The 57,671-nt window shown below is 39.0% G+C and carries 44 protein-coding genes and 1 pseudogene (2 of these 45 cut by a window edge); 21 read left to right on the plus strand and 24 right to left on the minus strand.

Annotated features, from left to right (window positions below):
* On the minus strand, nucleotides 1-447 hold the start of the coding sequence (locus DVR12_RS22695; RefSeq protein ID WP_158563346.1) for a TIGR03118 family protein. 648 nt of this gene lie to the left of the window's left edge; 447 of the gene's 1,095 nt are visible here — the first part of the coding sequence; it begins with the start codon at nucleotides 445-447; its stop codon lies off the left edge, out of view.
* Between the two features lie 337 nt (nucleotides 448-784).
* Nucleotides 785-1,516 carry an ATP-grasp domain-containing protein gene (locus DVR12_RS22700; protein ID WP_116978102.1) on the minus strand — a complete coding sequence of 244 codons (732 nt, stop codon included), beginning with the start codon at nucleotides 1,514-1,516 and terminating at the stop codon, nucleotides 785-787.
* 835 nt (nucleotides 1,517-2,351) lie between these two features.
* Between DVR12_RS22700 and DVR12_RS22705 the strand changes: the two genes are divergently transcribed.
* Nucleotides 2,352-3,566: an MBOAT family O-acyltransferase gene (locus tag DVR12_RS22705; RefSeq protein WP_233522445.1), complete on the plus strand. Its 1,215-nt coding sequence runs from the start codon at nucleotides 2,352-2,354 to the stop codon at nucleotides 3,564-3,566.
* 95 nt (nucleotides 3,567-3,661) lie between these two features.
* Nucleotides 3,662-4,603 carry a DUF1574 family protein gene (locus DVR12_RS22710; protein ID WP_116978104.1) on the plus strand — a complete coding sequence of 314 codons (942 nt, stop codon included), beginning with the start codon at nucleotides 3,662-3,664 and terminating at the stop codon, nucleotides 4,601-4,603.
* A 197-nt stretch (nucleotides 4,604-4,800) separates the two neighbouring features.
* Here the strand turns inward: DVR12_RS22710 and DVR12_RS22715 are convergent, their stop codons facing one another.
* From DVR12_RS22715 to DVR12_RS22770, 11 genes and pseudogenes are all read right to left on the minus strand, one after another.
* Nucleotides 4,801-5,394, minus strand: coding sequence for a hypothetical protein (locus DVR12_RS22715; RefSeq protein ID WP_116978105.1), 594 nt, complete (start codon nucleotides 5,392-5,394; stop codon nucleotides 4,801-4,803).
* Nucleotides 5,384-5,911 carry an RNA polymerase sigma factor gene (locus DVR12_RS22720; protein WP_116978106.1) on the minus strand — a complete coding sequence of 176 codons (528 nt, stop codon included), beginning with the start codon at nucleotides 5,909-5,911 and terminating at the stop codon, nucleotides 5,384-5,386. Before DVR12_RS22720 ends, DVR12_RS22715 begins: the two co-directional genes overlap by 11 nt.
* Before the next feature lie 311 nt (nucleotides 5,912-6,222).
* Nucleotides 6,223-6,615, minus strand: a complete 393-nt coding sequence (locus DVR12_RS22725) for a heme-binding domain-containing protein (protein ID WP_233522446.1) — start codon at nucleotides 6,613-6,615, stop codon at nucleotides 6,223-6,225.
* A 111-nt stretch (nucleotides 6,616-6,726) separates the two neighbouring features.
* Nucleotides 6,727-7,344 carry a DUF3347 domain-containing protein gene (locus tag DVR12_RS22730; protein WP_116978108.1) on the minus strand — a complete coding sequence of 206 codons (618 nt, stop codon included), beginning with the start codon at nucleotides 7,342-7,344 and terminating at the stop codon, nucleotides 6,727-6,729.
* Between the two features lie 33 nt (nucleotides 7,345-7,377).
* On the minus strand, nucleotides 7,378-7,920 hold the full coding sequence (locus DVR12_RS22735; protein WP_116978109.1) for a DUF3347 domain-containing protein: 543 nt from the start codon (nucleotides 7,918-7,920) through the stop codon (nucleotides 7,378-7,380).
* Nucleotides 7,921-7,955: 35 nt separating this feature from the next.
* Nucleotides 7,956-9,161, minus strand: coding sequence for an efflux RND transporter periplasmic adaptor subunit (locus DVR12_RS22740; RefSeq protein ID WP_116978262.1), 1,206 nt, complete (start codon nucleotides 9,159-9,161; stop codon nucleotides 7,956-7,958).
* Between the two features lie 16 nt (nucleotides 9,162-9,177).
* Nucleotides 9,178-10,485, minus strand: coding sequence for an efflux RND transporter periplasmic adaptor subunit (locus DVR12_RS22745; RefSeq protein ID WP_116978110.1), 1,308 nt, complete (start codon nucleotides 10,483-10,485; stop codon nucleotides 9,178-9,180).
* Entirely contained in the window at nucleotides 10,463-11,716 is a 1,254-nt protein-coding gene (locus DVR12_RS22750) for a TolC family protein (RefSeq protein ID WP_116978111.1), read from the minus strand. Before DVR12_RS22750 ends, DVR12_RS22745 begins: the two co-directional genes overlap by 23 nt.
* Nucleotides 11,700-14,969, minus strand: a pseudogene (locus tag DVR12_RS28175) (efflux RND transporter permease subunit). Before DVR12_RS28175 ends, DVR12_RS22750 begins: the two are co-directional and overlap by 17 nt.
* A gap of 35 nt (nucleotides 14,970-15,004) precedes the next feature.
* On the minus strand, nucleotides 15,005-15,376 hold the full coding sequence (locus DVR12_RS22765) for a heavy-metal-associated domain-containing protein (protein ID WP_116978113.1): 372 nt from the start codon (nucleotides 15,374-15,376) through the stop codon (nucleotides 15,005-15,007).
* A gap of 159 nt (nucleotides 15,377-15,535) precedes the next feature.
* A complete protein-coding gene (locus DVR12_RS22770) occupies nucleotides 15,536-15,934 on the minus strand; it encodes an HYC_CC_PP family protein (RefSeq protein WP_147323525.1) in 399 nt (132 codons plus the stop codon).
* Nucleotides 15,935-16,142: 208 nt separating this feature from the next.
* On the opposite strand from DVR12_RS22770, the gene DVR12_RS22775 reads away from it, so the two are divergent.
* Entirely contained in the window at nucleotides 16,143-16,967 is an 825-nt protein-coding gene (locus tag DVR12_RS22775) for an alpha/beta fold hydrolase (protein ID WP_116978115.1), read from the plus strand.
* On the opposite strand, the gene DVR12_RS22780 is transcribed toward DVR12_RS22775, so the two are convergent.
* Nucleotides 16,960-17,769 carry a response regulator transcription factor gene (locus DVR12_RS22780; protein ID WP_116978116.1) on the minus strand — a complete coding sequence of 270 codons (810 nt, stop codon included), beginning with the start codon at nucleotides 17,767-17,769 and terminating at the stop codon, nucleotides 16,960-16,962. The two genes, DVR12_RS22775 and DVR12_RS22780, sit on opposite strands and share 8 nt — an antisense overlap.
* 182 nt (nucleotides 17,770-17,951) lie before the next feature.
* Between DVR12_RS22780 and DVR12_RS22785 the strand changes: the two genes are divergently transcribed.
* On the plus strand, nucleotides 17,952-18,749 hold the full coding sequence (locus DVR12_RS22785; protein ID WP_147323526.1) for a DUF3575 domain-containing protein: 798 nt from the start codon (nucleotides 17,952-17,954) through the stop codon (nucleotides 18,747-18,749).
* A gap of 106 nt (nucleotides 18,750-18,855) precedes the next feature.
* Nucleotides 18,856-19,140 carry a hypothetical protein gene (locus tag DVR12_RS22790; protein ID WP_116978118.1) on the plus strand — a complete coding sequence of 95 codons (285 nt, stop codon included), beginning with the start codon at nucleotides 18,856-18,858 and terminating at the stop codon, nucleotides 19,138-19,140.
* 6 nt (nucleotides 19,141-19,146) lie between these two features.
* Here DVR12_RS22790 and DVR12_RS22795 read toward each other — a convergent pair whose 3' ends face one another.
* From DVR12_RS22795 to DVR12_RS22830, 7 genes are all read right to left on the minus strand, one after another.
* Nucleotides 19,147-20,037 carry a hypothetical protein gene (locus tag DVR12_RS22795; protein ID WP_116978119.1) on the minus strand — a complete coding sequence of 297 codons (891 nt, stop codon included), beginning with the start codon at nucleotides 20,035-20,037 and terminating at the stop codon, nucleotides 19,147-19,149.
* Between the two features lie 70 nt (nucleotides 20,038-20,107).
* Nucleotides 20,108-21,271 (minus strand): ABC transporter permease, encoded by a 1,164-nt coding sequence (locus DVR12_RS22800; protein ID WP_116978120.1) that lies wholly within the window; start codon nucleotides 21,269-21,271, stop codon nucleotides 20,108-20,110.
* Between the two features lie 6 nt (nucleotides 21,272-21,277).
* Nucleotides 21,278-22,234 carry an HlyD family secretion protein gene (locus DVR12_RS22805; protein ID WP_116978121.1) on the minus strand — a complete coding sequence of 319 codons (957 nt, stop codon included), beginning with the start codon at nucleotides 22,232-22,234 and terminating at the stop codon, nucleotides 21,278-21,280.
* A gap of 34 nt (nucleotides 22,235-22,268) precedes the next feature.
* Entirely contained in the window at nucleotides 22,269-23,675 is a 1,407-nt protein-coding gene (locus tag DVR12_RS22810; protein ID WP_116978122.1) for a TolC family protein, read from the minus strand.
* Between the two features lie 300 nt (nucleotides 23,676-23,975).
* Nucleotides 23,976-24,668 (minus strand): zeta toxin family protein, encoded by a 693-nt coding sequence (locus DVR12_RS22815; protein ID WP_116978123.1) that lies wholly within the window; start codon nucleotides 24,666-24,668, stop codon nucleotides 23,976-23,978.
* A gap of 577 nt (nucleotides 24,669-25,245) precedes the next feature.
* On the minus strand, nucleotides 25,246-26,313 hold the full coding sequence (locus tag DVR12_RS22825) for a ferritin-like domain-containing protein (RefSeq protein ID WP_116978125.1): 1,068 nt from the start codon (nucleotides 26,311-26,313) through the stop codon (nucleotides 25,246-25,248).
* A 10-nt stretch (nucleotides 26,314-26,323) separates the two neighbouring features.
* The gene (locus DVR12_RS22830) at nucleotides 26,324-28,300 is read right to left on the minus strand and encodes a hypothetical protein (RefSeq protein WP_116978126.1); all 1,977 of its coding nucleotides are present in this window, start codon (nucleotides 28,298-28,300) and stop codon (nucleotides 26,324-26,326) included.
* Nucleotides 28,301-28,826: 526 nt separating this feature from the next.
* On the opposite strand from DVR12_RS22830, the gene DVR12_RS22835 reads away from it, so the two are divergent.
* Together DVR12_RS22835 and DVR12_RS22840 are read left to right on the plus strand one after the other, a co-directional pair.
* Entirely contained in the window at nucleotides 28,827-29,456 is a 630-nt protein-coding gene (locus DVR12_RS22835; RefSeq protein ID WP_116978127.1) for a hypothetical protein, read from the plus strand.
* 16 nt (nucleotides 29,457-29,472) lie between these two features.
* Nucleotides 29,473-30,405 carry a hypothetical protein gene (locus tag DVR12_RS22840; RefSeq protein ID WP_116978128.1) on the plus strand — a complete coding sequence of 311 codons (933 nt, stop codon included), beginning with the start codon at nucleotides 29,473-29,475 and terminating at the stop codon, nucleotides 30,403-30,405.
* Nucleotides 30,406-30,447: 42 nt separating this feature from the next.
* On the opposite strand, the gene DVR12_RS22845 is transcribed toward DVR12_RS22840, so the two are convergent.
* Nucleotides 30,448-30,756: a hypothetical protein gene (locus DVR12_RS22845; RefSeq protein WP_116978129.1), complete on the minus strand. Its 309-nt coding sequence runs from the start codon at nucleotides 30,754-30,756 to the stop codon at nucleotides 30,448-30,450.
* Between the two features lie 305 nt (nucleotides 30,757-31,061).
* Here DVR12_RS22845 and DVR12_RS22850 point away from each other — a divergent pair, with 305 nt between their 5' ends.
* A complete protein-coding gene (locus tag DVR12_RS22850) occupies nucleotides 31,062-32,897 on the plus strand; it encodes a hypothetical protein (RefSeq protein ID WP_116978130.1) in 1,836 nt (611 codons plus the stop codon).
* Between the two features lie 93 nt (nucleotides 32,898-32,990).
* A complete protein-coding gene (locus tag DVR12_RS22855) occupies nucleotides 32,991-33,611 on the plus strand; it encodes a hypothetical protein (RefSeq protein ID WP_116978131.1) in 621 nt (206 codons plus the stop codon).
* Nucleotides 33,612-33,640: 29 nt separating this feature from the next.
* Here the strand turns inward: DVR12_RS22855 and DVR12_RS22860 are convergent, their stop codons facing one another.
* Nucleotides 33,641-34,312 carry a YceI family protein gene (locus tag DVR12_RS22860; protein ID WP_116978132.1) on the minus strand — a complete coding sequence of 224 codons (672 nt, stop codon included), beginning with the start codon at nucleotides 34,310-34,312 and terminating at the stop codon, nucleotides 33,641-33,643.
* Nucleotides 34,313-34,599: 287 nt separating this feature from the next.
* Nucleotides 34,600-37,419, minus strand: coding sequence for an FAD-binding and (Fe-S)-binding domain-containing protein (locus DVR12_RS22865; RefSeq protein WP_116978133.1), 2,820 nt, complete (start codon nucleotides 37,417-37,419; stop codon nucleotides 34,600-34,602).
* Between the two features lie 331 nt (nucleotides 37,420-37,750).
* Here DVR12_RS22865 and DVR12_RS22870 point away from each other — a divergent pair, with 331 nt between their 5' ends.
* From DVR12_RS22870 to DVR12_RS22925, 12 genes are all read left to right on the plus strand, one after another.
* Nucleotides 37,751-39,007: a hypothetical protein gene (locus tag DVR12_RS22870; protein WP_116978134.1), complete on the plus strand. Its 1,257-nt coding sequence runs from the start codon at nucleotides 37,751-37,753 to the stop codon at nucleotides 39,005-39,007.
* Nucleotides 39,008-39,010: 3 nt separating this feature from the next.
* Nucleotides 39,011-40,201 carry a serine protease family protein gene (locus DVR12_RS22875; protein WP_116978135.1) on the plus strand — a complete coding sequence of 397 codons (1,191 nt, stop codon included), beginning with the start codon at nucleotides 39,011-39,013 and terminating at the stop codon, nucleotides 40,199-40,201.
* Between the two features lie 13 nt (nucleotides 40,202-40,214).
* Nucleotides 40,215-42,416, plus strand: a complete 2,202-nt coding sequence (locus DVR12_RS22880) for a hypothetical protein (RefSeq protein WP_116978136.1) — start codon at nucleotides 40,215-40,217, stop codon at nucleotides 42,414-42,416.
* A gap of 166 nt (nucleotides 42,417-42,582) precedes the next feature.
* Nucleotides 42,583-44,073 carry a glycoside hydrolase family 32 protein gene (locus DVR12_RS22885; RefSeq protein WP_116978137.1) on the plus strand — a complete coding sequence of 497 codons (1,491 nt, stop codon included), beginning with the start codon at nucleotides 42,583-42,585 and terminating at the stop codon, nucleotides 44,071-44,073.
* 88 nt (nucleotides 44,074-44,161) lie between these two features.
* On the plus strand, nucleotides 44,162-44,542 hold the full coding sequence (locus tag DVR12_RS22890) for a VOC family protein (RefSeq protein WP_116978138.1): 381 nt from the start codon (nucleotides 44,162-44,164) through the stop codon (nucleotides 44,540-44,542).
* Nucleotides 44,543-44,592: 50 nt separating this feature from the next.
* A complete protein-coding gene (locus DVR12_RS22895) occupies nucleotides 44,593-45,561 on the plus strand; it encodes a dimethylarginine dimethylaminohydrolase family protein (protein ID WP_116978139.1) in 969 nt (322 codons plus the stop codon).
* A gap of 226 nt (nucleotides 45,562-45,787) precedes the next feature.
* Nucleotides 45,788-46,750: a DUF5996 family protein gene (locus tag DVR12_RS22900; protein WP_116978140.1), complete on the plus strand. Its 963-nt coding sequence runs from the start codon at nucleotides 45,788-45,790 to the stop codon at nucleotides 46,748-46,750.
* 214 nt (nucleotides 46,751-46,964) lie between these two features.
* Nucleotides 46,965-47,483, plus strand: coding sequence for a DUF4402 domain-containing protein (locus tag DVR12_RS22905; protein WP_116978141.1), 519 nt, complete (start codon nucleotides 46,965-46,967; stop codon nucleotides 47,481-47,483).
* A gap of 122 nt (nucleotides 47,484-47,605) precedes the next feature.
* Nucleotides 47,606-48,424 carry a fimbrial biogenesis chaperone gene (locus DVR12_RS22910; protein ID WP_147323527.1) on the plus strand — a complete coding sequence of 273 codons (819 nt, stop codon included), beginning with the start codon at nucleotides 47,606-47,608 and terminating at the stop codon, nucleotides 48,422-48,424.
* A gap of 12 nt (nucleotides 48,425-48,436) precedes the next feature.
* Nucleotides 48,437-56,410, plus strand: coding sequence for a beta strand repeat-containing protein (locus tag DVR12_RS22915; RefSeq protein WP_116978143.1), 7,974 nt, complete (start codon nucleotides 48,437-48,439; stop codon nucleotides 56,408-56,410).
* A 6-nt stretch (nucleotides 56,411-56,416) separates the two neighbouring features.
* The gene (locus DVR12_RS22920; protein WP_116978144.1) at nucleotides 56,417-56,935 is read left to right on the plus strand and encodes a DUF4402 domain-containing protein; all 519 of its coding nucleotides are present in this window, start codon (nucleotides 56,417-56,419) and stop codon (nucleotides 56,933-56,935) included.
* A gap of 3 nt (nucleotides 56,936-56,938) precedes the next feature.
* Nucleotides 56,939-57,671 carry the 5' end (the start) of a hypothetical protein gene (locus tag DVR12_RS22925; protein WP_116978145.1) on the plus strand. Its footprint extends 1,859 nt past the window's final position, so only the first 733 of its 2,592 coding nucleotides appear in the window; the start codon lies at nucleotides 56,939-56,941; its stop codon lies off the right edge, out of view.

Consider the following 57,671-nt stretch of genomic DNA (forward strand, 5'->3'; position numbering starts at 1 on the left):
ACCATCTTCAGTAGCAAAAATAAACTTGGTGCCACGGAAACTGGAAGTACTGTTATATACTACGCCTGTGGGAGCGCCTGGTACATTTGGGGTCGGAGATGGTATACTAACCGGCGGTAATAAAGTGTTACCACTATTGTTGTAAATAACGCTTTTACCAGCATTGTTGGATGAGATCCAGAAGGCGCCGGTAGGGCCAATTGCAATGCCCCAGGCGTTCACAAGGTTGGGATCAATGATAGTTCCCGTAAAACTATTTGTATCTGAAACCAAATTGGTTTGCTGATACCTATTGGCTAAGCACTCACATTCGTCACATCTTCTGTCATGATCTGAATTGTGGCAGCTGCTGGAGATTAATAGAAAGAAGGATAACACAATCGGTAATCCGGGCGCTACCATGCTTTTAATGGGTTGGGTAAGCATTTTCTTAAACAATGTTTTCATTTTTTGAGTTTTTGGAAGTCCATGAAAATTCATCAATGCATTGTTTCATCTTCCAGTTTCCACTAGAAATTGTTTATACCTATACGTATCAGGAGTGCCTTGTACAGAGCTTGGGGTTATTACCAGTCTTTCACTTCATCATAATGCAGAATATCGTAACCGTTAGGGGTAATTGTTTCAAAAGGGTAACAAACACAGGGATTTTCGAAAATCCGTGATGTTAATAATTAAGGATTTACCGGACAAAAAGTTGACTTAAGAAGAAAAAAAATATTGAGATATCAACAATAACATTTCAATTGTTATATAAAATAAATTCATCTAGTAGGTTGACGATCTAAAAGTCTCCATAATCCTTACTACTAGTCAATTCGGCCCACCTGGTAGATAGAAGTTTAGCATAATCCAATACTGGCAATCCATAAGAGCCTAACGAATATCCATCGTTGGCTTCAATTAATAAAGTTCTGCCATTATCTGTAACGCCAAAATCCATCGCATAGGCTTTGGGTGAATTAGTATAACTATGAACAGCATTTTCGATGACTTCTGGATTGTACTGTAACTTCCAGTTACCCCGGTATCGGCGAACATCCAATATCTTACCGTGCCTGACAAAGCATCTCCATTCTGCTATGAAGTTTACACTTTCTGAACACCAGATATCTGTATCCGATTGAAAATCGTAGCAACCGATAAGGTCTCTTTCACAAGTAATCAATTTACCAGTAAAGGATTTGGATCGATGCAGAGGTTTGATGAATATATTAAATGAATTATTATTTGCAAATTGATGCATTGTAGATTTCCATATTTTCCTGCCAAGAAATGACCGGATTGATTCAGGATAATCCAAGGGAGTTGGAATATCAAAATGAAAATGATGCAGGATTTTATGAACATCGTTAATACCGCCAACAACAACATCTTCCGGATTGTTGCCGGTAATTAATGCTACATCTTTATAAAAAACAATTTCCCATCCAAGCTTTAGAAATCCTTCATAAGCGGCAAAAGAGTTGGGATTAGAACATTGGTTATTGTTGGAGATTTGGATATAGGCTTTCATGATGCAAAATTAGTAATTAACAGTAAGAAGAATTACATATACATTGCTGAAGCCAACTATACAGATCTAAATGGAGGTAAGATCAGGAAAATGATAATTCATTAGTTGATTTACTCAACTATTTTTTCCAGGGTTGTGATTTTTCGATTGAGGCTATAAGACTTATTTATACAGAGTCTCTGAAATATTTTAGAAATATTTTGTTTAAGTTCCTTTGAGAGTAAAAGAAAGGAATAGCACTAACATGATAAATAATTACGATTATTTGATAATTACATAATAAGCAATTAACTACACGTATTAAATTATTATTAATTATTTGCATTTTCGTATATCCAAGAAGGTATTCTTGCATAAAAAGAAATAACACTTGGAAATATTAAAATGATTCCTTCAAGGAAAATTTAATAGGATTACATCCTCTTTTTACCCTTTTGCTTTTTGAAAATAATACCACTCATAGCATCGACCTTTGTAATTGCAATATATTATATATATATTGCACGCCATTTGATCACCCTTGACAAATCGATAACCATGTGATATTAGACTGTTCTATGCTAACTTTTATTGCTTGATTCAAAATATCTTTTTTTACAATAGTTTTATTTAAATGCTGTTTAACTCGATTAGCTTCGCGATATTTCTGCCAATTGTTTTCGTTTTATACTGGTTTGTTTTCGGAAAGAATTTAAAGATGCAAAATAGGTTACTGTTAGTATCCAGCTATTTTTTTTATGCCTGCTGGGATTACAGGTTTCTTTTTCTGCTTATATTTTCAACACTGTTAGATTACTTTACAGGTATAAAAATGTATGAGGCAAAGTCCACCAAAATGAAGAAATGGTGGTTTTGGTTAAGTGTGTGTGTTAACTTAGGATTCCTTGGAGTATTTAAATATTTTAACTTTTTTGCAGCTTCGTTCTCAGATGCATTATTACTTTTAGGATTCAAAGCAAATCCTGCTGTCCTTAATATAGTTTTACCAGTAGGTATTTCGTTTTATACCTTTCACGGATTATCCTATGTAGTTGATATTTATAAAGACAGAATTAAACCAGAGAGAAATTTTGTTGATTATTCTGTTTTTGTAAGCTTTTTCCCTCTGTTAGTAGCAGGACCCATTGAACGAGCTACACATCTTTTGCCGCAAATTCGGCAGCAACGGGAATTCAATTATCCTAAAATGGTAGATGGATTGAGGCAAATTCTCTGGGGACTCTTTAAAAAGGTAGTAATAGCTGATAATTGTGCATATTATGCCAATATGATTTTTAATCATTCATCAGATTATTCAGGAAGTACGCTTGCATTAGGAGCATTGTTCTTTACTTTCCAGATTTACGGAGATTTCTCAGGCTATTCCGATATTGCTCTTGGAACTGCGAGGCTATTTGGAATGGAGCTGTTGCGCAATTTTGCCTTTCCATATTTCTCAAGAGATATTGCCGAATTTTGGAGAAGATGGCATATTTCTCTTTCAACCTGGTTCAGAGATTATTTGTATATCCCACTGGGAGGTAGCAAAGGTGGAATGTGGAAAAAAGTAAGGAATACCTTCATTATTTTTATTGTAAGTGGTTTTTGGCATGGTGCTAACTGGACATTCATAGTTTGGGGTGCATTGAATGCATTATTTATTCTGCCTTTAATCATCTTTAATAAGAACAGAAATAACTTGGAAATAGTTGCCAAAGGAAAACAGCTGCCTACTTTAAAGGAATTCCTAAGTATTTTGCTGACCTTTAGCCTGACAACTTTAGCATGGATTGTATTTCGTTCTGAAAATATGGGGCATGCTTATAATTATATCTCTGGGATATTCTCCAGATCGTTATTTACTATTCCAGAAATTTTACCAATTAAGACTATCGTACTTGTTTGTTTATTCATTGTCATTGAATGGTTAGGACGTGAACATCAATATGCAATTGAGAACATTGACGTTAAAGTTCCAAAATTTGGACGTTGGGCTTTTTATTATGCAATAGTGGCCTGTATTGTTTATTATGCAGGCGCTGAACAGCAGTTTATCTATTTCCAATTTTAGAGTTGAAATGTTTTAGTAAGTCATAGTATTTTTTTGCCAACAATTTATCAGGTCAACTTTCTGTAGAATATCGGTTATTTTATTTCAATTTTACGATGAGACTGTTTATTAAATCCGTGTTATTTTTTGCCTTGCCCATTATTTTAATAGGTCTGACTTTAGAAATTTTACTTCGCCAAATTCCTAACGATTACACCTTTAAAAGAGATGGCTTATACAAGCATGCTGATAGCATGCAAGTACTTTTTCTGGGAAGTTCGCATGCCTTTTATGGAATAAATCCAACCTATACCCACTTGAAAAGTTTTAATGCCGGATATATTTCACAAAGTCTAAAGTACGATGCGGAAATACTTAATAGGTATATAGATAATTTGAAGGAGCTGAAATATGTAGCTGTTCCAATTTCATACTTTACTTTATTCACAAATCTTGAATCTGGTTCAGAGGCCTGGAGGTCTAAAAACTATACTATCTACTATAAATTCCACACTTCAAATAAGATTACAGATTACTCAGAAATACTCGGAAGTAAATTTGATATTAACCTGAAAAGATTTTTATCTTATTATATTTCAGCTCATTCAGCAATAACTTGTTCTGAGTTAGGTTGGGGAACTTCCTATCAATCGAAAAATAGCCGGGATTTGGAAGAGACTGGATTGGAAGCAGCGAAAAGACACACAGTTAAGAACCTGAGTGATAAAGACAATGTTGCTATATATAATGAAAACATAGCAATGTTGGATAAGATAATCACTTTAGCAAAGAAAAAAGATGTTAAGGTAGTTTTCTACACACCTCCTGCATATATTTCATACATTCAAAAGTTGAATGATGAACAATTAACTAAAACAATATCTACAATAGAAAAACTAACAGAAAAGCATAATAATACTATTTACCTAAACTTTTTAAAAGATTCTTCATTTATTAAGTCAGATTTTTATGATGCAGATCATTTAAATGAAATAGGTGCTGAAAAATTTACTAAAATGTTAGATAGTATCATCGTTAATGATCCAAAGACTTATTAATAGCAAATTGAGATAAATAGTTTGTAGTTATTAATTTAACAAACTACTGCTCCAATAAACATTCCAAACCCATCGACAGATAGTGTAGGAATGTTCATTGGAGCATTCCTTTTTCTTTAAAAAATAATAACTATTCATACATTCGATACAGAACCAATTAGAGGTAAAATCAGAAAAATGAGCATTCCTTAGTTGAATTATTTGTCGCTCTTCTCATCACTTAATGACTGAAAATTTTCTATTACATCTGAAATTACTGTTTCCTGTTTCTTTATTCTCTTTTTTTCAATAAAAAACCAGCTGATGAAAATCCAGCACAGCAAAACCGTGTAGATAAGAATTTGAACAGTATTACTAAAGCGGCGGGTAAATTCGATTGTATATAAGCAAAACCCCAGGCTTAGCATCAGAAAGTACACTTTGAAAATATTGAACTGAACAAATCGTTGTTTCTCCCTGATTCGCTGCATATGTTGTATATATTCAAAGACAGGAAGATTGATTGCGGGATTTAATATTTTAATTAGTCCGGTCGAATAAATAATATATAAAATCATCCCAATGAATAGCATCGCTACCCCTATCCAGGTAGTGATCATTGTTGGCGCTGTAGTCATCAATTTATTGATGATGATTGCGGCACCTGCCACTATGGAGATGATGGTGCGGATAAGCTGGTTACGTAATCCCCTTTTTACACTTGTTGCATTTCTCATTAGAATATCCTTAGAGGGAGCTGCAATTACTTTTTTGCTCTGCCACAATTGATAAAATTTATCCTCAGCGCTCATAAGATTTGAATTTTTCAGTTAACTTCTCTTTTATCCTGTGAATTCGTACTCTTATATTTGATTCAGATAACCCCAGGATATTGGCTATTTCTGCCTGCTTTACATTTTCCAGTTCCATGGAAATGATTAATCTGTCAGTTTCATTTAAAGAAGCAATGCATTTATAAAGAAAATTGACTTCATCTTCATTACCATTCGTATTGTTCTCTTCTGCTCTGTCATCTATTGCTTTATTGATAAATCGACTACTTCTTTCCAACTGGCGAAGACAGTTATTACAGGCGATTCGGAATATCCAGGTGCCAATTGCCGCTTCCTGCCGAAAATTCGGTAGCTGCTTCCATACGGCAATAAATGTGTCCTGGGCTATGTCTTTTGCCCATTCCGGCTCGTTAACATATCCCATACAGAGTCTGAATACCTTATCCCAGTAATCTCCATAAATCTGGTCAAATACGCTTTGATGCTCAACGGAAGTAGTTGTCGATTTGGTCAGAATACCATTCTTAATCGTCATACTGGATGAAATGCAGCCCCTTTGTGGCTTATTAAACAGAAACGATATTTAATTTTACTTTTAGATACGCGAACAATTAAAATGTTACAAAACAGGTGAAAATTTTCTTGAACTTATGAAAACAGGTTCAGAATCAATCAATTAAAATTAAGCTATACAAATGGGCTATTGATAGCCATTATCGCAAGTATAAAAGTAAGGGTTACAAAGGCGCGTCGAAATCCAAACTCGACAAATGTGGACTGTTGTTCCATAGGATGCAGGATATTATGATACAAACATAACATATCAGTACTTTATTTCAAACAAACTTAACGATGGAGGGTACTGTCGATCCACTTATTAATTAATTGTTTTTGATCTATTGTAAGTTTGGCATTCGAATGCATCCAGGTATAGGAGGGGAGAGGCATTTCGTCTTTTTCTATTTGTTCTTTCATTCGCTTCAACTTATTTCGCTGCCGTTTTGAGGAATAAGTATTGAATTCGTCGAAATTCAATTCCTGCTTACCTTCTCTGATATGCTTTGCCATAAATATACCAATTGGTTGTATGTTGGAATACCATGGATACCGTGTATTATTGCTATGGCAATCATAACATGCATTTTTCAGAATGGCCGATACTGCTGATGGAATACTAACTGTTTTTTTAATAGAGCCCTGATCACTACTTTGATTCCTTGAAGGTCGTATAAATTGCATTAAAACAAATGCAATTAAGAATACCAACGAAATTATCCTGAATTTCTTCATAACATTATTGCAAATAGCATTCTACAAACCATTCATTTGTAGAATGCTAACTTTCATCAATTACTTGATAATCTCATTAAGAGATCCACAGTTCGACATTTTGCCACCGAAATATGGATTTTTTATTTCTTTTACTTCGCTTAACCACAAAGCTCCTTTATTGTTGTCATACATCGGACAATGATCCTGATACAGAGGTTGCCCTCCACCAAAGGCTTTTACTAGTGAATAAATGTCTTCGCTCATTTGCGCAAAGTGTTCGCGTTGATGTTCAATATTCCCTTCATTTTTTCCGATATGCTCGGCATGTTCTTTCAAATCGTCTTCATTTTCGACATATAATTTCTGTTGCTCTGGAGTTAATGCGTTCTTATCTAATTTCTTCAATGCTTCTGCCATTGATTTTCCACCATTTGCAGCGTCATTGGCATTGTCGCCAGCCAATCCATTCTTAATATGCAAATATTGATCAATAACCAATTTCAATGCTGATGCAACCTGAGGATCAACATTTGTAAACTGTGGTTTCACCTCTGTTACAGCATGATCAGTTGATGGTGTACTAATTGTAGCGGTAGTGTCAGGAGTCTGACCTTCATGAGAATGTGTATTGCTACTATTGCAGGCAGTGTATGCAATTGTAGTAAAAATTAGAGCGGCGATGATGAGTTTTTTCATTTTGTGTTTTTTGAATATTGAAAGAAATATTTATTAATTAATAGTTTCCCTGATCTCCCCACAAGTCATCATCTTTTCACCGAAATAGGGATTTTGAATTGCCTTTTCATGGTTAATCCATATTGCCCCTTTGTCGGCCAATGCCATAGGGCAGTAGTCGACATATAACTCTCCTTTATCTATTCCTGATTGTTTTATTAGCTTTAAGAGATCATTGCTCAATATTGAGAAAGTAATTCTTTGTTCTTCAATATTGGCAGTAGCTGTAATTCTGGAGGCACTGGTAATAAGGCTCTCACCGTCTTTAATTTCACGGGCACCGGCTTCAATTGCATTGCTGGCGAATCTGGCTTCTTTAATGTTTCCTTTGGTCAAAGCATCTCTCAGTAACGCATATTGTTGATATACTGCATTTAGTTTATCGTCTTTTAACAGTACATGAGTCGTGGACTTGTTTCCCGCCGTTTTAGCTACTGCAGGTGTATCATTTGTATTGGTAATAGAACTACTGCAGGCTGCCAAAAATATTAGCGTTAGTGCCCCTGCAATGCTGCTTATTAATAGTGATTTTTTCATTGATTTTTGATTTTTTGAAACGGGGGATGATTGTTTTATATTGATGTTAATGGATCTGCACCCTTTTTAAGAATGTATTCAGAATACAGCAAATATGCTCCGGAAACGACAACGCTTTCACCTTCCTTCAAGCCTTCTGTAATTTCTACCGAATCAAAATTCTCCATCCCGGTTTTTACCTTCCGGGGCTCAAATTTGCCTTTGTCTTTTTCAACCCATACATGCGCACCTTTCCCATCTCTGATCACAGCATCAACCGGCAGACTAATAATATTACCTTTACTTTTTACCGGTATCAAAACATTGGCCTGTAGTCCTGCCTGCCATCGGTTATCCGGGTTAGGGATAGTTCCTCTTATCTGCAACAGCTGACTGCCGGATTGAAATGATGGTGCAATAAATTGAACTGTCATCATTTGCGGTTCATTTTCCCATCCTGAAACAACAACTTTTACCGATTGTCCTACTGCCACAGATGATGCCTCCGAAGGATAAACATCTGCTTCCACCCATAACTGGGTGTAGCCTTCCAGGCGCATTACTGCTCCACCCTCAGAGATATATTGCCCTTCTGTTACTGTCACTTCAGCTACATAGCCACTTGCAGTAGCCGGGTAAACGACATATGGATTCGCCTTACCAGATTGAATAAGTTGATGGATTTGTGCATCACTCTGATCATACAAACTCAATTTTTGACGGGCAGCTTTCTCAATCTGCTGAAACCTGGCATCATCCGGAAACTGTCTGACCTGTGCTACTGCCAGTAAATACTCCTGCTGTAATGAAGCCAGTTGCTCAGAATATATTTTATAGAGAGGCTGACCCTTATGTACTTTCACTCCGGTTTCCTTTACATACAATGCTTCTATTCTGCCAGGAACCCGACTTGAAATAACAGCAGTGTTTTCCGGATTTGTTGCCAGCTTCCCGTTTAATTGCTTAAAATTCGACAGTGCTCCTGATCCTACTACCATGGTAGTTATATTACCCAGTGCAATCTGACTGGCTCCCAGTACAAGTGAAGCATCTTTGTTATTCTTATCAAATGGTACCAGGTCCATCCCACAAATTGGACAGGTACCTGGCTTGTCCTGTACAATCTGAGGATGCATCGGGCAGGTATAGGTTTGCTTTTTTTCATCAGCTACTTCCTTAGACTTTTCTTTACATGCAGCCAGGAATAAAGCTGGAGCAAGGGAAATAAACGCAACTGTTTTTAAGAAATTTTTTCTTTCCATATTCTTTGTTGTTGCATTAATTATTTGGTTTAATAAAGCTCTCACTGTCAACCAGGTAATAGGCATTGGAGGCTACTTTCCAGCCACTGATATCGGTATTTACCTGAATCATATCTTTTGCTTCTACACCGGTTTCTACTACAATGGGAACGTATACTTCATTCTCTTTTTTAAAGACAATAGATTTATTTCCCAGCCTTCCAACCGCTTTTTTAGGTAACCACCAACCCGCTGTATAAACAACGGGTATACTGGCAGTCAACAATTGTCCTGCCTGCAGATGATTGTCTTTGAGATATACACGGGCTAATGTGAAGTTTATTCCATTCCTGAAAACTGGCTCAATCAGGCCAATACTTCCATATTGCATGGAATTCTCATCATTGCCGGGAAAGAACAATATCTTTTGTCCTTGTCTGATCCTTGCGGCAAGTTGACTAGGGAATGCAAATTCTGCAACCAGCGATTGTGCCTGATAAATAGTAAAGAGAGATTGACCTGCACTAACGTATTGCCCTTCCCGTAACATTACCGGTGTGGCAGATGGAGTAGCGGGAGTAGGAGTAATAGCCGATGTTGTTGTTCCTCCGCTCATGCTGGCCATACCATCCCCTCCGGCAGTGGAAGATAATGTACTGGATGGAGAAGGGCTAGCCTGGCTGGCTGCCGATTTCTCAAGTATATAACCATCACTGTTGCTGTAAACTGGTATTCTGTAAAGGATATTTCCGGTTCTGATTACCTGGTCTATTTGTGCTGGCTGCATACCTAATAGCTGTAGCCGTTGTTTTGCAGCAGCGAGTAACTCACTTCCATTTTTGGCAACATAGAGCAATTCACGTTGTGCAGCAGCAAGATCGGGAGAATAAACCTCCATGATCAATTGTCCTTTCTGTACCGGTTGATAGTTGTATTTTATGTATAATCGTTCTATCCGGCCGCCAACCCTACTGGCTACACTGGTTTGGTTGCGGGTGTCATAATTGATTATTCCATTCACTGTTGAGGAATAGATGCGTGTACCAACTTCTGCACTAATAGCCGGAATAGAAGCAATCACCCGGGCATTTACCGGCCGTGTAAGTCTTGCTATCCCGCTATCAATCAATAATTCATTGTTAGTTTCTTTCGAAACCAGGTCCATTCCGCAAATTGGACACATACCAGGTTTGTCACTAATTACCTGCGGGTGCATAGGACAGGTATACTGATGGTCCTTATGCGCTGCATGTGATGCCTTATCAGTTTTATTTTTGCAGGAAGCGAATCCCAATAGTATAACAGATAAGCCTAGTATTACTTTAACGATATAACTGTTTCTCATAATCCACTATCATTTCATAGAGTTTCAATTTTTCATCCAAAACATTGGACTGCATCATAGTGAGTGCTTCCCAGGAATCTATCACATTGGAAAGTGCCAGTTTATTTTCCTGATAATTCAGGAAGTTAGCATCCAGGGTCTGGCGCAAAGCAGGTATGATTTTATCTTCCATGGCTTCAATGCGTTTTTGCATGGATTGTATTTCGTATTGCATCCCATACAGCATTCCCTGAGTTTCCTGCAACATGGCAGCTCTTTCTTTTTCCATAGCCTGCACATTAAACTGCATGGCCTTGATCTCTGATTTATACATTTTGGAAGACCATGGAGCAATCGGAATACTCACCATACCCATTGCACTGAAAGCTTTTGGCATCATAGCATCCAGAGGATGCATATGGTCAAATCGAATTCTGAAATCAGGCTTCTTTTCTTGCTTCATACTTTCAATATTTAACTGCATGGAGCGGATACTTTCATCCATTTTTACTACATCCTTTCTGTTTGCTGCAAGCGAAGATGTATCGTAAGATGATGCGATTTCAAACCTCGGGCTATAAGTAGTATCAATTTCAAACTCCTGATTTCCCGGAGCATTCATCAGGCTATTAAGCCATGATCTGGCTTTCGCAATATTACCTTCCTGCATTCTGATCATGTTATGATTATCTTCAATCTTTGCACTGGCCTTATACACTCCGCTAAGCTGAGACTGATTATAAGGAAAACGAACTTCCTCAATCTTCTTCATCGTGATCATGATCTTTTCATTTTCCTTTAATACCTCAATTCGTTGCAATGCAATCAGCCAGTTGAAATAAAGACGTTTAGCCTGGGCTTTAAGATCATTCAGTGTGATATCTCTGGTGGCCCTTTCTACATTGCCTTGTGAGGCAATGTATTTCTTGCGGGCATTGATTTTTGCCGGATTGGGAATATCTTGTTCCAGTTGCAGCATCAGGCTACCTTTATCCCGGTCGTCCATTACTTTCTGTCCGGGATACGGTGTCATGAAGGTTCCTACACCTACCATAGGTGCCATCCATGCAGTTGCGGCATCTGCGCTATATTTATAACTTTCAGCTTTCAGACCGTATGACTGAAGCAGAATATTATTTCTGTCTATCTTTTGTAAAATGCTATCCAGCGGTAGCACAGGTAACTGTTGTGCTATCAGCTTAAATGGTAAGCTAAAGAGCAGCGGAAGTATATATTTAGTGATGTGTTTCATGAATCTCCAATTTTCCATACTTGCGTAATTCATATTCCTTGGTCAGTAAAAAGATCAGTGGTGTTACCAGCAAAATATGTGTAGAAGAGGTAAGCACTCCGCCGATCATAGGTAAAACAATAGGCTTCATTACATCAGTTCCAACACCTGAAGCCCAGAGTACTGGTACCAATCCAAACAGGGATACGCATACTGTCATCAGTTTGGGTCGTAACCGTTTGGCTGCTCCGTATATAACAGCCTTACGTAAGTCTTCTTTAGTAATGGTTGCTGATGAATTACCTTTCTCTTTTACTAGTTGTTGCATGGCATCATTCAGATAGATGACCATTACAATCCCTGTTTCTACTGCGATACCAAAAAGTGCAATAAATCCAACTGCTACGGCTACTGATAGGTTTACTCCCCAGAAGTAGATCATGTAAGCACCACCAATCAGTGCAAATGGTACCGTAATAAGGCTCAGAAAAGCTTCCCTGATAGAATGAAAAGCAAAGTATAATGAGAAGAAAATAATTACTAATACAACCGGTGCAATCCACATTAAGGTCTGCTGGCCACGGATCAGGTTTTCATATTGTCCGCTCCATTCAAGATAATAACCCTGGGGTAGAAGATCATTTGATTTACTCATTTTATCAATGGCTTCGCTAACAGTACCTCCAAGGTCTCTTCCCCGTACATTGAACAACACTGCACCCCGAAGCATCGCATTTTCTGAAGTAATCATTGGTGGACCATCAACAAACTTTACATCTGCAACAGATGATAGGGGAACTTCACCGAAGGAAGCCGACATAATCGGAATACGCTTGATATGTTCTACGCTATTACGGTAATCCTGAGCCAGTCGTACACTAATGGAAAACCTCTGCCGGCCTTCAATGGTATTACCTATCGGTGCTCCTCCCAATGCTGTTTCCACGGTCTGATTCACATCATCAACACTCAATCCATAACGGCCAAGATCCTGTCTTCTTACCTCAATATCCAGATATTTGCCTCCGGTAACTGGTTCTACATACAAGTCGGCAATACCAGGTGTTCCTTCCAATGCTTTTCTCACTCTTTCGGATACAGATGCGATGGTATCGAGGTTTTGTCCGTATACCTTCACGCCAACGTCTGTACGAATTCCTGTGGCCAGCATATTAATACGGTTAATAATTGGCTGGGTCCAGCCGTTTACAACGCCAGGTATTTGTAATTTGGCATCAAGCTCATTGATGATATCTTTTTTCGTTTTTCCTTCACGCCATTGTGATTTAGGCTTCAGCATAATAATAGTTTCAATCATGCTGATAGGAGAGTTATCGGTGGCGGTGTTGGCACGGCCAGCCTTTCCAAGTACTTTATCTACTTCGGGAACTGATTTAATAATTTTATCCTGCACCTGTAAAATCCGTTTAGCTTCAGTATTTGAAACATCAGGAAGTGTAACCGGCATGAATAGGATGCTTTGCTCATCCAATGGTGGCATAAATTCACTACCCAAACTTTTTAGTAATGGAATGGTAATTACCAATGCGAGTATATTGATTGCAATGGTTGTTTTACGCCATTTAAGGACTCCTTTGATAATTGGTTCGTAAACTCTTTCCAATGCCCGGTTGATAGGGTTGGCATGATCAGTTCTGAATTTGCCTTTCATGAAAAAGGAAATTAGTACTGGTGCAAGTGTTATTACCAGTAAGGCATCCATGATCATGATAAAGGTTTTCGTATAGGCAAGTGGGTGAAATAATTTGCCTTCCTGACCAGTTAGCATAAATACGGGTAGGAAAGAGGTAATGATAATGATTGTAGCAAAAAATACTCCTCTTGATACTTGTTTGCTGGATTGTTCTATCACCTTTAATCGTTCCTCCTCAGAGATCCAATTGGGCGATTTCTTAAAAATATTTTTCAGCCAATTCATAATCCTTTAATTTTTTTGCTGTTCCTGCCATACTGCATATCGTTCTGCCAAATGCTTGTAAGCATTCTCACTCATGATGATTCCATTATCTACTATCACTCCAATTGCGAGAGCAATTCCGGTGAGTGACATTATATTGGAGGAGATACCAAAGGCGTTTAGCAGAATAAAGCTGGCAGCAAGTGTTATCGGGATTTGTATAATTATACTCAAGGCACTACGCCAGTGGAAAAGGAAAATGATTACAACTATAGAGACTACGATCATTTCCTCTATAAGGGTATGTTTGATTGAGTCTACAGATTCCTTGATCAATTCACCACGATCATAGATGATATCAAATTTTACTCCCTGAGGAAAACCTTTGGCTACTTCCTTCATCTTTGCCTTTACTTTGTCTATCACTTCTGCAGCATTTTCTCCATATCGCATTACTACTATACCTCCAACACGCTCACCTTCTCCGTTTTGATCAAATATGCCTAACCTGGTTTCGCCGGTCATTTGCACAGAAGCAACATCAGCTACACGGATGGGTATACTGTTTTGTGTTTTCAGAGGGATATTTTCTATTTCAGAGATTGACTTCAGGTATCCGGATGTTTTAATGATATAACCAATATCACTCAGCTCAAACTTTCGGCCGCCAGCTTCGTTGTTGTTGGCACGTATGGCATTGATTACTTCAGCTACAGAAAGCCGATAGTACAATAGCTTATTTGGGTCTACAGTAATTTGGTATTGTTTCTGAAATCCTCCAAAGGAGGCAATTTCACTAACACCTTCTACATTCTGTAGTGCGAATTTTATGTACCAGTCCTGTAATGCCCTTTGTTCACCGAGGTCCATTTCCGGTGCATCAAGGGTATACCATAATACGTGTCCGACACCTGTACCATCGGGTCCTAGTTGTGGCGTTACTCCGGTGGGTAGGGTTTTGGAAATAGTGCTCAATCGTTCCAATACTCTTTCCCTTGCCCAGTATATGTCTACATTGTCGTTGAAAATGATATAGATGAAGCTCATACCAAACATAGAGCTGCCGCGTACATACTTGATTTTTGGTAACCCTTGTAGGTTTGTTACCAACGGATATGTAATCTGATCCTCAATCAGCTGCGGGCCGCGGCCCATCCACTCAGTAAATACGATCACCTGATTTTCTGATAGATCCGGGATGGCATCAATAGGATTCTTTTTTACAGCAAAAATTCCCCAGGCAAATAAAGCAGCAGCCAATACCAGTACAATAAACCGATTGCGTAATGACCATTCAATAATTCGATGTACCATATAATTCTTTTCTATACCATGATATGATGGAAATCCCATCATATCATGGCTTTTTATAAATGCTGATCTCTGCTTTATTAATGGTGTTGAGTTGCTTTTCCTGAAGCGCCATTGGCTTTGCGGTCGTACAGGCAGCAACCTGGTAATTCGGTATATACTGAATCTGGTGCAGTGGCTTTTTCAGTATCATGACCAGCAGCAGCAATCTTATTTTGGATTGCTTCATTGCTGATTTTTGTTGGATCATATGATATGGTCATCATTTTAGTTCCAACATTCCATTCTGCTTTACTGATATTAGCTCCTGTTACAGCCTTTTCAATTCTTTTTTTACACATATTACAGTTGCCATAGACTTTGAAAGATTCAGTTTTAGAGCTTTGGGCAAATACATTGGAAATACCAAGAGTAGATGCTATTACAAGCAAAAGGGATAGTACTTTTTTCATTTTTTGATATTTTAATTGTTTTATGGAAATAGAAAGCGCAGGCCATTACAATCGCATGGCGATTGAGTTAAAGGCATATCAAATATTAGTTTGAAGTATTCAGCTGTATGAAGCTGAAAAATGTCCGGCAATTGAAGCTAAGGACGAGGGAGGGTTAAATCAGATACGGTAGATACAATTCAAAATATAGGAAGGAACTTTACCGCTTCGAGGTGGCGCATTACTAACCGGGTATTCTTCTACCATTGAAATGGAATAGATTAACGGTAAGTCCACAAATGAAACAGTAGTAGCAGTTGCTACTTGTTGCATGGCCTGAACAGTGTTTACGGCAACTTTCTGATCTTTAGTTAGTTTAACCGTCTTATATTCATCCTTGCAGCACTTCTTGGCACAGATAGTACTTTGCATATCCCCACATTTGCTGCATTTCTTAGCATCGTTATGCCCCAGTTTTACATCTACCAACTTCCCCATACAATAGTGTATGTGAAAAGTAGCACCGGTAGAGGTACCCATGTACAAGAGAGCTAATATAAGTGCGAGGAACTTTTTCATTTCGAAACAAAAATAGCGGTAGTGCCAGGATAAAATGTTACATAATTTTAGAAATTTTTATATTTTATTGGAATATTGGAGTTACTGCGCGTGGAAATTTAGTTGTCTAAACAGAAGTTATAGCCCCATATCCTATACATAAATAAGAAAAAAATAATGTGAAGGCAATAAAATTTATGCTATTTTTCAATACCAAAAAACAACATAAATGCAGCAGAAAGCAATCACTATCAATAATATATCCCTTTCCTATTATGAACAGAACGAAGGAGCAGATAAAACCATCTTTTTTGTTCATGGCAACTCTGGTTCGGGAAAAGCCTGGATCAGGCAATTTCAAGGCAGCCATCTTTCGGAATACAGACTTATTGCTTTCGACCTTCCTGCTCATGGTCAATCAGCGTCTCTGGATGGCTCAATTTTCAACTATAACTTCCCTGACTTTGGCAAACTGTTGAATGCTGCAGTGAATTTATTGAACAGAGATAAGCCTTATATACTTGCAGGGGTGTCAATTGGTACTAATATCGTAACAGAATCCCTGGCTCACGGTCTTAAACCCGAAGGTATAGTATTGGTAGGGCCCTGTGTATTGGGGGGAGCATATACGGTAGACAAAGTAGTACATGAAGACCCATTAATAGGGATTGGTTTTATGGATGAAATTTCGGAGGCCGAATTGCACGGATATTCTCAACTTGGATTTTTCTCAAAAGAAGAAGAAAACTGGAAGGCATTTGCTACTGATTTCTCTAAAGTAACAGATGGCTTTAGGGCTAAGATAGCTACCAGTTTCATGGCAGGAGACTACAGTGATGAGATAAAGTTATTGGAAGAACAACCAGCTTTACTACTTGTGATCTTCGGAGAACATGAACGGGTTTGTAGAATTAATTATCTGGATGATGTGCGATTGAATCTCTGGAAGGAACAAATACATAAGATACCGTTAGCCGGCCATTTCGTGCAGGCAGATCAGCCTTTAGTCTTTAATAAAATGTTAGCAGATTTCGCTGAAGAGGTATTTAAATGATACGGTGTCTGATAGCGTAAGCGACTAGTTCAATTGCATTGCGGACGTTGCATTTTTCCATCATGTTACGGCGGTGATTGATCACTGTATGTTCACTAATGAATAATTTATCGGCAATTTCCTTGCTGGTCAACCCATCTGCCATATATAACAACAACTCTTTCTGACGTTTGCTGAAAAGTCCGTTTTCCTTTTGTATATAGTAAGTCTTTTTTTCCACTGCTTCACCAATACCTAGCAGGGCACCTTCTGTAACTTTTTCCACTAAATGGATCACCGGGTTTTCGTTCGTATAGTTGTTGACATTAGTTACAACCCCGAAGCTAAGTAAGGGATTACCCGATTCATCTGATTTCACAAAGCAATTGCGTTGCAATAAGGTTACTGGCTGGCCGGATCTTGATTTTAGCTGGAAGTTGTAACTGAAAACGTAATTAGGATGTTCTGCCGGCGGAATTTTTTTGAGAATTTCCAGTCGATCAGGAAAAATTTCTTCATTGAAAAGTTTCAGATGATCTTTCTGATATCGCTCCAGTGTAAGATTTAGTCCACCTTGTTGCCAATAATCCGATTCGTATCCGGTTATGAGCTTCATAGTTTTTGAAACCATAAGGTATCGCCCTGTTGTATAGTCCAGTAGGTATAACCACGGAACGCTATGACTAAAGGCCGCATGGAAGTAGCTATTTACCTCCATAATGCCTTCCAGGCCATCGACAGTTAATTGTTCCGGATCAATGGTTTGTTGCTTCAGATAATTCATGTAGCCTATCCAGGAAGTTGCAGCGTTGTTCCTTATCATAGGTTGTTATTTTAGGAGTAATTCTATTTAAAGGTACTTTTTTTTGGGGTAATAAAAACGACAAGAAATTGCTATTGTTCCCCCAGAAGCATAGAAATATTTTTGTACCAAAATGATCAACCAGGTATAAAATCCCTTACCCTGTCAGGAGCTTGACAAGGGCCATAATAAATTTCCTTCTTATGCGATTATCTATATGGATAGCAGGATTACTGCTATGTGGGCACTGCTATGCAGAGGCACAGATTCGAGATACAATGTTGTTCCTGAAAAAACGGCCCATGTTGCACAACATTGTTAAGGTAAATCTGAGTAGCCTCGCACTTAATAACTATAGCGTTTATTTCGAGCGCTGTCTTACCAAAAAGATCTCAGCTACTCTTGGTGTTCGTATCATGCCTAATACGGCACTTAATACAACTCTTGTAGGAGTCAGGGTGGCCGACTTGCTGCAGTCGGATAACAACAATGACTACATCAACTCCAACGTCAATAATCAAACGTTTACACTTGGTGTACGCTTTTACACTGGCCACAAACCCGGAGCTCGAGGTTTTTATACGGAGCTATATGGTCGTTACGGCAATTTCGGAATTAATTATCCTTACAATTATACCACAGGAGGAAAAGATTACTATATCCCCGTAACAGCCAGGTACTCCGGATTGGGAGGTGGGATTCTTCTTGGAAGTCAGTTTATGATCTCCAGGCATATACTTATGGATATTTATATAATAGGTGCCCACTACGGAAAAATGACCGGGAGTCTTGATGCCAGGGCAGATCTAAGTAGTATGAGTAACGCCGATAAGCAGCTACTGAGGTACGACCTGGAAGGACTGGCACCAGCCCTGAATAATAAGCAAATTATTACTGTACAGGATGTAGACAACAGTGGTGCAAAAGGGAAAATAGACGGTCCGTTCCTCGGCGTAAGAGCATTAGGGTTTAGTATTGGATATGCATTTGGTGGAAAATAATTATAAGGAAATGAATAAGACTGAACCACAACGATTGTTTACCAATATCCTAATTACTAGTTAGGCGGTTTAAGCACTTAAAAATGCTTATAAAAGAATATAAGTCATGAAAAAAATATCCCTTCTCCTGTTAATAGGTTTAATTGGCCATTTGACGCTGTATGGACAGGTATGGGGCGATTGGATAGATGTTGGATATGGTATTCAGGTAGCTTTTAAGTTCGGGAATAAGCCTTGTACCTTTGCAAATACCTATGCAAGGATCAGAAACACTTCTCAGAATACCTACTGTACTGTAAATGTGGCAAAGAATAACGATTTTATACTAAAGAAAACTTTTGAGTACCAGAAAGATAAAAATGGAATTTTGTCAGCAATTACAAAAAAATGATTGGCACTAGTTGCCTTCATACCAGTAATATTTACCATCTTTTTCCATAATTCCGATATTTCCCCTATCGGTAAGCCATGATCTGTAAAATTCTATTACTCCGGTGGTGCTGCTGCTGGCGTACCAGTATGGAATAGGCAGCTTTTTTTTATCTGCTTTTGCAGTTACGAAATTGTAATCTGCTGCATTCACTGCTTTGTATGTATAGCCGCCGGATTTCAGTAATGAGAGTTGTTTGATATCTTTTATTGAATATTGATAAATACTTGTTTGATTTTGTTGATCATTAAATTGTTTGGAAATATAGATTGAATCTGTAGTGATCTTTTGAACGACACCATAATCAATATGGTTATTATCATTAAATACAAGATGATAACAAGCTTTCTCTCTGAGAGTATAATTAATCTTTGTGGGATCATTTTTACTGACCCAATTTATTATGTATTCTTCCCGGTTTAAGTAATCATTTTTAAGGGAATCATTTTTTATCCTTACCAAATTTCTGCTACTGTCAATATCTGCATACACCATCACACTTTCCTGAAATTTACGTTTTATGTAAAATGATTCTATTTGATCTACATTTATACTATGCGTTTTTCTGGTTGGTAGCCAAACGTTATAAATTAATCCTTCAATTATTCCGTTTTGGTATTTGACAGAATGAAGCATTACCTCTTTTTCCTCATTGTTTATCAACTTAATTGTTAGGATAGTACTTTTGTTATAAAACATCCAGAACTTATTACCTTCTTCGTTATAACAATATATTTTATCCTTATTAAGACCATTAATGATTTGTTTTACCATTTCATCCTTCGGAATGGTATAGGTTTTGGCTCCGAAAGAGACTACTGATATTAGTAATGAGCAAATAAATAGAATCGGTTTCATAAAGTACATTTAGGCAACGTAGTAAGGCATAGTTTTCATACTTCACTTAAAAATATACAATTATTTCCCTTTACTTCGCATTCCTGAAAAGGAACCATAGTTTTATCTTTAATGCAATCCATCCCAACAAGGCATATACTACCAGCAGAATCCCCAGATGTCTGATATATGGTGTTATCAGCTCAACAGATCCTTTTTGAATCAATAGAATTTTAAAGGCTTGCAGAAAGGGGGTAAGCGGAATAATATTTGCCAGAAACTGCACAAATACAGGCATGGCATTAAGTGGCCAGGTAAATCCGCTGATAATGAAAGCGGGAGAGGCTATTACCATTAATACCTGTGTAGCTTTTAAGGCATCCGGAATCAGAATACTCACAAAAACTCCCATAAATGAAACCGAACCTACAAAAAATGCAGTAAGCCATATAAAGCTCAGAATACCTTCCGGTAGCGGCACATTAAAAAATATGTGCATGAAGTAATATATGCAAACAATTAGTATGGAGAATGTCCAGATGGGAAGTACCTTTATTAGCATAATTGGAAATGCCCATCTGCGCATGCCGGAATATTCGGGAATAAATGAACCACGCTGAAATTCGGCAGCAAAGCTAATTGCAAGCGCCAGTAGTATCACCTGTTGCAGTACTACTGCCAGCATAGCAGGCCACATAAATATCAGGTAATTACTGGTAGTATTGAAAAGAGTGATGTAATTCGTTTTAAATGGCTCATACTGCGTAGCAGCCTTACTTGCCGGCATCCCCATTTTTTGCAATCCCTTAATGGAAACTCCGGCTGAAAAGGTACCAATAGTCAGTTGTATGGCTTTGGATGCAAAGTTAGCTGTCAATACATTACTGGTATTAACGTATACATTTACCTCAGGATATTTTTTCTGAAGAACGTCGGCCTCAAACCGGCTTGGGATCATCACTACAGCCGCTGCTGCCTTTTTAATTACTTCATCATTTACATTAGGTGGTTCCTGAGTATATTGAACAACTTTAATACTTTTATTATCTCCCAGCATTTCTGCCAGCTGGTTCGATAGTGGGGTGTCGTCTTTATCTATAACTATAACGGGTATATTTTCTACTTTACCACTTCTATATACAAAGCCAATCAGGGTAGCATATAAAATTGGTGCCAGGAAAAAGACCGAGCGCAGGGTAGAGTTACCCAGAAAAAGCTTAAACTCCCGTTTCAACAATCTCAAAAATTCTTTCATGCCTGATTATTTCAATATTACTCTTGAGTTTACCAGTATATCTTTAGCTTTATTCATATCCTTTGGTTGCACTTTAACCTCGTAAATAGCCTCATCTGGCTGATAGTCGGGATAGGCCGTCGTAATATCGGCATATCGGGTAAGTTGTTTAATATAGGCAATAGTTCCGTCCAGTTCTTCCTTGGAATACATGGTCTGTATCTTCACCTCCTGACCTTTTTTATATTTTGAAATCTTGCTTTCCGGTACGGTAAATCTAAACCAGGTACTTTCCGGAATATAGCCATTGAATAGTGCAAATCCTGCTGTAGCTAATTCTCCGGGGTTAAGACTGATAGTTTCAATTTCCATATCGTTGGTTGCAATAACATATCTTTCAGAGTAGGCTACATTAGCTTCCTGTAAAGCACCTCGTGCCTGTGATGCCTGGCCGGCGGCCATATCTACCTTCTCTATACGTGTTCCCTTTTTTACATCATCCAATTCAGCAACTACCGCATCATATTGGGCTTTGGCACCCTGTAATTTTGCATAAATTTCATCATGCGCCTGGGGCGACATTAAACTGTCGTTAAACATATTATTGGCTCTCTCATATGATTTCTGTGCAAACTCGTATTGTTCTTTAAGTCCTTTATATTTTGCCTGTAATTGCTTCAACTGATCCGGAGTAGCACCATTGCGGGCCATTTTCTCCTGTGCGGTAGCAGCGTTTACCGCTCCCTGAGCCTGTGCAATTTTGGCCGAAACCTCCGGTACATCCAGTAATGCCAAAGTATCACCTCTTTTTACTGTCTGGCCTTCCTTTACATATATATTCAATATTCTGCCTGTCACCTTTGGCGCAAAGGAGATCACATCTTTTTTAGCTTTCCCTTCAAATTGATCAGTTTTTTGTTTGGATGATGAACAACTTGCCAGTATCAGTGAACAGACTAAAAGTATATGTGTAGTTATTTTCATCTTATAGTAATTAGTTTGAATAATGTTGCAGGTATCAATACAGTTTATTAATATCCAGTTCCTGAGTAGATCTCATTAACTCTATGGCCGCCCTGCGCTGATTGAAAATTGCATTCTGATATTCCAGTTCTACTGATTCAAGATCATTTTCTGCTTCTATCAGTTGAGTTGATTTAGACATTCCGTACCTGAACTCTTTTTCTGCCTGGATTAATGCATTATTGGCAAGTTCCTTTTCTTTCTTCCTGAACGTAATCTGTGAATTGGCAATGTCGTAGTTCGACTGATTATTAGCCTGATTCAGAGTAAGCTTGCGAATAGCGTCGTATTTCTGGATTTGTAGCAGCTCCCGGTCGATACGTGCAGTTTCTATGGCGTGTTTGCCTTCCTTACCATCGAAAATCTCCCATTTAAACCCTATCCCGGTTGTTAGTAATGGAAAGATATTCAGATTGGTAGGCCTCCAGTCTAGCTTTCGGCCAGGATAATTGATTGCCGGAATAGGAGGAATAATATCGTTGGATGATTTAATTCTGTTGCCATATAATCCAACATAATAGGTGGAAGCCATTAGCTGTACTTTTGGTATCCACCAGGTTTGTTCTGCTTTAATTTTAAAGTCCGATGCACTGATCCCATGATTTAACGCTCGTATTTCAGCGCGTTGTTCAATTGTTTTTTCGGGAGGACGAAGTATGATAGCCGTAAGTTCCGGTTCAATAAGTTGTAATCTATCATTGCTGATGCCTGTTAATACTTCAAGTTGAGTGAGCAGTAATTGTTTTTTACCCTCATATTCTACTATTTTAGAGTCGAGGGTGGCCTGTGCCAGCTCTATTTTTTTGTGATCATATGGAGTGATCAGCCCATATCCTAATGCTTTATCGGCAGTTTTGCGGTTGGCATCCAGTCTTCTTTTTGCTTCATCCAATACTTTTTTAGATTGATGTACCAGTGCCAGTTGGTCATATGCTCTTGAAATAACAGCAACTACATCGTCGGAGGTTTTTTCCAGTAAAACATTCTCTGATTGCCGTTTTTCCTGTAAAGCTTTGCTGAGTTGTTTTACCTTTCCTCCTGAATATAGCAACATTTTGGCATCAGCCTTAGCCAATCCGGAAAATCCGGATACATTGATGTTGTTGTTGTATTTTCCTTCAGGAATGGTCAGAAATGGCTCCAGGTTTAGCTCTGGAGAGATAATACGGGCCGTTGCATTCAAATATCCGCCCATCCCGCTTACCTCTAAAGTAGGGAGATAAACATCCTTTAATTTGTGTTGGTCCAGCTCCGTTAGTTTATTTTTGGTCTGTTGAGTCTTGAGGTCTGCATCCCGAACCATAGCACTGTCTAGCAGCTCTTTGAAGCCAGGTGGCGTTTGTGCTTTGGCGTAGTTATAAAATATTAATGACAGGAGGAGGAATGACAGCTTGCTTTTCATTGATAAACACTTTTTTGGTCACATACCTGCAACATAGCCTATAACTTTGAATTAACAATGAAATAGAGATTGATTTCTTTTAATCATTAAGTAGAAATCCTGATCAATACTCATGATAGGGCTTTGTGAAATCGAACAGTTAGATTCTATAGACCTTGAAAGAGGAACTCAAAGAACCTAATTATTATCCTATAGTTTTTAATGGCCAGGCAGTTTTTTCTGTAGATTTCATTGAATATAAGTCAATCTATCTGACAGTTCACTTTCTGAATGATGTAATAATGTTGGGTGCAGGACTGATTATTGCATCTGATTCAGCCTGGAAGTAGCAGAAGGATTATCAATGAGGCGATCTATTTTAGAATCTTTTATCAATGAAGTTATATTGGGAAGGTAATTAATAAACCATCCAGGTAAATCGTTAAGGTTTAAACAGTATACAACTTTATTATTTAGTAATTGAGCGAGTAAAATATGATTGGTTTCGGATGTATCAATTATTTCAAGAGTATCCAGAATATTATAATGGATGTTTAATTTCTCGAGGTTCCCGTAAAAGTTATCTTCTATAATATTTCTGGGTACATAATGACCGCCTTCTTTCGTTCGGTCTATCACCCTTAACTCTGAAAGATCTGGATTATCAAGCCCAAGATATAGCATGTTAACAGTATATCCGGCCTCTCTGAATCGTTTGGGAACATCCCAGGTTGCATTATTGGTGAAATGTCCTTCATAGACAAAATTATCCCTTGTAGTTAGGGCATTCTCCACAAGAGTATCGAATGTAAGTTCTACAAATGCCAGAGCAATTTTTTTTGCCTCCTTATGCGCACGAATTCCCTCTGACCATAAAGTCCTTTGCTTTTGCATATATAATTTATCACCATCAAAAATGGAGTACTGTTGTTGAATTTTCAAAGGTAGGAAACCTGCACCAACAGAAGATTTGCCAGCTCCATTGGAACCAGTAATTATATAAAGGGAAGGCATTAAAGCTATGGTAGGTTATAGCGCTCACGGACTTTTGCAGCTTCAGTACTTGTGAGATCCCGAATAAGCAAAAAATCTCTATTATTTGGCGCTAGGGTCATAAGTGAGATTTTACCGCTAGGATACTCAAGGTAACACTGATGAGCAGGGAGATCCTTGGAGTTTATCATAAACGGTAATCCATTTGAAAACTTTGCTTGTCGAAGGTTTCTTACTGCGATATTACCCCGTATTTCAATTGGATTATTCATTTGTAATATAATGAATATCAGTTAATTAATTATTTGATATCTGTTACAAAGATACTGTTTTTTCAGCGTATTCAAATAATTTATACCAATGAACGGGTATTGCAGAGCGAACTTTTTCTCTTAGAAGTATTTTATCAGTTTCACAATTTTATGTTTTTGAATTCTACAATTTAAATCGATGCGAAAGTAACATTTGGGTATTCCAACAGCTAAAATAGGATTTAAAAAAAATGAGTATAACAAACTGTTAACAAAGTTTTAAATAGCCATGTATTCCTTAATAAAAAAGGAGGCTACCAAAATCAGTAGCCCCCTTCAAATAAAAACTACGCTTTTCCTCTGAATACATCAGTAAACTCAAATGGTGCGCCAACTGTCTGGCCCGGACGTCCGGGAAACGGTGTTGCAGCCAGTTTCTGACCTATCAGCTTAATATCATACATCAATCCAAGTGTGTTATTGATGAACGATGGCTCTCCGTTAAAAGTACGATGCAAGCCATGCAGCAACTTGGAATAGTAGTACGCAAATTCTTCTGCCATGAGTTTGATCTCCTTTTCATCCTGAGTGCCATTTGGTAACTCTGAAAGCTTGGTATTCTTTGAAATTGGGAATACTTCACTCTGATTAAAAGGCAGTGTGCCTTCATAAGCATAACCAAGCTCTGAACCCGGATCTTCCACCAATCGTTTTCCAAGATATACTTCATTAAAACGATAGTAGTGGGCAATACCACCACCAGGCCTGATTGGACTGGAGGTTGTTCCTTCTCCCTGCTCTACAATAATATCAATTGCACGTTTGGCATCTTCTTTTGTGTAGATTGGGAATAGTTGATCTGGGGGATAAAAAGAAGTAGTCATTTGCAGACTTGGGTCGCCAGGGAGTTTGTCATTGGCCAGTTCATCTATCTTATCTTTGATAGCTGCATAATACTGACCGATGGTTGCAAATTGCTCTGCTCTCATACCCATTGCACTCATTTTTATTGGAAAGTCAATAGGGTTTTCTGGTTCTTCAATTTCCATGAAGGTATTCTTAACCACATCTTTGGTAAGCATTTCCAGATTTACGATTAAACCTTCGTTGATCCCCATTGGCAGTGGGCCCGGGTATGAAGGGATAAACTCCGGTTTGTCTATCGCCGGATGTCCGCCCAGGGCATTGAGAATATTTGAGTCAATTGCCATGTGCAGCATCTCATCTATCACCACCGAATGTATTAATTGGTATACTTCCTTATTCTTTTCAGGCATAATAGAGAGCATAGCAGTCAGGTAAGGCGGAATGGTGGAGTGTTCCAGCTCAATTGCCTTCTGAACGTAGAAAAACAGGTCCTCTAATTTGGTACTGTTTCTAACTCCTTCTAAAAGTGATGGATTTATTAGTAGCATAATGATTTACTTAATTATTAGATTGAATTTCTAAAATGGTTTCTGCTGCATCAGTTCCTACTTGCGGCAATGCCTCTGCTGGCATCGATTTTTGCAGTGTTGCTTTTTGTAACTGCGCACTTAATTGTTTATTGATTCTTACTTTATCTGCTTCCTCAGGAGCCCTAAAACCCTGTAGCGCTCTGGCATTTGCCAGTACTTTTCCTGGTTTCGGATCTTTGAGCCATTTGATCAGGGTATCCATTTTGTTTTTAGATAAATCACGGGTAACAGGCATGTATACCGGATCATTAAAATCCCTGGTAAAAGCAAATAACAGAATGTCTTTATGCCTGATAATATCATCCATTTTGCTCATGTCCATAATATGCTTGCTCATGATCGGATAAAGATTTCCAAACTGCAGCCATATATGTGCAACATCCGTCCAGGTTGGGTTGGCAGGAACATCATACTTGTCTCTTAAATGCACGCACAGGAAATCCTCACTGCACTGATCAAAGTATGGTACTCCGTTTAAGGTATACGGATACAGATATATTTGTCCTTCTACATACTCTCTGAAATTCCCGGGATCTCCAATAGCGGTAAGTGTTGCATCGATTTTCCCGTTAGCTCCGGTTTTAAGTGTTGATGGATAGGTAATCTTTCCAACAGGTACATTAATAGGTGGAATTTTAGCTGTAGGTGGATTAGGATCAGATGGAGGTCCGCCACCCTGATCGTCCAATGGGTCCATTAATGTAATGCCAATGTTGGCATTTGGTATTGGTTTCCCATATCTGTAAGCATAAAAGGTAGTAGAAAGTGAGTTTTCAGGATCGAGGCGGAAAATATTCTGGTCTGCTCTCATATAATATCCACCACGTGATTCCCGACCGTAAATTACCAGTACGCCGGATTCCTGTTTCAGGAGCAGCAATTGATTATTCTGCAATAGAGTCATTATCTCCTTTGTGAGAGGTATGGTGACTATACCTCCGGTAGTATCTAACCAGTTTTTGTCTGGGCTGATACTGATAATTGGTTCTACGGCTTGCGGTGAAATAGAGTATTTCTGAGTATTAGACATCTCAATGTCTACTGGTACTCTTGAAACGGCAATAATTATATCAGAAAAGTTCTGATTGATGTCGCCTAATGGTCCATTAGTTGGGTATGAGTTACCCAGGTCAAGTGTTAGTCTGTTTCTTTTCTCATCAACTATAAAGTTGCTATAGAGAAAGTAAGTAGAGGTGCTGGCAGGTGCATTAACCGTTCCATATAACCTTCTCGTAGCAGGAAAATAGAAAGGTTCATCTTGAATATAAGGGCTAATTGATCCCAATACCCGGCCTAAAGCAAATCTACCGTCTACATGCGTATAGTAGTAACCGTAGGTATTTAAATTAATGGATAGGCGGGTAGGTGAGGCGCTCTTCATAGCACTAAGAATGGGTGACTGTGAAGCCTTTTCTCCCCATTGCAAATTTTCCAATACAGAAGTAAAGCTGGCGCCGCTAGGTTGCCTGTTTCTGTTGTAGTCTGTATCGCTTGCGTTATTAGGATATTGCCTTCTGTTAATATCCCTGAATCCTACAGGTGAAATTTCACCTTCGAGTAATAGTTCACCTTCAGCGGTAGATAAACGTACTTTTACTCCATAAATTGCAGATACAATTTGCATCTGAGGGTCCAGATCCAGCATCTTCCCGTTTGGTCGATCTGGTGAACCGGTTACAGGTAATCCAATTAGTAAATCATCCTTTTGGTTTTTCATTACTTTACCATCAGGAAGATATCCCTCTTTTACCGTGCAGTTAAGAAAGCGGAAATTAGCACCTCCAACAGGATTCCACCAACCATTATAGGTCGGTAAATCTTCTGGTTGCTGAAACCTGGCTTCAAATGAGTCATTGTCGTAATGACGAACGTCGTTATTCACAGTGGAAACATCCGATTGGAAGTCCCCAGTGAATACAAATCTGGGATCATGTAAGTAAGACATTGTTAGGGCTTGTTTTGTGTTTATAATCGATTTATTTGAACCATAGGAAACTCCTTTAGCATAGCTGCGTCGCAAATAAAATTTTCATGAGGAGAAAAATTTCAACAGGTACTATTTTAACTTCCTTATACTTTTTTGATGAACAACAGATTTAATGATTGCTCTTTTTGCTCGATTATTTTTTTCAAATCAGGGATTGTTTTAGCATGAAATAAAAAATTTAAGTGGACTAACATTCTCTATGATTGAATTGTTCAAAAAGGAATAAAAAAATTCGAATAATTTTTTATAGATCGATGAAACCTTTTGTAGATAAGAGTTGTGTGGAAATTAATTTTTTAAAATAATTGTATTTATTATAGTTGATGTCAAGCAAAAATGTTTCAAAGTTTTTTATTTATAACAATTCTTGTAGATAGTTTTGATAGGACTAGTTTTATTGACATCAACAATTATTTTTATTTTTTATTAGACGAATTTGAAATAAAAGTTATCTTTATTTTACTATACCTAACATATGTTACCTATGCGTACTTCAATAAAAAAATTCCATCGCTTTTCAGGTATTGTGATCGCCGGATTTCTTCTGTTACATTTATCAAACCATTTGTTTGCACTGGGTGGACCAGAATTGCATATAAAAGTTATGGAAATGCTGCGTCCTGTTTATCGATTCTGGCCAGTTGAATTTCTGTTGTTATTATGTGTAGCTTTCCAGGTGGTAAGTGGACTAACACTGGTTTTTACAAAGCGAATCTTTAAACAACCTTTATATGTAGTAATACAGGTAGTGAGTGGGTTGTATCTCGCCTTTTTCCTGATCTTTCATGTCAGAGCCGTACTGATGGGGCGTTATTTATGGCATACTGATACCAATTTCTACTTTGCTGCCGGCGTTGCAAATCGTTATCCAGAGAAGTTGTTTTTTATTCCTTACTACTCTTTATCTCTAATTTGCATTTTCGCACATTTAGCTTGTGTACATTATATCAGACGTAAGGAACAACTAAGTAAATCAACCCTGGTTTATTCTAATGAGAATATAAATGCTATCTGCAAACGAGAGACATTTATTATCTCTGCAGGAGGGGCTGTAATTACTCTGCTAATTATGTTATCTCTGACTGGAGTACTCTATCCTATTACTTTTCATTAAATATTGAAAACAAATTATGCCAAAATATACCGATAAATATCTTACTCCCCAACAAGTGGATGACTTCCTGAAATCTAAGGAAATTGATTCCACTTATCATGATTTGTTTAGAGAGCGACTGGAAAATTTTTTTATGGAAGTAGAACTGGAGGGTGATGATAGTTACTCTAAGGATGAATGGGGCAATTCTGCCTTAAAATATGGTCATGCATATGTAACGGCATATGATAAACTTCTGAAGGCAGGACATGGTATTCTCTGGGCCTCTGCATATGCACATCAGGCCTGGCTGAGAGATGAAGAAAACTCATTTCGTGAAGCCTGGGATACTGTTTATGATGAAGACGAACAATTAGCAAGAGAAGAATTAGATATCTATTGCAGGGGTTTAAACTTAAATGAACATTATAAACAGCGCTTTATTCTTGCGGTTACTGAAGATTTTTATAACCTTAGAAAAGCTCTCGAAGTAGCAGCAACCTGGAGTTCAACTTATCAAAAGTTGATTAATACCGGCAAAACAGAATTTTATGCAAAGTTATATGCAGATACAGCAGAAGTTTTTTCACCTGTATATACCGAAAAGTATGTAAATACCTACCAAGCAGAATTAGATAATGGTAGGGATGATAACTACGCTGAAGTTAAAGCCAGTTATGCCGCCGATATGTATGATACCCGGGATAGGTTTGGTGCTAAACTGAGTGAAGAGAAGAGAGATGAAATTGAAACCGCAATCAAAGGGTATATAGATGGATGGGATTATGCTCGAAACCATGGCCTGAAGCAGGGGTTCGTAGAATGGTACCAAAATACCTATATGGAAAGATGGATGATACCTGAATTATCCAAACTAAAAGGGGAGGAGCTGACCCAAAAAATTGTTGAAATTTCACTGAAAAGATATAATGAAGCTATCGAAAAAGAACAAAAAAGAGGCTACAAATAATAGCCTCTTTTTTCATTAATTCAGAGTTTGGTTGTAAAAGCATTAAAGCGGGCAAGCAAAATTGTTGATCTCTGTATAATCCTGGCTTACAGAATTGTCAGACCATTCATAATGATAGGTGCAGGTCCAGCGAGTTGGGTTAGTACCAGTTTTAACAGATGATGTGTAAACTTTTATTCCTGTTTCACATACATTGTTAATACATTTCTTACTGATACCTGTACAGGATGTGCAATCCACTCTTTTAACCTTCTTGGTAACAGCACTGCTCCTATGACTTCCTGACAGTACAGCGAAATTTACTGCCAGGCCAAGCAACAGTGCCTGTGAACAGATCAGAATACTTTTCATAATTATGAAATTTGGTTAACGAATACAGTAATTTAACTAATCACCCTGTACCCCGGTTATAAAAAAAATGCTTAGTTATCATGTATTGCTTCTGTCAAACACTGCATTGCCAGCACAGTTAAAGTGAATAAGAGTGCTCTTATCCAGGATATTCAATGGTTTAGCCCCGAATAAAATGAAAGTCTGCTGTACCTGTATTGCAGTTGAGCAATAATTGAATATTAAAAATGTCTATTTTATACTATTCACCATTTGTTATACTTTCCTTTAGTAGCTTTGGCGCGATTATCTAAACTCATATACCTATGAAGAATTCAGGGGCAGCTAAATGGTGGCTGGCAGGTTGTTTATGTGTAGCATTCACTCAAAATGTAAAGGCTCAGGATCCGGAAAAAGTCAAGGCAACTATTATCTATCAGATGATGGATCTCGATTACAGGATCGCTTTTATTCCTGGAAATAAAGACACTGATTGCAGAACTATTTATGCCAATCAGGCGAAAGAAGAGTTTTTAGAGTTTAAAAAGCTGTTGGAACCCAATTTGTCGTTATTTAAACCCGGGCAGCAAACCAGATTGACAAACTACCAGAAAGCCCTGGAAGAAATATTGCTTACAGATGTTGTTTTCAACACACTTAAAAAACCAAATTATTCTACCAGTAAATCAATTGATGAGCCGGAAGCTGCTGTAAAATTCTCTGCGCATCTGCATAACATGGCCAGAAACCTGTTAATCGATAATCTCGAGAATATCTATAACCTAGATCTGGTACTGGCTATTTCTAATCTAAGTATTGCTTCTGAGGCAGTGGCACTGCGTTCTACCTCAGATGATTGCCGTGCTTATGCAAGCAGTCAGTTAGAGGCCGGCAAAAAGAATCTGGATAAACTCTATCAGGCAGCTAAATCGAGTAATAAACCAGAGGTAAATAGTGAGATAGAAAAATTATTGGTGCTTTTCAAAAATAATGCAACAGGTATTCCTGCTCAAACGGCCGAACTATATAATAACGGGTTGATTAAGCTTTCTCCCGGAGGTAAACTGGCTGCAAAAGAAGCAAGTCGTTCTGCCAAAGAAGACTTACAGAAAAGGGAAGTACGCTTGAAAATGTTATACCCTACTACCAAAGTATACCTGAATGCAAAAGTAAAACAACTGAAAGAAGGTGAAAAATATCAGGTACAGCTCCCATCTATTGCAGATACCTGGGCGGCTCAACATGCCATTTATATCAGTTCAGATGCCAAGGCTGCCAAAAAAGGGGAGACTCCTGATTATACTTTCAAAATTATTACACCGGGAGTAAAAGACTTTAAAATTGAGGCTCCTCAATTTGCACAAGGCACTGTAAAGGCAAATGTGATGTTTCATCCTACAATTGAAGTGCGTGGCTACTTTGCAAATATCTACTACCACTTTCCGCTGAAAGTAGAAGTATGGAATAAAGCCGGGCAACTGGAGAAAACAATTGTTGTAATAGGTGAAAATGATTGGCTGGGGGATATGTTCCATGCAGATTATCTCAGGGATCAAAAGCCTGAAGAACAAAATTCTGTTGCTACCATTCGTGGATTCGATAATATCGAAATGGCTAAGAAAGGTATTGAAACGGAACGTGAAAATATTATCAGAAGATTACAGCAGAATAGCTGGATTGTATTGGCTGATTATATTTCAAAAGCTCTTACTACTGCATATGGTAGCGATAAAGTAAGCAACTATATGTACCCGATATATGGACTTAAAGATGCAACACCGGAGCAGGCAGAATTAGTGTCGCTGATCGACAGAACCAAGGAAGCGATTTCAAATATTGGCGATAAAGATAAAACTGCTGCCAGCATTAATACGCTGAAAGGCATTGTTACTGAATATGAACAACGATTAACCGGCGACGTTACTCCAAATATGAAAGCATTATGCCTTATGAACGCTGCCCAGGCAGCTTTGCTGTCTGATCAGATCAATAAGTCGGTAGAACTTTACCAGGCTTATCTGTCGGTAGAAAAAGACAATATGGGTATGCAAATGAGCTATGAAAAGGTAATACCTAGTTACTATTATCGTGGTGTTATGGCCGATGGGAGTGTAGATCCTATTGTACTTAGAGAACCTCCTGCTAAATTCAGGAAGTGGTAGGGTATTAATAATATTAATTTAATGATATTGGGCTATCCATTTTTTGGATAGCCTTGTTTTTTATAAATTTCAATAAATTAATATCCCTTTACAATGAAAGTATGGACAAACTCTATGAAAGGAGAGGATAAGATCATTGCCCATGTTGATGATATGATCTATAAATGTAACCCCAAAGCATCAGAGATAGATAGTGTGGTTTGGAGCCTTAATCAGAATATTCCACCTACACAGAATATGTTTGCTATTCCAGTTTCTTATATACAGGAGATCAGATGGCAGGAAGGCAATAAATACCTGCAGGTTTTCTTTCGGGGTTCAGAAGAACATTTGATTGTTTTAGATGATTCCAGACGTAAAGAAATGTATGATTATTTCCGTAACACAATTCCTGACTTTTTTAACACAACAGATTATTATACTAAAATTGAGGCAGCAAAGAAGCCTTTAATTGCCCTTGGAGTGCTGGCTGCATTATTTCTGCCTACCCTTTATATGGCAGCAAAAATGGAAGCTACCGGAGGTATGGAGGCTTTTTCTACCAGGGGAATTTTTACTGTTATTTTAGCCCTTGCTGCACTTGGAACGATTAAAGTAGTTTTGATATTCGGTAGTCTGTTGGCAATTACCGGAGTTTCTATAGTTAGAAAAATGAAGCAACCTCCGGTAATTCACCGATTGATTAAGACAATAAAAAAGCCTGTAGTGAATTAACTACAGGCTTTTTTCAAGTTTTTTAAACCTTATTTTTTATCAGCTCTCAGGCTGAAACCAATTTCAACATCTTTACTGATCATCCAGTTTTCAGGGCTGCCTTCAGTTTTGTAGCTGATACCCCATGCAGATCTGTCGATCACGAATTTCGCAGTTGCAGTTACTTCATTTCCATTTACAGAAACCAGTGCAGGGAAAGTGATATTCAGTGTACTGTCTTTCAGTGTCAGGTTACCGCTAATCAGGTTGGTAGCACCAGGCACCAGGCTTTGTTGTTTAGTGCTGTCATATGGTGCAACAGAAGTAATTTCAAATTTAGCAGTTGGGTATTTCTCAACATCAAAGAAATCACCGCTTTTCAGGTGACCGTCCAGATCAGTTGATTTCTTGCCTGCTTCTGTTACAGATGCCGGATCTGTAGTCAGAGAAATCATGTTTACGTTAAAATTACCACCTGTAATTGCTCCATTGTCAACTATCAGATTACCATCTGTTACTTTGATTGCGCCAAAACGAGGTGCAAATCCACCTTTGTGGGTAGCACGCCATTGAACAGCTGTAGTAGTTGTATCAATTGCATATGTAGCTCCGGTAGCTGCTGAAACTTCCTGTTTTTCTTCCGTTTTAGTCTGATTTGCTGCTCCTCCGCCACATGCTGCAAGTGCAAGCATCATAATAAGCGCTGGTACTGTTTGTTTCATAAAAATTGACGTATTTATATATATGAGAGTGCTAAGTTAAGCATTTATAACTAATTATAAATTGAAACATTGAAAAATGTCAATATTATAACAATTGTTTAAATGGAAAAGAAAGATTTGTATTATGTATTTGTAATATATAAGGCAGTGTAAAGTAGCCTAATAGTGTATAGATGATAGATGTTGCAACATTAATTAAAAAAAATGAGATAATTGAGTTTATTGGTGGGTTAACAATAATATTACTTAAGCCAGACAACTCAGGTATCTGGCTTAAGTAAGAAATTTTACAGACATTCATCCAACAGATAAACGATGGATTCGTAATTTTTTCCTGTGGCTTCAGATAACGCCATTTCACAGGTTTTGGAGCTGGAGTAATAACCATCAGCATTACAGGATTTTACCTCCGTAGCTTCCGGTAAGGTAGCAGATTTCGTTAGCTCAGGGAACAGAAACCCACGATCCCCGGCCATTCCGCAGCAACCCGCATTCACCGGTACCGTAACTTCTTCTGATAACTGTTTCGCTATTTTTAGGAATTGATCTTCCTGCCCCGTCTTTTGCAATGTACAAACCGGATGTAACACTATGTTTTGCATCCGCTTCTTTATAGTAGCTCCAGGTAATACATAGTCTGAAATAAAATCGATACTATCTATAATATTCAATGCATCGAATTTGGCTTTATTCTCTGCATTGAGCTGTGGCCTGCAATGTTTAAGCGTATATGTACAAGAGCTAATATCTATTACAATGGGCCATTTCCCTTCTTCACTCCATTTCCACAACTTACTGATCGTGTTATTTGCCGTGTGCTCAAAAGCCGTAGGGAATCCTTTCGAAGAAAAGATCTGTCCGCAACAGGTTCCATTAATATCGTCCGGCAACACCAGCTTAATATCCCGTTTCATTGCCAGACTTACCATTACCTCCGTCATATTCTTCTTATCGGCTGTGGAACCACCCATAGTCCGACTGATGCAGGTAGGGAAGTAGATCACCGTTTGATTGCCATTGGTTTCCCTGGCCTGGCGACGAGTTTTGCTAATTGAGGAGGGCGAAATTTGATTCGACCATAACGGAACCGCAGGAATTACTTTCTTTATAGCTCCTGTTACTTTAGTTAATGTATTCCTGCCAAGTACCTTATTAATACCGGTAGCTGCACTCACTGCTACTTTAACAATACCTTCCGTAGCACCAAAGTTTCTGGATACTGCAAGGGCTATTGAATTGGCAAATTTGTTATGGTTTTCATTTCGCAACCGTTTCACCAACGATCCGGTATTAATATCTACCGGACAGGCTTCTGCACAGAGTCCGTCTACCGCGCAGGTAGAAAGGCCTTCATATTGGTACTGCTCTAACAGCTCCTTATACTCTGCTTCATTGGTATGCTTTAATCGGGCTATTTCCCGCCTTGCCACAATTCTTCTTCTTGGAGTCATGGTAAGGTTGCGGCTTGGACATTTATATTCACAAAAACCACATTCCATACATTTATCCACTTCCTCTTCCACCATCGGAAGATCCTTTAAATTCCTTATATGTGCCTCTTTATCCTGGTTGATGATCACCCCGGGATTCAGCATCAGCGCCGGATCTACTACTTCCTTCACCGATTTCATAATGCGGTAGATGTCTGGCCCCCATTCTGTTTCTACAAATGGAGCCATATTTCTACCGGTACCATGTTCTGCTTTTAGCGCTCCTTTATACTTGCCTACTACCAATTCAACTACTTCCCTGATAAACAGATCATAACGCTGAACTTCTGCAGCTGTATCAAATGACTGGGTTACTACAAAGTGAATATTTCCGTCTTTGGCATGTCCGAAAATAATTGCTTCGAGGTAGCCATATTTAGAAAAAAGCGCTTGCAAGTCAAGGATCGCATTGCCAAGTTGCAGTACCGGCACGGCTATATCTTCCAGTATAACAGTAGACCCACTTTTTCTGATAGCTCCTACTGATGGAAACATTCCTTTACGTATTTTCCAGAGGAACGCCTGCTCTTTCGGATCATTTGTGAATTTAGCAGGGATGGCCAGCGGAATCTGACTTTGCCGCTGATAAAAGTCTTCTGTTTTTTGTTTTACTTCTTCTTCAGTAAATCCCTGGTATTCTATTAACAATGCTGCACCGGTAGGAGGGAGTTGTGCCAGCAGTTCCGGAATTCCCTTCAGATGTAGTACTGAGCGCAGTGATGCATTGTCCATCAGTTCAATAGTTTCTGCTCCGGTTTCTGTAATGGCTTCTATGGCACTACAGGCAGCTTGTATGTCGGCAAAGCAAAGCAGCGATGTTACTTTAACCGGATAATCAGGAACCGTTTCAAAAACTGCTTCGGAAATGAATCCGAGTGTTCCTTCTGCTCCAACCATCAACCTGGCCATTATATCTAATGGTCTTTCATGATCAATGAAGGCATTTACTGCATATCCTACGGTATTCTTGGTTTTATATTTACTACGAATCAGGTCATACATCAACTTATCTGCGAGGATTTCATTTCTCCATTGAATAAGCCTGGCAGCCAGTTCGGGGCATTCCTGTTCAAAACGTATATAATCTTCCTGGCTTTCAGTAGTGAAAGTTTTGCCGTCAGGAAGCATGAAGCGGATATATTTTACTGTATGATAAGCATTCTTTGAAACGCCGCAACACATACCACTGGCATTATTGGAGATAATTCCACCTATCATGGCAGAATTAATGCTGGCCGGATCAGGACCAATCTTGCGTGCATACTTTTTCAGCATTGCATTCACAACTCCTCCTGTTATACCTGGCTGAACCCTTACATAAGCCCCTTGCTCCTCAATCCTGATGCTATTCCAGTTCTTGCTCAAATCTACCAGTATACCATCTGTGATCGATTGGCCCGATAAACTGGTGCCGGCCGTTCGGAAGGTCAACGGAATATTATGCGCCAATGAGAATAGGAATAGATTCCTGATTTCTTCTTCAGAAACAGGATTTACTACCGCTTTAGGCTTAAGGTAGTAAAATCCGGCATCCGAGGCATACGAAACTAAATCAATCAGTTTCGTAAGTATTCGTTCGGCCGGCAGCAGGGATTGCAGTTTTTCTTCAATGTTCATAATGACTTATCATTTCCAGACGTGAAAAGGAGCATCTATTAAGCGATGTTTCCGAAGTCTAAAATTAATTCAAAACCAACAACATATCATAATTTCTTATGCATAAATTGTAAACAAATTACTTTTATTTTAGTAAACAAACTTAAAATGACGCAGGAAAATAATATAAATATATCATTCTTTTTGCCTATATTACAATCAGAGACGTGCCGATTTCAGAGCATTTTAACTATATCATGAGATCCCTCAAAAAACTATGTCAATGTTAATTCCTTAGAATGGTTTTAGCCCTTTAGAATATTTCATTTATTAATAAACCCCTATATCGCTCATGTTTAGTAATGCAGCTTTTGATGTATTTATTGGACTTTTCTTCCTGTATTTGATTTATAGCCTGCTCGCCAGCTTATTGCAGGAAATCCTCTCCAGACAATTAAGTCTACGTACCAGAAATCTCCAGAAAGCAATAAAAATAATGTTGGAAGATCGACCAACCACGCTGGATGATAATAGCCTGAAGAATACTATGTATAGAACTTTTTCAGTGTTTTCCGACTTTTGGCAACTGTTTAAAAGCTTAAAGAAAGGCTCCTTTGTTAAGGCCTTTTATGATCATCCTACCATTAAATATCTCGGTGAAAGTGTGCTGAAAAGAAAACCAGCATATATTAATTCAGATACCTTCTCAAGAACGCTTTTACAATTGCTAAGAGGCCCTGAGTATGATGGAACTATTCCTGAATCCATAATGATAGAACAAACGCTGTTCAACAACCAAAAACTGGTGACCTTAATGGATAAAACTGAAATAGAGATTGGAAAGGAAACATTGGTTCAATTACAACAGCTGTTCAGAGATGCCAGAAAAGATGTCGACAAATTTAAATCGCTCATCGAAAATTGGTATAATGAAACGATGGATAGAGCTACAGGATGGTATAAACGACAAACTCAACTGCTGCTGTTTATTATCGGATTTGGAATTGCCTATGCTTTTAATGCAGATACAATTGCTATTTATAAAATTTTATCAAAAGATAGAACGGCAAGAGAACAACTGGTACAATTGGCTACCCAGGTTCCAGCGAAGTATGGATCAACAGTTAATGATGTCAGTGATGATAACTTAAAAAAATCGATCACCGATAGTGCATTGCTGCTTGCCTACAGATCTGCTGCTGCCGATGCTGATAATGCAAGTATGATATTATCGCTGGGCCGTAAAAATATAGATAGCTGCAAGGTATGTGCCCAAATGCAAAATGAATTAATTAACGAAAAAGATACTTTAAAAAGAACCAACCTGCAGAAAAAAATTACTGCCTATAACAAAGCTTATTTCTGTACTAAGAATGAATACCAGAACGATGAAACTTTAATGTGGACAGGCTGGCTCCTCACTGCACTGGCCATTTCAATGGGCGCTCCATTCTGGTTCGATCTCGTAAGCAAACTGGTTCAGATACGGTCAACAGGTCCTAAACCCGCATCAGCTGATAGTAACATGACCGGTACCCCTGCTAATACAGCGCCCGGTCAGCCTTCCATCGAGCAGGAGCAAATTAAAATCGTTAATCCAAAAGGGTAACATATGAGACTTACTGTTTGCAAACCTTTAAATGAAAGGATTGGTGCCCCTTCGATCAACTCTCAGTCAGTAAATGTAAAAATGCCGGGCGAAACTATTGAAATCGTAAACATTGTGTGGGGTGATGTATTAGATGGTAATGGCATTTGGTATGTATCCGATCAGGGTTTTTATTATTGGAGCGGAGGTTTTGCCGAAGTGAATTTTGTGTTGGAGGGATGTGATATCAATAATTACACCGGTGAGGCAAAAGCTGGGATACTGCTCCAGTTACAGGAAGCAGTGCATCAACAATTAAAGCTCAAAGTAAATGGATATTTAGGTTGCGGGTTTGGAAATAAAAACTATGAGGATAACCATCCGTTTTCAATGCTGATTTATGTTAAACATAAGTTAGCTGAAAACAATCCTGACCTTAAATGCCCGATTGTAAAAGAAATAAGATTCTGGGGATTTAAGATCCTGACAGATGTTATGGAAAGTAACTTATGTGAGTTATTAGGCCCTATGCCCGTTGGTAGCAATCCTAAATTGGAAAAGAACTACCCTTACCTGGTTGGAGGAGGCATATTAAATAGTGATGAAACCTTCAAAGGAACACGATTTATTAAAGCCAAGATAAAACGAGATGATAATATTTCAGATTATTTCCTGTTAACTTGTTGTCATGTTGTTTTCCCTTTTCTTAAAACAAATTTTGAATACAATAGAACTAATAGTAAGCCGGCTACTGCAAATTTTCCACTAAGTGATGAGTGTATGAGCCATAGAATTGAAAAAGCTGTATTTAATAATGACTTGGATTTTGCTGCTATCCTAATAGATGCTCCGGATATCCAGAATATAATTGATGGGAATGTTATCGATGATTATTTCGGAATCGAGGACATTAATGATCTATATCAGATAGAAGTTGTGATGGTAGGCTTCGTATCAGGTATCAGACGAGGAAAGGTAAAGGGGGTATTTAAAAAATGTCCTTTAGAACTGGACAATGGTGAGTTCCATGAATTTAATAATGTGATCTTAACTAATAATATTTCAGTCAAAGGAGATTCAGGCGCTCCTGTAATCGCTAAACTTGGAAATGAATATAAACTGGTTGGAATGGTAGCAGCAGGAAATTCTGATGATACCTGTATCCTACCTTTTTATTGCCTGGCTGATAACAAACATAAATATTCACTAAAATAATTCCCCATTTCATATGAAACAAAGTATTCTATTATTACTTTTTTTGCTTCAAAGCACGTTTTTATTAGCAAAATCACCTGTTAAAGAGTTTACTAGAATCACTGATGATACTATTCCTGACTTTGTGTCGCGAGAATTAAATTACGACGCAAATGCAAAATGGCTGAAATATAACGGAAAATATTACTTCAATTATAGTCAAGAAAATAATATTACCATTACTGGAATGCCTGAAAATGCTGTTCCAACAATATTGAAAGGGCTAAGTATAGTACACAAAATTGGTAATGGACACTCGGAAGATTCAATAATTCCAATTCCTGAAGTAGGGAGGCATGGCGCTGTATTCAAAGAGGGGAAATTTGCAATACAGCTTTCCAGTATCATAAGTGCGGCAAACCTTAAGGAAAATGATCAGTTTGAAGTGTCTTTAATAAATCCAAATAAAACAGACGAGGGGTTTAAAGCCACATTTATTTATAGAACAAAACCCAAAGTTGAAACAACTCCAAAAACAGAAAATACGAATTGCGATCTGGTAGCTCCATATTTTATACCCACTGCACAAACAGAAAATTACTGGCGTAGTCAAGGGCAGATCGGTACTGGTCAGCATCCCCATCCGATTCTTGAAAAGCAAACTGGTTGGGCATTAGTTTATAATTATAGTAATGTAGATCCTGTGGCAGCTTATAAGCGCGTTTGGGGAAAGGTCAATACAGGTAGTGTTGCTATTCCAATGGCTAAAGGTAATACTTCGAATAGCATCTCCGGATTAACAAATGTAGAAGATAAAAATGAACTAAACGAAAAAGTAAATAGTAAGGTCCAGGAATTGGAAAAAGAGAAGATCAAAGTTACAGAAAAATATATGGTTGCCGGCCATACCTCCAAAGCAAGAAAAGAAGCTGTAAAAGAATTGGGGAAGATAGACGAAAGCATTTCATTTCTAAAGTCAATATCCAACCCGGCATATAGTGCAGCTCCAACTTCTTATCTGCCTTATAATGTTGTACCGCCTTTCAGTAATGCAAAGCATGTCAAACATTTTGCACCAACTGTAAGCCGCGACTTATTAATTTCTGTTTCAAATTTCCATCCTTATCGCGATAGTTTTTCTCTGGCAATTAGCTATAACGACAATTTTATGGATCAGGCTCAATTATTTACTTCCACCTTTGCAGGTCTGTTAGGAAATAATGCTTCTTCTGAAGCGTCTAAAACAGACGATAAAGACAAAAAAACAACATTGCAGAGTGCCAAAGTCTCAGAATGTTCCCCGTTAGAAAAGTTTACAGTTTTAAGAAACGATCTGAAAACATATTACATGCAGAAATTTAAAACTGAGCAGTTGAAGCTCGAAGAAATTGAAAGAGGGCTCAGTTTTATTCGGCTACGCATGGCAGATTCAGTCCTGAAAATTTCAAATGCCTCGGAACAGGCGATTATTAAAAGAGGACAGGACCTGTTAGATGAACAGAAAACTTATACTGCTTCACTATCAGCTTACCTCGATATGGTAAATGATGCAGCTTACTGGTTCGGAAAAATCAGTCACTATAGTTTCTTCGATACCCGGAAAATTCGTATACGCAACCAGGATGAGATCAACATCACGCTTAATAAATACAGAGACGGAGTATTAGTCACCCCTCAATATGAGGCGCTGCGAACCTACAAAACTTCTGGCGGCTTTAAACTCGATTTCAGCGTTGGCTTATTTGGCAGTGCGTTAATGGATCTGAGCTACGCTGCTGTTACCACCCCGTATATCGATACCATACGGTTCCGCGACCCTAGCGGTGCTGTGAGAACGGATACAATGGGGATCGATTCTACCAATCGGTATAAAATTACAAAAGACGGCAAAGGTAATTTTAATATAGGCCCGGCCGTATTAATGCATTTCTACTGGCGCACAGGTATCGACATTAATGTTGGTGGTACTGTTGGGCTTTCCATTAATCAATCCGGACAACCGCGCTACTTACTCGGAGGCAGCTTGTTACTGGGCCGCGATAGCAGATGGGTAATATCCTATGGTGGTGCATTTGGAACTGTGAAAGCATTAGGTACCGGATTAAATGAAGGAGATTTAGTGAAGTCGGATAAATTGAATAATAACCAGGTGCCACTAATCGATAAATGGAGTTCCAGCTGGTTTTTCTCTGTCAGCTTTAACTTTGCCGGATTTAGCTTAGGAAGTAATAAATAATAATATTTTCTTTTAAGGAGGATGTATCAAAAGTAATCTGAAAGAGAATTTTGTAACAAAAATTATCTCCTTCTAATACCTGAATAAACCAGGGTAATATTACTTTTGATATATCCTCCTTTTAATTTTAATCACTAATTACTATTTTCATGACAAAGCCATTGTTATGAAAAAAATATTCATTCCACTGTTATGTGGTATATTGACTGCATTCTTTGCAAACGCGCAAACCAATAGTTCGCTTTACCACGAACAATACCGGCCTCAGTTTCACTTTTCACCAAAGGCACATTGGATGAATGATCCTAACGGTATGGTATATATGAACGGAACCTATCATCTCTTTTTTCAATATTATCCTGATGGTACAACCTGGGGCCCTATGCACTGGGGCCATACTACCAGTAAAGACCTTATCCATTGGGAAGAACAATCTATAGCCCTCTATCCCGATTCTCTGGGCTACATTTTTAGTGGCAGTGCAGTAGTTGATATCAATAATACATCCGGATTTGGTAAAGACGGCAAACCTCCAATGGTAGCCATTTATACCTACCATGATCCGGTAAAGGAAAAAACCGGTAGTTCTCAATTCGAGTCGCAGGCCATTGCCTATAGTCTTGATGCCGGTCGTACCTGGACGAAGTACTCCGGTAACCCCGTTCTCCAAAATCCTGGAATCAGAGACTTCCGCGATCCTAAAGTAAGTTGGTATGCTCCCGCCAAAAAATGGATTATGACTCTCGCTACGCAGGATAGAATCACGTTTTATTCTTCCCCCAACTTAAAACAATGGACAAAAGAAAGTGATTTTGGTGCTGCTAAGGGTGCCCATGGTGGAGTATGGGAATGCCCGGATTTATTTCCGCTTACCTATCAGGGCAAAGAAATATGGGTATTGATCGTAAATATAAATCCCGGTGGTCCGAACGGAGGATCTGCCACTCAATATTTTACAGGTAACTTCAACGGGCATACGTTTACACCCGGCGATACACTTACGAAATGGATCGACTATGGCCCCGATGAATATGCAGGCATTACCTGGAGCAATACCGGAAAGCAAAAAATATTCTTAGGCTGGATGAGCAATTGGCAGTATGCCAACGAGGTTCCTACTTCGCCATGGCGTAGTGCTAGTACAATTCCCCGCACATTAAGCCTGAAAAAGACAGATGGAGTGTATAGAGTAGCATCTGTTCCCGTTAAGGAGGTAGATAAGCAAATTGCTACTTCTCAGACATTTAAAAATATTACAGCTGATTTTGCCCATCAACCTGCCGCTAAGCCATTGAAAATCTCATTACAGGCTGATGCCAGCCACGATTTTGAATTAACTTTTCTTTATGCTGATGACCAAAAAGTAAAAGTAGGTTACCATGCTTCAACAAAGGAATATTATATAGACAGAACTAACGCCGGAGAGCATTCATTTAACCGTTCATTTGCCAGTATTCATCATGCTCCTCGTTTCTCCGGGGAAAAGGAAATTAATATGACGCTTATATTGGATGCGGCTTCTGTTGAACTTTTTGCAGATGAAGGATTAACTGTAATGACCAGTATTTTCTTTATTAAATCTCCATTGCAGGTGATTAACTCTCTTTCTTCATTGAAGAATATACGAATTGAAACATTGAATGGAATTTGGCCATAATTAAAGTTACGGCGGTCCTTGCTATATTTTTTACAATAAAATACCCGTATTTTTCAAGTAAATTAGTAGGACACCAAAACATTTAGCCATGCTTTCAATTAAAACCGCGTTTAGTAGTTTTTCTGTTAAGGATCTTGACAAAGCAAAAGCATTTTATAACGATGTGCTGGGAGTACAGGTAGTTGAAACTCCTGCTCCCATGAATATATTGACCCTGAAACTGGAAGGGGGGCTGACTGTTATGATATATCCCAAACCCAATCATGAGCCAGCTACATTTACAGTTTTGAATTTAGTGGTAGATGATATAGAAAAAACAGTTGATGAGCTTACTGCACAGGGAGTAAAATTTGAGCAGTATACAGGTGAAATGCAAACAGATGCAAAAGGAATTATGAGAGGTAATGGGCCTACCATTGCCTGGTTTAAGGATCCGGCCGGAAATATTATTTCTGTAATACAATCATAGCCCAACTTTCCCTGAGGCTTATTGGTTAAGAAGAAATAATCTTCGACATTATGATTTATGTTCAGAATGAATTTGCAACCCTAAAAAGAGTAGTACTGGCAGAATCGGAATTTGGTTTCCCCCTGGAACCCAGATTGGAGGATTTAAGATTTTTAAAGGAAAGCGCAATACAGGAAACGCTCGAACATAAAGGTCAGGATTATAAAGATGCCTTTCCCGCTTCTCAAAAGCAATGGGAACAAGAGAAAATAGCACTGATAAAGGTACTGATGAAATATGGGGTTGAAGTTCTTCGCCCGAGGAAGCTAACGCTCGCAGAAAAGCAGGCTGCTGGTAATTTTGGGTATTCCAATTTTTTTGCAAGAGACCCTTTTTTTACCATAGGCAATTGTGTTATTGAAGGATCAATGCGTTTTCTGCACAGAAGAAATGAGATCTTCCCAATCAGGGAAATTATCAATACAATTGTTTATCCTGAGGATTGTATATACGTTTCTGCACCGAGAGCAGAAATTACCGCAGTAAATGATCCTACTTTAGGTGTAGGGCCATTTATCGAAGGAGGAGATGTACTGGTATTGAATAAGCAAGTTTTTGTTGGAAATTCTGGATTAGCATCCAATAAACTCGGGATAGAGTGGTTGAGCAAATTTCTGAGATCATACGGCTATAAAGTAGAAATGGCAAGATTACATCCAGATATTTTACATCTCGATTGTGCGTTAGGAATGATTAGGGATGGATTGATGATAGTTTGTGAAGATGCTTTTTTAGATGGAATTCCCGATAGCCTGCAATCCTGGAAGCGTATCAACGTTTCATTGGAAGAAGCCACGATACTAGCAACCAATGGCTTACCGGTTTCTGCAGAAGTATATATTACTGATCCGGCTTTTAGCAGAATAGGTGAGCAGATAGCCGCATATGGTATACACGTCGAATATGTAGATTATAGCGTAAGCAGAAATTTCGGCGGATCTTTCAGGTGTACTACGCAACCGCTTTTACGAATGGATTAATAGGGTTGAGATTGCTCCCCAATTGGGTCTATGCTACTTTTTAAATTGGCAATTATGCACCACAACATTCCATTATTAAAACCTTATTGGTTAATATATTCGATAAGAGGCGCAACGAGTGGAGTTCCATCTACCTATACCCAAAATTATATTTACTAAACAAAATACAAATTCTGGATGCCAACTCTTACACGTTTTTATTTGTTAAAGAATAAATTCAATAACTATGAGGATTAGTATGTTGAAACAAGGACCCTGGCCAGTGTTGCAATACAATGACTGGAAAGATACCCTTGCCACTGTGCATATGTGGACTCAGATTGTGGGCAAAATCAGGTTGCGGAAAATGCCCTGGTTAAATCATTCCTGGCATGTAACCTTATATGTTACCCCATGGGGATTAAGTACAGACAGTGTTCCATACCAATCGGGCCTATTCAGCATCAATTTCGACTTTATTCATCACGAATTAGTTATAATGACCAGTAGTGGTAAAAAGGCTGTTATTCCGCTGCAACCCATGACGGTTGCTTCTTTCTATCAACAGGTCTTCGAAAAAGTGCAGGCGCTGGATATTGATGTAAAAATTAATCCGCTACCAAGTGAAGTTGAAGGAGCTATTCCTTTTGATAAGGATGAAATACATAAATCATATGATCAGGCACAAATGCGGAATTTTTGGGAGGCAATTGTGAAGATTCATAACGTTTTTACACGTTTCAGGGCTCATTTTACTGGTAAATGTAGCCCGGTTCATTTCTTTTGGGGAGCCTTTGATCTGGCCGTAACAAGATTTTCAGGCAGGGATGCGCCCCTGCATCAGGGAGAAGCTCCTAATATGCCCGCCAGAGTTATGCAGGAAGCTTATTCCAAAGAAGTAAGCTCTGTTGGTTTCTGGCCAGGGAACGATCAATATCCTCAACCTGCCTTTTATGCCTATATCTATCCATCAAACGATGAATTTAGCAAACAACCAGTGTTACCTTCAGAGGCTTTTTTTAGTAATGAACTAGGAGAGTACCTGTTGCCTTATGAAGCAGTACAGAAATCTGATAATCCTGAACAGGCATTACTGGATTTTATGCAGTCGACCTACGAGGCGGCAGCCAATACTGCCCATTGGGATAGAAAAGCATTGGAATGCGATTTAACAAGTTTAGAAACTGAATATGGTTGTTACAAAGAATAGATTTCCGGAAATTATAGGCGTTTAGTGTACAATGATTTATTCATTTTATTCATTTTGAATTGTTACACATGACGCCGGTACTAATAGTAGTTTAATTACTTTTTTTTTTCCTAACTTGGACGTATAATTGTTTTAAACAACCCAATTATCGTTTCGTAACCATCGCCTTTTACTTTAGAAGATTTAGTATTCCCCAATTTCATAAAGCAAGCATATGAAACGATTCAACATTTCCTTAGCATTGACGGCCATTCTGGCTACTATTTCTATGACATCCTTCGGGCAAACTTCGTCAGCTACAGCAAACGTATCTGCAACAATCATTGCCCCACTTACTATCACAAAAACAGTGGACATGAACTTTGGTAATGTTTCTGTTTCTGCAAGTACCGGAGGAACCGTGGTGCTTACTGCGTTAGGAGTGCGAACTTCAACAGGTGGGGTGTCATTACCTATTACTACTCCAGGTACTGTTACTGCGGCTGCATTTACTGTTTCAGGTAGTGGAAGTCTTACTTACTCAATTACACTTCCTTCTTCTGCAACCACTATCGCAAATGGCGCCAATTCGATGACTGTAAATACATTTACAAGTCTTCCTTCTGGTACTGGTTTGTTGGCACTCGGTACTCAAACACTCAATGTTGGTGCTACACTGAATGTATCTGCCGCTCAGGCAACCGGTACTTATACTTCCGCAACTCCGTTTACTGTAACTGTTAGTTACAACTAATATTCACTCACATATTATTTGGGTAACCCGGAAAAATTGTCGCTGGGTTACCCCATTTCTATATTCAAGCAACCGTAATAATGACCCTGTTTAATCGACCGATCATATCCACGTATTTATTATTGTCAACCTGTCTAACTCTTCTGGCTACCCTATTTTTCGAGGATGGCTCCGCACAGGGAAACTTATTGGTTACTCCAGTCAGAGTAATTTTTGATGGACAAAAAAGATCAGAAGATCTCAATATCGCAAATCTGGGAAAAGATTCTGCCAGATATGTAATTTCTCTTATTGAAATAAGAATGAAGAGGGACGGTACTTTCGAGGAAATCAATGAACCAGATTCCGGACAGGCATTCGCCAGTAAATACCTTCGTTTTTTTCCGCATAGTGTTGTACTTGCTCCCAACGAAGCTCAGATAATAAAACTACAGGTTACCAATACTGCTGATCTGAAACCTGGAGAATTTAGGTCTCATCTCTATTTCAGGGCCGTACCTGATGAAAATTATCCTCTTACTACCAAAAATGAAAATGATAGTACCGGGATTCAGGTAAAACTGGTTCCCATATTTGGGATTAGTATTCCGGTAATTATTCGCTCAGGAGAAACCCGGGGCTCTGTCAGGCTTTCAGATATAACTGTTAAAGCAGATGAAAAACAAGGACCATTTGTATCAATGTTATTTAACCGTTTCGGAAATGCTTCAGTGTATGGAGATATAGAGGTCTCCTATATTTCTCCGCAAGGCAGAACTACCCAGGTAGCCTTAGCTAATGGCGTAGCTGTATATACACCAAACTTACAGCGATTGATACGAATTCCTCTGACCAATAAAAATGATATCAACTATCATGTTGGTAAACTCAAAATAACTTATACAGCAAAAACCAGTAAAGAATCAGAACAACTTGCATTCGCTGAAGTGCCTTTAAAGTAATTGATCGCCTTTATGAAAATATTTATACCTGCTATTAAATTTACTGTTCCTCTCTCTAATCAGCTTCGGCGATGGCTGATATCCTTTGCTATTTTCCTAACTCCGGCTTTTGCAAATGCTCAAACCAGTTGGAAAGGAACTACTAGCAGCTCCTGGTCTGTAAGCGCAAACTGGACGGCAGGTGTACCTACTGCTGCTACAGATGTAACAATTGGAGATGCAAACTTTACTGGTCCTTATAGCCCATCTGTTGATGTTCGTTCACGCTGCCGCTCCCTGACAATTAGCTCCGGCACCCTCACTGTCAACAGAAGCCTTACGGTATACGGTACGCTTACTATCAGTAGTGGAGCTACTTTAAGTCATGGTAAAGCCAATCTGAATCTTAAAGGCAGCTTTACAAATAGCGGTACATATACTGCAACAAATACTAACGCTATCGTAACATTCTCCGGAACCACTCAATCTATTTCCGGAAATACAACTTCCTTTAATGGCCTTACTATTGGTGCTGGTAGTACCACCACAATCAATGTAAATACTTCTGTTGTTACTGCATTAACAGTAAACGGTACATTACTCCCTGCCGAAAATGCTACCCCAATAGTTGTAAGCGGTGCCGCAAATACAATTGTAAACCCGGGTGGTGAATTAAACGTAAAAGCTTCTACCTATTCAGGCAACTATAACCTGTCGGGAACACTTACCCTGGCAGCCAATAGTGCAGTGAATTATAGCGCAACTTTAGTCAATCAAACTATTTCTAATACTCCTACTTATTCAACACTCAGAATTAGTGGAACAGGTACCAAAACATTGGGCGGAAACCTGAACCCCCTGAATGCTACTGCTGCAAATACAGGAAATATTGAGGTATTGGCTGCCACACTCGATCTTGCTACGTTTTCTGCCAATCGCGGAACCACAATAGCAGGTGGATACTTGCGCGTGGTAAACGGGGCTTTACTTAGAATCGGAGGCACAAATACTTTCCCAACTAATTATGCCACTACCGTTTTACCAATAAACAGTACAGTTGAATATTATGGTAATGCTCAAACTGTCACAGCATTACAATATGGTAATCTAACACTTTCCTCCACCAGCGGAGCTGTTGTCAAAACCCTGCCAGCAAGCACCCTCACAATTACCGGGAATTTAACCCTTAATCAGGGTACCGGAAGCAGTGTTAGCACAACCCTCGCAGCTACTACTAACGTATATGGGAACACGATAATTAATAGCAATACAACGCTGAATGGCGGAAGCAGTAATCTTAATATTACCGGCAACCTATCTAATGCTGGTACACTAACGGGGGCCTCCGGAACAATCACTATGCTTGGCGATGGAGCAACAATTAGTGGAACCGGAACAAATAGTTTCAATAATCTGGTGATCCAGGGAGATGGTATTACGGCCGCGGCAACTACGAATATTACTGTAGCGGGAAATCTTAGCTCTGTACTTCCCGGAACCTTTACCCATAGTAGTGGTGGGGTGTTGACGATGTCTGGAAGTGCTAAATCGATCAGCGGTACTGGCTTCACCTTTAGTAATCTGACTATTAGTGGAAGTGTAAGCTCAGCAAGTAATCTTACAATTACTGATAACCTGGTTGTAAGTGGATCATTAAGCTCAACTGGTGCTGTAAATATGACCGGAACTACTAAGACAATTTCAGGTTCCGGAACAATTGGATTCAGTACCTTAAGTATTAGCGGTGCTGTAACCACTGCCGTATCGTACAGCGTTAGTACTGCACTTAATGTTTATGGTACCTTTTCTGCCACTGCCGGAACTACAACCTTTACGGGAACCAGCGTACTCAACGGAACCGCCAGTTTATTTAATGTAACTATCAATGGTACATCGCTTCAACTTGCTACCAGTGCTAATCTGGGTATCGCCGGAACTTATACCCTTACAGCCGGAACTTTGAATACAACTACCACTACTCCTAATACTGTAACCTTTAATAGTACCGGGGCACAAACCATTGCAGCTAATACTTTCTATAATCTTATTGTCGCTGGTGGAAATACAAAAACAATAGGTGGTGCTGTTACTGTAAATGGTGACTTTACCATTGCTAGTGGAACAACAGTGAGTGCAGGTAGCCAAACCTTAACAGTACAGGGAAATTGGAATAATAACGGTACGTTTACTCCCGGCTCAAGCACAGTTGTTTTTAGTGGTGCCGGTAACTCTACTATTACTGGTACTACCACGTTTAATATACTAACAATAAGCAAATCTGCTGATTATATTCAGGTTATCATGTTGTCGAACGTTGGTGTGGCAACGGTGAATATGACAACCGGAACTATACTCACTACAGTTAATACCCTCACTATTTCCAATACACGAAATGGTAATGGTATTATTTTGGGAAATATCACGCGTACTAATACATTTTTGTTAGGAAGTACTTATGCGTTTGAAAGCCCCAATACTACAATCTCTGTAACCGGATTATTTCTTGGCTCTTCAATAACTATATCTACACTTCCGGGAGCTGTTTCCGATTTCCCCTCGGGTAGTTCAATAAACAGGGAGTATGATGTTAGCGCCTCTGGTTTGGCTGTTGGGCTCTCCGTTACTTTACGATTCCATTATGAAACTAATGTCTTGAATGGAAACGCTCAAAACTCTCTGGATGTTTGGAGAAACACAGGCAGTGGATGGTCAGATATCGGAAGCAGCAGTTCCAACAGTGGTCAGAATTATGTAGAAGTATCCGGATTACTCACTACAGGTACCGGTCGTTATACCCTGGGAGCACCTTTAAGCGTCGTGAGATGGAATGGTTCTGTTAGTTCAGATTGGAATACTGCTGGTAACTGGACAACTACTCAGGGAAGTCCTGCTCGTCCGCCTGGCACATCCGATGTGGCCGAAATAGGTACGGCTGCTTTTACAAATCAGCCAACTATAAATAATACTGTTAATATTAAAGGCGTATATTTTGGAAGTACCCAGGCTGCTACATTAACTCTCGGAACCAGTGGTTCTCTGACCACAGCAGGTAATATTGCAGGAAGCTGGTCGGCAAATGCTACTCATACAATCAATGTAAATAACCAGAATCTTACTGTAAATGGTATTTTAGCACTTAGTGACGGAACCAGCGGCCATGCTATCCAATTAAATGTCGGAAGTGGTAGCGTTACGGTCGCTGGAGATCTTGTACAAAGTGGAAGTGCCAGTATCGTATTTTCTGGAGCAGGGCAATTAAATCTTGGTGGAAATTATAACTATTCCGCGGGAACGTTTACTGCCGGAAGCAGTACGGTTACCTATAATGGATCTGGAGCTCAAATAGTTGGAGGAGTAAACTATAACAATCTTACTGTTAATAGTACCAGCAATAATACCGGGCTCGCACTATTAAATAACACAACTATTGTAAATGGAAACATATCCGTAATTGGTGGAACCTTAAACATTAACGGGGCTACAACAGTTGCAGGTAATGTAACAATCAATAATGCTGCAACTGTTAATGCAGGTAATATTTTCCTCTCAGTTGGAGGTAACTGGTCAAGTAGTGGGGTGTCATTTGCTCCTGGTCTTTCTACCCTCAATTTTAATGGGAGCAGCGCTCAAAGTATTAATGCTACAACATTTAATAATGTAACAATCAACAATACTGGCAGCACTGTAACTTTAGCTGGTAACCTTACTATCAATGGAAATCTTTCTCTGAGTGCCGGAACTCTTGATGTGAGCAATTACACCATTAACAGAAGTCTGGCAGGCGGCACCTGCTCAGCTGCTTCAGGAACTACTTTGTCTATCGGCGGAGCATCTAATTTTCCGTCCAATTTCACTATCTACACTCTGAATAGTGGAAGTACCACAAACTACTATTCAACCACTGCTCAAACAATCAATTCACTGTCTTATGGTACTCTTCAACTTAATGGAAGTAACAAAACATTGGCAGGAAATATTGTGGTAAATGGTGATCTGCAAATAAACAGTACTGCTTCCTTAAGCCCTGGTACCAGTACCATCGATTTGTATGGCAACTGGACAAATAATGGTACTTTCACTCCGGGTACCGGTACTGTAACGCTTCGTGGTAGTAGTAAAACCCTAACTGGAAATACGACTTTCAACAGGCTTTCTGTTTTCGGAAGTTATGTGGTTAGTGGAAGTAATATTTCCTATAACAGCACCTTACAAGTACTTGCAAGTGCATCCTACGATAATGGAAGTGGGGCAACATCTGTAGCGGGAGATTTATATAATAATGGAAGCTATACTGCCAGCGGTACCATAACTTTTGCTGGCACGAATTTTCAAACCCTGCGTTTATCTAATGCGATTACATATAACGCAGCAGGCACAATTAATTTCAATGGAACTGTTACACCTTCCATCCTCTTAGGTGCTACTCCATCCTGGCCAGCTGTGAATATTGCAAATACCGCAGGTATTAATCCCGGCGATGCCTGGAATGTACAAGGGGCATTCAGCGTTGCTGCCAGAGCAACTTTCAATGGTGGGCAATTACCACATCAATTTAGTAATGCCGTAAATAACAGTGGTACTATTCAAAGTGCCGGAACACTCAGTTTCACACCCTCGTCATCACAAACGGTTCAACTTACCGGAATAAATAGTACAGGAACCTTGTTATTCGCTGGAAGTGCGGCTCTTAATCTCTCTGGTACACCAACTCTTGCAACAAACATCATAATAGCAAATTCAAATGCTGTGGCACCGGCTGCAAGCTATACAATCAACGGTAACCTGCAAATTTATGCCGGATCTGTATTTTCAGCTGGTAGTAATAACTATGTAGTAAATGGAAATCTTGAAAGTAACGGCACCTTTAATGGTGGTACCAGCACCGTTACTATGGGTAGTGCTAATGGGTATCTGGCAGGTGGTGACAGCACTGTGTTCTATAATATTGTTTTTAATGGTACAATAGCTGCCGTGGCAGATTTCTGTGTTGCCAACAATTTAACCAATAATGGAAGCATCAATACCAGTATTGGAATTGCAGTAATGACAGGTAGCAGCAATGGAAATATTAATGGTACTGCAAGTCCGTTTGCCCTTGCACAATTGGAAGTAAGTAAATCAGCTGGTATTTCAGCATTATTGGCTAGAACTCCGGTCCTATCTACCAATTTGGATATTCTCTCCGGAGTATTGGACACACAGGATTCAACCATTACACAGGACCCAACTAATGGAGGTACTTTAGTCATTAAAAATAATGCCCGCTTAATTATAAGGGGAATACAAACTCTTCCAACTTATAATATTTACAAACTAGATACCCTGAGTACAGTGGAATATGCAGGAACAATTCAAACTGTTGCTGCTGTTACTCCTTATGGCAATCTTGTAATTTCAGCTGCTGGTAATAAAACAGCTCCCGCTGCTTTACATATTCTGAACAATTTTACCCTGTCTAATGGAAACTTCATCCAGGGCGCTTTTGTAGATACTTTGGAAGGAAGCTGGACAATGACCAGCGGTACTTACACCTACACTGGTTCCACAGTTTTGTTTTCCGGCCTCGCAGATCAACAGGTTTCATCTACCGGTAATTTTAATAATATAAATGTTAAGAAAAACAGTGGCCAGGTTGTACTGAACGCAAATACCACCGTAGATGGCATCCTGACATTTACCAAAAGTAATATTCGCACAGGCAGTAATATTGCCATTATTTCTGCTTCCGGAAGTGTTACCGGTGCAGCACAAGCCACGGGTTGGGTATATGGATTCTTAAGAAAATATATCTCTGCCGGCTCTAATGTTACCTATAATTTTGAAGTTGGAGATAGCCTCAATTATACACCGCTAACCACTTTATTTACTTCTGTTGGTACAGCTGGAAATGTAACTGCTAATACAGTGACAGGGGTTCATCCTGCTTTGGCAACCTCCGGACTAAATACCAGCCGGAAAGTTAATCGCTACTGGACCCTCACTAATAATAGTCTGGTATATACTACAGCGGCAGTGACAATGAACTGGGTGGCCGCAGATGTAGATGCAGGTGCAACTACCGCCAACTTTAAAGTAGCAGAATATAATGGTACCTCCTGGACGCTGCCAACCACAGTTTCTCCGCAACCATTGTCGATTCAGGCTACCGGACTAACTTCTTTTGGAGATCTGGCTGTAGGAGAGTTGGCTGCAAGTTTCATATGGACAGGAGCAGTTAGTACCAACTGGTTTGTAAATGGTAACTGGTCTACGAATTCAATACCACTTATCTCTTCCAATGTTATCATTCCAACAGGGTTAACAAACTATCCCCTGATTACTACCGGCACTTCCCTGGCAAGCAATCTGACGATTCAAACAGGTGCTTCAGTGGTGGTAAATGGAGGTAGCCTTCAGATCAATGGCTTGATTACAAATACAGGAACATTGGACGCTACAAATGGCACAATGATTTTTAGTGGAGCAGCGCCTCAAACAATTGCTGCTGCTACTTTCCTCAATAATTCAATTTTAAATCTGAATGTAACCAATAGCACTACCGTTACAATAGGTGGAACTTTAAATATTAGTGGGATACTGAAAGTAAATACCGGTACTCTGGCTACCGGTAATTTCTTAACATTGTTGTCCACTGCTTCGCAAACAGCCCTGATAGATGGTTCCGGCACTGGTCAGGTGACCGGAAATGTTACGGTTCAAAGATATGTTCCTTCTTCATTTGGTTACCGCTACCTGAGCAGCCCATTCCAGTCTGCTACTGTCAGCCAGTTTGGTACTGCTGTAAATCTCAGTGCCAGTTTCCCATCATTCTATAGTTACAACGAAACATTGGCATCTGCAGGATGGGTAAACTATACCACCACAACAAATCCACTGGTTCCGCTGCAAGGTTATGCAGCACAATTAGGAGCTAATTCAACTCCAATTACAATCAGTATAACAGGGGTGGTCAATAATCAGACTATTACTGCTCCTACATTAACAAATACCAATCAACCTTATACACAAGGATTTAATTTAATAGGAAACCCATATCCTTCACCGATAGATTGGAATGCAACCAGTGGTTGGAGCCTCACGAATATTGATAATGCTATCTATTATTTCAATCCCGGAGCAACAGACCAATATGGAGGCACCTATAGCTCTTATATTGCCGGTGTGTCGAGCGACGGAATCGCAACTAATATAATACCAGCCATGCAGGGATTTTTTATCCACGTTTCAAATGGTACTTTCCCTGTTACTGGTAGTTTATCTGTAAATAATGCTGCAAGGATCAACAACCTAACGCCTAATTTCCATAGAGAGCCACAAAATATTCCATTACTTCGGATCAATACGGCATATGCAGATGATGGATTGGCCCCTGATCCTTTAGTGATCTATTTTGATGCTGCTGCCAAGCCGGATTTTGAACAAGGACTTGATGCCTTAAAGATCACCAATACTGATAACAGTGTACCTACTTATTACTCCTGGTCGGCCGATCATCAACGGCTCTCGGTTGGGGCCTGGCCTGAATTCCCGGATAGTAATACCGTTATCCCGTTGGGCCTGCAATTAGAAAGAAAAGGGTTTGTAACCTTTAATACTGTTACCCTGCAGCGGATGCCTGCAGATCTTCATATTTATCTGAAAGATGCAGTTACTAACCAATACACCACACTTCAGGAAAATGAGAAGTATAGAGTGTATATGGAACCAGGAAAATATGATCAACGTTTTTCTCTGGTGTTTAAAAAGACAGATACAGATAACGCTCCAGCAGAATCAGATTTCAGAGCGTATAGTGTGGGAAGGAATTTATATGGATTTATAGAAAAGCTCCCTAATAAAAAATGCACCATTACTGTATCAAATTTATTGGGCCAGGTACTCTGGCAACGCGATTATGTTGAAAGCGGGGCCCAGCTGTTAGGTTCTCAGTATGCCAGTGGATTATATGTTGTTGTTTTTTATGTTGATGGCAAAAAGATAACCAGAAAAGTTTTTATAAGTAATTAAGGCGCTATGATCTTTATTGTCAGATATAAATGCTTTTTACGTTTATGCATTACTGTGATAATAACAATGTTGTTGTCACAGTTGGTATATGCGCAGCAGCAACCACCCAGGCCAATAACAGTTTATGCTAATCCGTCTCAGGGTTTGGGATTTGGAGCATTCTTTCTGGGAGCATCGGGCGGAACAGTTATACTATATCCAAATGGTTCCCGCACTGCTACTGGTAGTGTTGTATTGGCAAATATGGGCTATCCTTTTTCTCCGGCAATGTTTGAAGTCACTGCTAACGTAGGTACCGTGGTGTCTATTCTGAATGGTCCTGATGTTTTGCTTACTGGGTCAAATGGTGGATCTATCAGCTTGCATATTGGAAATGCAAGTACCGGTTCTTCTTTTATTACTACAGCCACAGCCCCGGCTACGAATAATGTGTTGATTGGAGGAACACTTACAGTTGGAAATGCTCTTGCTAATCCACCTGGCAACTATAGCGGAATATTTTCGGTAACCTTTATCCAGGAATAATTAATGAAGAACTATCCTACATCTCTCATCCGTTTTATTTTCTGTTGTTGGGTAGCTATGCTGTTTACCTCTACTGCCGGTGCAACCGCTCCCGGGCCGGAACCAGTATTGGTTGAAACTGCCGTATTCCTGGTAGTAGATGGAGTAGGAGGTAAGGAGATGCCTGCAATCATCAGCAGTGATTCTGCTTACCTGGGAGTTTCTGATCTTTTCTCATTCTTGAAAATAAAAAATAAAACCTCCCAGAATCGGGATTCTGTTTATGGCTACTTTCTCACCGAAAAAGGCGATTTCTTAGTCAATAAATCTCAAAATCTCATACACTATCAGAATAAGGATTTCAAATTAAAAGAGGAGGAAATCCTGCAAACACCTTCTGGTATATATCTGAGAACAGATGTTTATTCCAGGGTATTCGGACTCAACTGTTCTTTTAGTTTCCGGGCTTTGGCAGTTCGCCTGTCCACCAATCTTGAATTGCCGATAATACGGGAAATGAGGCTCGAAATGATGCGAAAAAACGTAAGCAGATTAAAAGGTGATATGGTTGCCGATACATTTGTAGGACCCAGAAGGCCTGCATTTAAATTCGGGATGGCCGATTGGTCGGTTATTACCACCCAGCGGCAGGACGGACCGAATGATGTTTGGCTGAATCTTGGACTTGGCGCCACCGTATTGGGAGGGGAAACAATTGTATCTCTTAACTACAATAACTTCGCTCAGCAACAGCGAG

The sequence above is a fragment of the Chitinophaga silvatica genome (genome assembly GCF_003419895.1).
Taxonomy (GTDB): Bacteria; Bacteroidota; Bacteroidia; order Chitinophagales; family Chitinophagaceae; genus Chitinophaga; species Chitinophaga silvatica.

Coding starts and splice junctions, on each gene's coding strand:
- DVR12_RS22700 (WP_116978102.1), bottom strand. CDS start 1,516: ATGAAAGCCTATATCCAAATCTCCAACAATAACCAATGTTCTAATCCC.
- DVR12_RS22705 (WP_233522445.1), top strand. CDS start 2,352: ATGAAGAAATGGTGGTTTTGGTTAAGTGTGTGTGTTAACTTAGGATTC.
- DVR12_RS22710 (WP_116978104.1), top strand. CDS start 3,662: ATGAGACTGTTTATTAAATCCGTGTTATTTTTTGCCTTGCCCATTATT.
- DVR12_RS22715 (WP_116978105.1), bottom strand. CDS start 5,394: ATGAGCGCTGAGGATAAATTTTATCAATTGTGGCAGAGCAAAAAAGTA.
- DVR12_RS22720 (WP_116978106.1), bottom strand. CDS start 5,911: ATGACGATTAAGAATGGTATTCTGACCAAATCGACAACTACTTCCGTT.
- DVR12_RS22725 (WP_233522446.1), bottom strand. CDS start 6,615: ATGCAATTTATACGACCTTCAAGGAATCAAAGTAGTGATCAGGGCTCT.
- DVR12_RS22730 (WP_116978108.1), bottom strand. CDS start 7,344: ATGAAAAAACTCATCATCGCCGCTCTAATTTTTACTACAATTGCATAC.
- DVR12_RS22735 (WP_116978109.1), bottom strand. CDS start 7,920: ATGAAAAAATCACTATTAATAAGCAGCATTGCAGGGGCACTAACGCTA.
- DVR12_RS22740 (WP_116978262.1), bottom strand. CDS start 9,161: ATGGAAAGAAAAAATTTCTTAAAAACAGTTGCGTTTATTTCCCTTGCT.
- DVR12_RS22745 (WP_116978110.1), bottom strand. CDS start 10,485: ATGAGAAACAGTTATATCGTTAAAGTAATACTAGGCTTATCTGTTATA.
- DVR12_RS22750 (WP_116978111.1), bottom strand. CDS start 11,716: ATGAAACACATCACTAAATATATACTTCCGCTGCTCTTTAGCTTACCA.
- DVR12_RS22765 (WP_116978113.1), bottom strand. CDS start 15,376: ATGAAAAAAGTACTATCCCTTTTGCTTGTAATAGCATCTACTCTTGGT.
- DVR12_RS22770 (WP_147323525.1), bottom strand. CDS start 15,934: ATGAAAAAGTTCCTCGCACTTATATTAGCTCTCTTGTACATGGGTACC.
- DVR12_RS22775 (WP_116978115.1), top strand. CDS start 16,143: ATGCAGCAGAAAGCAATCACTATCAATAATATATCCCTTTCCTATTAT.
- DVR12_RS22780 (WP_116978116.1), bottom strand. CDS start 17,769: ATGATAAGGAACAACGCTGCAACTTCCTGGATAGGCTACATGAATTAT.
- DVR12_RS22785 (WP_147323526.1), top strand. CDS start 17,952: ATGCGATTATCTATATGGATAGCAGGATTACTGCTATGTGGGCACTGC.
- DVR12_RS22790 (WP_116978118.1), top strand. CDS start 18,856: ATGAAAAAAATATCCCTTCTCCTGTTAATAGGTTTAATTGGCCATTTG.
- DVR12_RS22795 (WP_116978119.1), bottom strand. CDS start 20,037: ATGAAACCGATTCTATTTATTTGCTCATTACTAATATCAGTAGTCTCT.
- DVR12_RS22800 (WP_116978120.1), bottom strand. CDS start 21,271: ATGAAAGAATTTTTGAGATTGTTGAAACGGGAGTTTAAGCTTTTTCTG.
- DVR12_RS22805 (WP_116978121.1), bottom strand. CDS start 22,234: ATGAAAATAACTACACATATACTTTTAGTCTGTTCACTGATACTGGCA.
- DVR12_RS22810 (WP_116978122.1), bottom strand. CDS start 23,675: ATGAAAAGCAAGCTGTCATTCCTCCTCCTGTCATTAATATTTTATAAC.
- DVR12_RS22815 (WP_116978123.1), bottom strand. CDS start 24,668: ATGCCTTCCCTTTATATAATTACTGGTTCCAATGGAGCTGGCAAATCT.
- DVR12_RS22825 (WP_116978125.1), bottom strand. CDS start 26,313: ATGCTACTAATAAATCCATCACTTTTAGAAGGAGTTAGAAACAGTACC.
- DVR12_RS22830 (WP_116978126.1), bottom strand. CDS start 28,300: ATGTCTTACTTACATGATCCCAGATTTGTATTCACTGGGGACTTCCAA.
- DVR12_RS22835 (WP_116978127.1), top strand. CDS start 28,827: ATGCGTACTTCAATAAAAAAATTCCATCGCTTTTCAGGTATTGTGATC.
- DVR12_RS22840 (WP_116978128.1), top strand. CDS start 29,473: ATGCCAAAATATACCGATAAATATCTTACTCCCCAACAAGTGGATGAC.
- DVR12_RS22845 (WP_116978129.1), bottom strand. CDS start 30,756: ATGAAAAGTATTCTGATCTGTTCACAGGCACTGTTGCTTGGCCTGGCA.
- DVR12_RS22850 (WP_116978130.1), top strand. CDS start 31,062: ATGAAGAATTCAGGGGCAGCTAAATGGTGGCTGGCAGGTTGTTTATGT.
- DVR12_RS22855 (WP_116978131.1), top strand. CDS start 32,991: ATGAAAGTATGGACAAACTCTATGAAAGGAGAGGATAAGATCATTGCC.
- DVR12_RS22860 (WP_116978132.1), bottom strand. CDS start 34,312: ATGAAACAAACAGTACCAGCGCTTATTATGATGCTTGCACTTGCAGCA.
- DVR12_RS22865 (WP_116978133.1), bottom strand. CDS start 37,419: ATGAACATTGAAGAAAAACTGCAATCCCTGCTGCCGGCCGAACGAATA.
- DVR12_RS22870 (WP_116978134.1), top strand. CDS start 37,751: ATGTTTAGTAATGCAGCTTTTGATGTATTTATTGGACTTTTCTTCCTG.
- DVR12_RS22875 (WP_116978135.1), top strand. CDS start 39,011: ATGAGACTTACTGTTTGCAAACCTTTAAATGAAAGGATTGGTGCCCCT.
- DVR12_RS22880 (WP_116978136.1), top strand. CDS start 40,215: ATGAAACAAAGTATTCTATTATTACTTTTTTTGCTTCAAAGCACGTTT.
- DVR12_RS22885 (WP_116978137.1), top strand. CDS start 42,583: ATGAAAAAAATATTCATTCCACTGTTATGTGGTATATTGACTGCATTC.
- DVR12_RS22890 (WP_116978138.1), top strand. CDS start 44,162: ATGCTTTCAATTAAAACCGCGTTTAGTAGTTTTTCTGTTAAGGATCTT.
- DVR12_RS22895 (WP_116978139.1), top strand. CDS start 44,593: ATGATTTATGTTCAGAATGAATTTGCAACCCTAAAAAGAGTAGTACTG.
- DVR12_RS22900 (WP_116978140.1), top strand. CDS start 45,788: ATGAGGATTAGTATGTTGAAACAAGGACCCTGGCCAGTGTTGCAATAC.
- DVR12_RS22905 (WP_116978141.1), top strand. CDS start 46,965: ATGAAACGATTCAACATTTCCTTAGCATTGACGGCCATTCTGGCTACT.
- DVR12_RS22915 (WP_116978143.1), top strand. CDS start 48,437: ATGAAAATATTTATACCTGCTATTAAATTTACTGTTCCTCTCTCTAAT.
- DVR12_RS22920 (WP_116978144.1), top strand. CDS start 56,417: ATGATCTTTATTGTCAGATATAAATGCTTTTTACGTTTATGCATTACT.